Below are 57141 nucleotides of genomic sequence, written 5' to 3'. Positions count from 1 at the left end.
GAACCTGGGCGCCATGGACGTGCTCTGCACGGACAAGACCGGCACCCTCACCGAGGACCGCATCGTCCTCGACCGCTACCTCGACGTGCACGGCGACGAGGACGGCGAGGTCCTGGAGTACGGCTACCTCAACGCCCACTTCCAGACCGGCCTGCGCAACCTGCTGGACCAGGCGGTCATCGACCGTGTGAACGAGGCCGAGGAGGTTGTCGTCGACGCACGGTTCACGATGGTCGACGAGATCCCCTTCGACTTCGCCCGACGGCGGATGTCCGTGGTCCTGAACCGCAACGCGATGGTCACCGGCCCCGGCCGCGCCGAGCACGTGATGATCACCAAGGGTGCGGTCGAGGAGGTCCTGGGCCTCTGCACCCACATGAGGGACCGGGGTGAGACCGTCGAACTCACCGGGGAGCTGCGCCGGTACGTCACCGCCGTCGCCGAGGACGACAACCGCAGGGGCCTGCGCGTCCTGGCCGTGGCCACCCGCCGGATCGCGGAGCCGCGCGACACCTACACCGTCGCGGACGAGGACCGGCTGACCCTGGTCGGCTTCCTCGCCTTCCTCGACCCGCCGAAGGCCTCCGCCGCCCGGGCCCTGCAGGGCCTGGCCGACAAGGGCATCGCGGTGAAGGTGGTCACCGGCGACAACGAGCTGGTCGCGGCGCGGGTCTGCGCCGACGTCGGCATCGAGGTGGGCCACGTGGTCACCGGCGCCGAGGTGGACGCCCTCGACGAGAGCGCACTGCACGCACTGGCCGCGCGTACGACGGTCTTCGCCAAGGTCAACCCGGTCCAGAAGGCCCGGATCGTCCGGGCCCTGCAGGCGGACGGCCACACGGTCGGCTTCCTCGGGGACGGCATCAACGACGCGGCGGCGCTGCGCGACGCCGACGTCGGCATCTCCGTCGACACCGCCGTCGACATCGCCAAGGAGTCGGCGGACATCATCCTGCTGGAGAAGGACCTGACCGTCCTGGAGCAGGGCGTGGTCCAGGGCCGCACCACCTTCGGCAACACGATCAAGTACATCAAGATGACGGCCTCGTCGAACTTCGGCAACGTCTTCTCGGTGCTGGTGGCGAGCGCCTTCATCCCCTTCCAGCCGATGCTCGCGATCATGCTGCTGGTGCAGAACCTGGTCTACGACATCTCCCAGCTGGCCACGCCCTGGGACCGGATGGACGAGGAGTACCTGCGCAAGCCTCGGAACTGGGACGCCAAGGGCATCCTCCGCTTCATGGTGACGATCGGACCCATCAGCTCGATCTTCGACATCACCATGTTCGTGGTCATGTGGAATGTGTTCGCCGCGAACACCGTGGGCGAGGCCTCGCTCTTCCAGACCGGCTGGTTCGTCGAGGGCCTGCTCTCGCAGACCCTCGTCGTCCACATGATCCGGACCCGCAAGATCCCCTTCATCCGGTCCCGCGCCTCCTGGCCGGTGATGGTGATGACCGTCCTGGCGGTGCTGACGGGCCTGTGGCTGCCGTTCTCGCCGCTGGCCCCCGCGCTGGGCTTCACCGCCCTGCCGGCCGGGTATTTCCCCTGGCTGACCGGCGTGCTCCTCGCGTACTGCACGCTGACCCAGCTGGTGAAGACCCGCTACATCAAGCGCTTCGGCACCTGGCTGTAGCGGGCCCGGGCCGGCCGGGAGCGGCTACTTGAGGGTGGCCGAGGTCAGCCCGGCCTGGATCTGGCGCTGGAAGGACAGGTAGACCACCAGCATCGGGATCATCGCGATGGTCACGCCGGCGAACAGCACCGGCAGGTCCGTCTCGTAGCCCATCTGGTACTGGAGCTGGATCAGGCCCTGGGTGAGCATGTAGCGCTCGGGGTCCGATCCGCTCTGGGGCTGCATCAGCACGGAGGGCAGGATGTACTGGTTCCACTGGCCCAGGACATTGAATATCCCCACGCTGATCAGTCCGGGCTTGGCCATCGGCAGCATCACCTGGAAGAAGATCCGGGTGTCGGAGGCCCCGTCGATCACCGCCGCCTCGTGCACCGCCGTCGGCAGGGTGCGGAAGAAGGAGTGCATGAAGAAGACGGTGAAGGGCATCGAGTAGGCGACGTAGACCAGGATCAGGCCCTGGTAGGTGTTCAGCATGTCCAGGCGCTTGACCATGAAGAACAGCGGTACCAGCGCAAGGAACACGGGGAACATGGCCCCGCTGACGAAGAAGTAGTAGATGATCCGGTTCCCCGGGAAGGGGTAGCGGGCCAGGACGTACGCCGCCATCGAGCCGAGCAGCATGGTCAACGGTACGGAGAAGGCCAGCACGATGAGGGTGTGGCCGAAGTAGCCGCCGATGCCCTTGTCCCAGGCCCGGCCGAAGGCGTCGAAGTGCCAGTTGGACGGCCAGCTCAGGGCGGAGGCGCCGATCTGGGAATCGGTCTTGAAGGAACCGAGCGCCAGCCAGACGAGCGGCAGCACGATCAGTATCGCCCACACGGCGAGGAAGCCGTGGGAGAAGACGTTCAGCACCATGCCCTCGGAGCGGGCCTTGCCGCCGCCCCCGGGGCGGCCGCCCGGCCGGGACCGCTCGGCGGCGGATTCGCCGGGCGCCTTGATCATTGTGGTCATCGGGTCTCCCGCTCAGAACTCGATGCGCTCGCGGCGGGTGGCGCGCAGCGTGACGACGGAGAGGATCATGGTCAGGAGCAGCATCACGACGCCCATGGCGCACGCGTAGCCGCTCTTGCCGAAGTAGAGGAAGTTGCGCATCAGCACGGTCGCCATGACCTCGCTGTGGTGGTCCGGGCCGCCGCCGAACTGGCCGGAGGTCATGGTGGACACCAGGACGAACATGTCCATGGCGGCGATGCCGAGGTAGACCGCCGAGGTCTGCACGGAGTCCCACAGCAGGGGCAGCGTGACCCGCAGGAAGGTCTGGGCGCGCCCCGCGCCGTCGAGCAGTGCGGCCTCGTAGATGTCCTTGGGCACGGACTGCATGGCGGCCGAGAAGAGGACCAGGTAGAAGCCGACCCCGTGCCAGACCACCACGAGGAGCAGGCACCACAGGACCAGGTTCGGCTGGTTGAGCCATTCGACGGGGTGGGCCGGGTCGACGAGGCCGATCCGGGCGAGGAATCCGTTCAGCAGGCCGCCCGCGTCACTGCGGTACACGGCTCCGAAGAGGACCGCGAGGATGGCGAGGGAGAGGACCTGCGGGAAGAAGTAGACGATCTTGTAGAGGCCCGAGCCCCGGACGCCCCGCACCCCGCCGGCCCCGCTGCGCCCTCCCGCGTTCACCATGAAGGCGAAGAAGAGGGCGAGCAGGATGGTGATGACGGGGACGAACACCAGGAGCAGCAGGTTGTGCCACAGGGCGCCGCGGAAGACCTCGTCCTCCATCAGGGCCGAGTAGTTCTCCAGGCCGACGAAGTCGAACGTCGGGGACTGGCCGGACCAGTTGGTGAAGGAATAGCCGAACGTCTGTACGTACGGCCAGATGACGAAGGTCAGGTACAGCGCGAGCGGCAGGACGAGGAAGCCGGCGATGAAGCCGATCCGTCCCTTGCTCCGGGCTACTTGGCTCATGGTGTCCGTCCCTGGTGACGCCGCCGGTTGGACGTGGGGTCAGCTGCGGTGGTTGTTCTTGGCGGCCGGGTCCTTGGCGGCCTTGTCCACCGCGGCCTGGGCCCGCTTGATCCACTCCTTCGGCTGGATGCGCTGGGCCATCAGCTCGTTGGACGCGTTCTGGATCTCGGTGTCCATCTCGCTGTACCAGTCGGGGTACAGGTAGTTGAAGGTGTCCGCCCCGGCGGCCTTGACGGCGGCCACGGCCGACTGGGTGCCCGGGCGGAGCTTGACGCTCGGGTCGACGCCGTCCTTGACGACGGTGAGGGAGTTGGCCTGCTGGGCGAAGATGGTCGACCATTCGCGGGAGAGCATCGAGCGCAGGAACTCCAGGCCGCCGGCCTTGTTGGCGGCCTTCTCCGGGACGATGAAGGGCTCGTTCGCGCCCGCCCGGATGGCGGTGAAGGGCAGCTTGCTGTCGGCGAGGACCGGGACCGGGAGGAACTTCATGTCGAAGTCCTCGGGGGTCTGCTTGAGCTGCTCGTTCTCCAGCCAGGATCCGGAGGGGATGAAGGCGGCCTTGTACTGGTTCCAGGCGGTCTGCGACTCCGTGTGGGTGAGGCCGTTGGTGCCGGGCATCAGGTAGCCCTTCTCGACCACCTCGTAGACGGCCTCGACGGCGGCCAGGGCGGCCGGGTTGCCCTCGAAGGCGTTGGGGGCGAGGTTGTCGATGGCCTTCATGGCCTCCAGACCGCCCTTCTTGGCGATCAGGTCCATGATCACTACGTTGATGTAGTAGGGGTACTTCCCCTGGTGGGCCAGGCCGCCGATGCCGGCCTCCTTGGCCTTGGCGCAGATGCCCAGGAACTCGTCCCAGGTCTTGGGCTCGGTCCAGCCCTTCTCCTTGAAGAGCTTGCCGGAGTACCAGAGGCCGAAGACGGTGTAGACGTAGTTCAGGGAGACGAACTTGCCGCCCTGGGTGCCCTGTTCGACGGTGCCCGCGATCAGGGTGTCGCGCACCTTCTTGTTCGGGTCGTCGAGGGAGGGGGCGTCGAGGACCCCGGTGAGGTCGGCGAGCTGGCCGCCCTTGGCGAGGACGTCGACCTTGATCTGCTGGGCGCCCGAGTCGTCGATGACGTCCGGCGGGTTGCCCCCGTTGAACCGCGGCTGGAGCTTGGCGGCGATCTCCTGGGTGCCCAGGTGGGAGCTGGTGGTGCCCCACTTCTTGTCGAAGGCCGCCTCCCAGGCCTTGGCGTAGTCGTCGCCGAACCCGCCCTTGAAGACGACCACGTCCAGTTTGCCGCCCTTGGCGACTCCGAACGGGTTCTCCTTGGACACGGGCCCCTTGTCCGGGCCCTTCGTGGAGGTGTCCCCGCCGCCGGAGGCGCAGGCGGACAGGAAGCTCATCGTCGGCACGGCGATCAGTCCGAGCGCTGCGGAGCGCTTGATCAGATCGCGGCGGCCGAGGCCCTCACCGGTGGATCCCATGCTCAAGTCCTCGCCTTCGTCAGGATTGGGGCACAGGTATAGTCCACTTCCGCTTCGCTCAGCAAGATCGTGCACAAGGATCGTTCCCGGCTTTTCCGAGTTGAGACCTGTCCGTCATCTGATTCCCCCGCTCCGGAAAGCGGAAGGGCCGCACCCCCTTGAGGGGGTACGGCCCTATGGTGCCGATAACCGGCGGATCGCTCCGCCTGGCGCGCCCTTAGCCGCGGATGAGGTTGCGGAGGACGTACTGCATGATGCCGCCGTTGCGGTAGTAGTCCGCCTCACCCGGCGTGTCGATGCGGACGACCGCGTCGAAGGAGACACCGGTGTCGGTGGTGACCTTGACCGTGCGCGGGGTGGTGCCGTTGTTCAGCTCCTCCACACCGGTGAAGGAGAAGGTCTCCTCGCCGGTGAGGCCCAGGGAGGCCGCGGTGGCGCCCTCGGGGAACTGGAGCGGGAGGACGCCCATGCCGATCAGGTTGGAGCGGTGGATGCGCTCGTAGGACTCGGCGATGACGGCCTTGACGCCGAGCAGCGCGGTGCCCTTGGCGGCCCAGTCGCGGGACGAGCCCGAGCCGTACTCCTTGCCCGCCAGGATGACGAGCGGGATGCCGGCGGCCTGGTAGTTCTGCGAGGCGTCGTAGATGAAGGAGACCGGCGCGCCCTCGACGGTGAAGTCGCGGGTGAAGCCGCCCTCGGTGCCCGGCGCGATCTGGTTGCGCAGGCGGATGTTGGCGAAGGTACCGCGGATCATGACCTCGTGGTTGCCGCGGCGGGAACCGTACGAGTTGAAGTCGCGGCGCTCGACGCCGTGCTCCGTGAGGTACTTGCCGGCCGGGGTGTCGGCCTTGATCGCACCCGCCGGGGAGATGTGGTCGGTGGTGACCGAGTCGCCCAGCTTCGCCAGCACGCGGGCGCCGGCGATGTCGGAGACCGGGGTGGTCTCCATCGTCATGCCCTCGAAGTAGGGGGGCTTGCGGACGTAGGTGGACTCGGCGTCCCACTCGAAGGTGTTGCCGGTCGGGATCGGCAGCGCCTGCCACTGGGCGTCACCCGCGAAGACGTCCTGGTAGGACTTCGAGAACATGTCCTCGCCGATGGCGTTGGCCACGACGTCGTTGACCTCGGCCTCGGAGGGCCAGATGTCCTTGAGGAAGACCGGGTTGCCCTCGGTGTCGGTGCCGATGGCGTCCGTCGTGATGTCCACCTTCATGGAGCCCGCGATGGCGTACGCGACGACCAGCGGCGGGGAGGCCAGGTAGTTCATCTTGACGTCGGGGTTGATGCGGCCCTCGAAGTTGCGGTTGCCCGAGAGGACCGAGGTGACCGCGAGGTCGTGCTCGTTGATCGCCTTCGAGATCTCCTCGTCCAGCGGACCGGAGTTTCCGATGCAGGTGGTGCAGCCGTACCCGACGAGGTTGAAGCCCATCTTGTCGAGGTACGGGGTCAGGCCGGCCTTGTCGAAGTAGTCGGTGACGACCTTCGAGCCCGGGGCCAGGGTGGTCTTGACCCACGGCTTGCGGGTCAGGCCCTTCTCGACCGCCTTCTTGGCCACGAGCGCCGCGGCGACCATGACGTAGGGGTTCGAGGTGTTGGTGCAGGAGGTGATCGCGGCGACGGTGACGGCGCCGTGGTCGATCTCGAAGGAGGTGCCGTCGGCCAGGGTGACCTGGGTCGGGCGGCTCGGGACGCCGTTGGTGGCGGCCGGGGCGTCGGAGGCCGGGAAGGACTCCTTGCCCGCCTCGTCGGCGTCGTCGACGTAGTTCAGGACGTCCACGGCGAACTGCTGCGCGGCGTTGGCCAGGACGATGCGGTCCTGCGGGCGCTTCGGGCCGGCGATGGACGGGACGACCGTGGAGAGGTCCAGCTCCAGCTTCTCGGAGAAGTCCGGCTCGGCCTTCGGGTCCAGCCAGAGGCCCTGCTCCTTGGCGTAGGCCTCGACCAGCGCGACCTGCTGGGCGTCGCGGCCCGTCAGGCGCAGGTACTTCAGGGTCTCGTCGTCGATCGGGAAGATCGCGGCGGTGGAGCCGAACTCCGGCGACATGTTGCCGATGGTGGCGCGGTTCGCGAGGGAGGTGGCGGCGACGCCCTCACCGTAGAACTCGACGAACTTGCCGACGACGCCGTGCTTGCGCAGCATCTCGGTGATGGTGAGCACCAGGTCGGTGGCGGTGGTGCCGGTCGGCAGCTCGCCGGTCAGCTTGAAGCCGACGACGCGCGGGATCAGCATGGAGACCGGCTGGCCGAGCATCGCGGCCTCGGCCTCGATGCCGCCGACGCCCCAGCCGAGCACGCCGAGGCCGTTGACCATGGTGGTGTGCGAGTCGGTGCCGACGAGGGTGTCGGGGTACGCCTGGCCGTTCCGGACCATGACCGTGCGGGCCAGGTGCTCGATGTTGACCTGGTGCACGATGCCGGTGCCCGGGGGGACGACCTTGAAGTCGTCGAAGGCGGTCTGGCCCCAGCGCAGGAACTGGTAGCGCTCCTTGTTGCGGCCGTACTCCAGCTCCACGTTCTGGGAGAACGCGTCCTTGGTGCCGAACTTGTCGGCGATGACCGAGTGGTCGATGACCAGCTCGGCCGGGGAGAGCGGGTTGACCTTGGACGGGTCGCCGCCGAGCTCCTTGACGGCCTCACGCATGGTGGCGAGGTCCACGACGCAGGGAACGCCGGTGAAGTCCTGCATGATCACGCGGGCCGGCGTGAACTGGATCTCCTGGCTGGGCTGCGCCTGGGAGTCCCAGCCGCCGAGCGCCCGGATGTGGTCGGCGGTGATGTTCGCGCCGTCCTCGGTGCGGAGCAGGTTCTCCAGCAGGACCTTCAGGCTGTAGGGAAGGCGCGCGGCGCCCTCGACCTTGTCCAGCCGGAAGATCTCGTACGACTCGTCGCCCACCTGCAGCGTGCTGCGGGCGTCGAAGCTGTTCGCCGACACGACAGTCTCCTTCATGCATGATTTCGCGCGTATGACCGCATCCTGCCGCCACGCCCTGTGGCCAATCCGCTAAGGTAAGGCTAAGTTAGGTAACCCTTACCCGCACGGGGGCGGCTGCGGTGCGCCTTCGGCAGATATCTCGATGTCGAGATAACTCTAGTACATGGCCGCGCCTCGGGTCAGCACGCCTCCGCGTCCGTCTCGGCACGTCGCGCCGCCCCCACTCGCCGTCCACCGCTGCCGCACATCTCGTCACGACGCCCTCAACGGAGGGACGAGGTCCGGTGGAGCGGGTTCCGGCCAAGCGGCCGCGTACGCCGCCGTCCGGGGTGAGGGCGCCACACCCCTGCCCCCGGCGGCGACCTGACGACCGGTAAGCCCGATCTGACCAGTAAAGCGCGCAATTCACCCATCCGCGCCGCACGATGCGATCACCATCTCATATCTGAGATACCGTGCCCCCATGGCAGACGACTACCTCGTACGCATCGGCAAGCTCATCCGTGACGCCCGGCAGCACCGGGGCTGGACCCAGACCCAGCTCGCCGAAGCACTCGGCACCAGCCAGAGCGCGGTGAACCGCATCGAGCGCGGCAACCAGAACATCAGCCTTGAGATGATCGCCCGAATCGGTGAAGCGCTCGACAGCGAAATCGTCTCCCTGGGCTACGCCGGCCCGATGCACCTGCGCGTGGTCGGCGGCCGCCGCCTCTCCGGCGCGATCGACGTCAAGACGAGCAAGAACGCCTGCGTCGCCCTGCTGTGCGCCTCGCTGCTCAACAAGGGCCGTACGGTGCTGCGCCGCGTGGCCCGCATCGAGGAGGTCTACCGGCTCCTGGAGGTCCTCAACTCCATCGGCGTCCGCACCCGCTGGATCAACGACGGCGTGGACCTGGAGCTGATCCCGCCGGCCGTCCTCGACATGGACGCCATCGACGCGGAGGCGGCCGTCCGCACCCGCAGCATCATCATGTTCCTCGGCCCGCTGCTCCACCGGATGGATCACTTCCGCCTGCCCTACGCCGGCGGCTGCGACCTCGGCACCCGCACCATCGAGCCGCACATGATCGCCCTGCGCCGCTTCGGCCTGGACATCACCGCGACCGAGGGCATCTACCACGCGAAGGTCGAACCGGGCGTCTCCCCCGGCCGCCCGATCGTCCTGACCGAGCGCGGGGACACGGTCACCGAGAACGCCCTGCTGGCCGCGGCCCGCCACGACGGCGTGACCGTCATCCGCAACGCCTCGTCCAACTACATGGTCCAGGACCTGTGCTTCTTCCTGGAGGCGCTGGGCGTGAAGGTGGAAGGCATCGGCACCACCACCCTGACCGTGCACGGCGTCCCGGTCATCGACGTGGACGTGGACTACTCCCCCTCCGAGGACCCGGTCGAGGCCATGAGCCTGCTGGCCGCCGCCGTCGTCACCGAGTCCGAGCTCACCATCCGCCGGGTGCCGATCGAGTTCATGGAGATCGAGCTGGCGGTCCTGGAGGAGATGGGCCTGGACCACGACCGCTCCGCGGAGTACGTCGCCGACAACGGCCGCACCCGCCTGGTCGACCTCACGGTCCGCCCCTCCAAGCTCGAAGCGCCGATCGACAAGATCCACCCGATGCCCTTCCCCGGGCTGAACATCGACAACGTCCCCTTCTTCGCCGCCATCGCGGCGGTGGCCCAGGGCCAGACCCTGATCCACGACTGGGTGTACGACAACCGCGCCATCTACCTGACGGACCTCAACCGCCTGGGCGGCCGCCTCCAGCTCCTGGACCCGCACCGCGTCCTGGTCGAGGGCCCGACCCGCTGGCGCGCGGCCGAGATGATGTGCCCGCCGGCCCTGCGCCCGGCGGTGGTCGTCCTCCTGGCGATGATGGCGGCGGAGGGCACGTCGGTGCTGCGCAACGTCTACGTCATCAACCGCGGCTACGAGGAACTGGCGGAACGCCTCAACTCGGTGGGCGCACAGATCGAGATCTTCCGCGACATCTAGGGGGAGCCGGGGCCGGCGGCGGGGCGTGATCGCACGCCTGCGTACATGCCGTTGGAATATGACTCGAAACGGCCTGCCCCGCCGCCGTCCGTACGCATAGGCTGCGGCGATTTCGGATGCCGGTCTCGGGGGGTTGTCGTGTCGCATCGTCGGAGGGTCGCCGTGGCGGCGGCCGTGGGTGCCGTCGTGCTGTTGCTCGCGGGCTGTGAGGACGGGGCGCCCGGGAAGGGGGCCCCGAGCGGCGGCCCCACTGCCTCGCCCACGGCCACGGCCTCCCCCTCGGCCTCGGCCTCGCCGAGCCCGTCGGCCTCCGCGTCGCCGTCGGGCACGCCGACGGCGACCGCCGGGGCGCCGTCCAAGCCGGCGGGCATACCGTCCCGGCCCGCGCCGGCCGCCGAGCCGTCGAACGCCCCGGCGTACCCGGCGCCGGACAAGCCGCAGGAGAGGACGCAGGAGCCCTCGGCCGTCTACTACAAGAACTGCGACGCCGCCAAGGCCGCCGGCGCGGCCCCCATCCGGCGTGGCCAGCCCGGCTACCGCGACGCCCTCGACCGGGACAAGGACGGCATCGCCTGCGACAAGTAGCCCGCCGGTCCGGGTGGCGGGATCCGGCCGGACCGGCGCGTCGGCGCTCGCCCGGACGGGAGGCCGGGCGGCACAATCCCCTCGTCGGTACGGAGTCGAGGGGGCGGCCATGGCGGTGGAGACGGGTGCGGGTGCGGGTGCGGAGGTACCGGTGCTGGAGGGGGTGCCGCTGCTCGGGTCGCTGCCCGATCTGAAGGCGGACTCCCTCGGCACCTATCTGCGCGCCCGGGGGCGCCACGGTGACGTCGTACGGATCGACGTCGGCCCGCCCGGCCTGCGCATGGAGATGTACTGCGTGTTCTCCGCCGAGGGGGCCCAGCAGGTGCTCGCCTCGGAGTCGGCGAACTTCCGCAAGGACAACCCCTTCTACGAGGAGATCCGCGAGTCCTTCGGCAACGGCCTGCTGACCGCCCAGGACGCGGACTACCTGCGCCAGCGCCGGCTGGTGCAGCCGCTGTTCACCCGCAAGCGGGTGGACGGCTACGCCGGGGCGGTCGCGCGGGAGACCGCGGGCACCCTGGACTCCTGGGCGGGGGCGCGGGACGGGATCGTGGACGTCTCGGACGAGATGATGCACCTGGCGCTGCGCGCGGTGTCCCGCATCCTGTTCGGGGCCGACGTGGACGCCACCGTGGACGTCGTCCACCGGTGCTTTCCGGTCATCACGGAGTACGTCCTGCGCCGCGGCTACTCCCCCCTCAACGTCCCGCGGACCTGGCCGACCCCCGGCAACCGGCGGGCGGCCGCCGCGATCGAGGAGCTGTACGGGGTCTGCGACCGGATCATCGCCGAGCGGCGGCGGGCGGACGGGGCCGAGGGGGCGGACGGGGATCCCGGCGAGGACCTGCTGACCCTGCTCGCCGGGGCGCGGAGCACGGACGAGGCGGCCTTCGACGCCGCCGAGCTGCGCGACCAGGTGCTGATCTTCCTGCTGGCCGGGCACGAGACGACCGCCACCTCGCTGGCCTTCGCCCTGCACCTGCTGGGCCGCCACCCCGAGGAGCAGGCACGGGCCCGCGAGGAGGTCGTCCGCGTCCTGGGCGACCGTACGCCGGAGGCCGCCGACCTCGACCGGCTGCCGTACCTCACCCGGGTGCTCAAGGAGGCGATGCGGCTGTATCCGGCGGCGCCGGTGTTCGGCCGCAACGCGGTGGCCTCCACCTCGATCGACGGGTACGCCGTTCCGGCGGGCGCCACCGTGATCCTGGCCCCCTGGGTGACGCACCGCCACCCCCGCTACTGGGACGACCCGGACCGTTTCGACCCCGACCGCTTCACGCCGGAGGCGGAGGCGGGCCGGCCCCGCTACGCCTGGTTCCCGTTCGGGGGCGGGCCGCGCGCCTGCATCGGCCAGCACTTCTCGATGCTGGAGTCGGTGATCGCGCTGGCGATGCTCCTGCGCGCGTACGAGATCGAGACCGTGGACACGCGGGTGCCGCTGGACGCCGGTATCACCCTGCGGGCCATGGGCCCGATGCGCTGCCGGATCCGCCCGGTGGGACGTTAGCGGCGGGGTCAGAGGTAGTCGTCGGGGTGGTCCTGCATCCAGGTGGTGATCTCGTCCCGGGCGCCGAACACCGCGGGCTGGTGCCTCTTGAGGTTCTCGACGCCGTGGTCGGCGCCCAGTTCCCGGTCCAGCCGGGCGATCAGGGCGATCGGCTCGGGGAAGTGGCCGGGGCCCTTGGGGTCGGCCTTCATCGCACGGTCCACGCGGTGGAGTTCGTCGTGGACCCGGCCGAGGAGGTACGCACAGTTGGCCGGGGTGCAGGAGTCGGCGAGGGTGGCCTGGAGCCCGGCGAAGGCGTCCCGGACCTTCTCGGGCTGTGGGGGCGGCGCCGCCGGGCCCGGGTCGGGGGCCGCGGAGGCGGAGGCGGCGAGCGCGGCGGAGGCGGCCTTGGGACGGTGGCCGCCGTCGGTGCCGTCCTCGCCGCAGGAGACGGTGAGCGCCGCCAGGGTGACGGTCACGGCCGTCACGGCGGCGCCGCGCAGGATGGTGCGGAGCATCGGTTTCCCCCCGGTGTTCGATGACCAGGCGACACTACCCGCCGGTTTCCCCCGGGATGCCCGCCGGGGTGTGGTTGCCCTGGAGCCGCTCCAGGTCGGAGGGCCGGACCTGGATGGCGAACACCGCGATCAGCGCCCCGGCCAGGGTGAAGGCCGCGGCCGCCGTGAAGGCCGTGCTCACGCCGGAGGTGAGCACCAGGTCGGACCAGGGCTTGGGGTACTGGTGGGTGCGGGCGAAGAAGGCCTTCTGCTCGGGCGTGGAGTCGCGGACGAAGGCCACCGCCAGGTCCTTGGCCTCGTTACGGCTTGCGGTGCCGAAGACGGTGACGAGGATCGACAGGCCGAGCGAGCCGCCGACCTGCTGCATGGAGTTGAGGAGTCCGGAGGCGGCGCCCGACTCCCGGTCGGGCACGTTGGACAGGGCCATCAGGGTCAGTGAGACGAACTGCATGCCCATCCCGGTGGCGAACACGAGGAGCGGGCCGAGGATGCTGCCCGGGTAGGTGGAGTGGACGTCGGTCCGCGTCAGCCAGGCCAGTCCGGCCGCGCAGCACAGCGCGCCCGCGACCATGAAGGGCTTGGGCCCGAACCGGGGCAGCAGCCGGGAGGTGAAGGTGGCCGACAGGGCGACCATGACGCTGACGGGCAGGAAGGCGAGTCCGGCGCGCAGCGGGCTGAATCCGAGGACGTTCTGCACGAACAGGGTGAGGAAGAAGAACATGCCGAAGATCGCGCAGGCGAGGAAGAGCATGATCCCGTAGGTGCCGGCCCGGTTGCGGTCCGCGAACATGTGCAGCGGGGTGATGGGCTGCTGGGAGCGCCGTTCGTTGACGATGAACAGGGTCAGCAGGACCACGGCCGCGCCGAAGGAGCCGAGGGTGAACCCGTCGGCCCAGCCGTCCCGGGAGGCGCGGATGAACCCGTAGACCAGCGCGACCATGCCGCAGGTGCCCAGCAGCGCGCCCGTGAGGTCGAAGTGCCCGGCGTGGCGTTCGGACTCGTGCAGGACCCGGCGGGCCGTCACGGCGATGACCAGGGCGATGGGGACGTTGACGAAGAGCACCCAGCGCCAGTCGAGCCATTCGACCAGCAGGCCGCCGGCGAGGAGCCCGATGGCGCCGCCGCCCGCGGAGACGGCGGCGAAGACGCCGAAGGCCCGGTTGCGCGCGGGCCCTTCGCGGAAGGTGGTGGTGATCAGCGCGAGGGCGGTCGGGGAGGCGATGGCGCCGCCGACGCCCTGGAGGGCCCGGGCGGCCATCAACTGGCCGGCGTTCTGGGCGAGTCCGCCGAGCAGGGAGGCCAGGCCGAAGAGGAGGACCCCGAAGACGAACACGCGCTTGCGGCCGAGGATGTCCCCGGTGCGGCCGCCGAGCAGGAGGAGCCCGCCGAAGGTGAGCGTGTAGGCGTTGACGACCCAGGACAGGCTCTCGGTGGAGAAATCCAGTGCCGTCTGGATGTGTGGAAGGGCTATGTTCACGATCGTGATGTCGAGCACGACCATGAGCTGGCAGGAAGCGATCACGAACAGGGCCAGCCCGTTCCCGTTCCCGTTGCCGTTCCCTCGGACCGTGCCGTCGGTCCCGGTGCTGTGCGGCGATGCGTTCGGGTCCACCCGTCGACGCTACGCCCGCGCCCCAAGGGCCACCACCCGAATGGGCTAGGCCATGTGATATTTCACATGACACACTGAGATCATGGACGATCTCCTCAGGCAATCCGCCGCCACGGCCCGCTTCACCCACGGCTCGCCCCGCGCCTTCACCTTCGGCGACGGCGGCCGGCTCCTCTGGTTCCTGCGCTCGGCCGGCCCCACCGACGCGCCCGACGGGCTCTGGATCCTGGACACCGCCACCGGCACGGAAACCCTGCTCGCCGACCCCCGCGTCCTGTCCCCCGGGCCCGGTGCCCTCCCCGTCGCCGAGCGCCGGCTGCGCGAGCGCACCCGGCTCGTGGCCGCCGGGATCGGTTCGTACGCCCTCTCCGGCGACGGCCTGCGCGCCGTCTTCCCGCTCCACGGACGGCTCTACGAGGTCGCCCGCGACGGCGCCCCCACCCCGGTCCCCACCGCCGGCCCCGCCTTCGACCCGCGCCCCAACGCCGACGGCTCGCGCATCGCCTACGTCGCGGACGACGTCCTGTACACCGCCCCCGGCGGCCGCCTCAGCCCCGACGACGGGGCCCGCTGGGGCGTCGCCGAGTTCGCCGCCGCCGAGGAGCTCGACCGCACCCGGGGCCACTGGTGGTCCCCCAACAAAGTCACCCTGCTCGCCGCCCGCGTGGACGAGAGCGCCCTCCAGCGCCGCTGGTTCGCCGACCCCGCGCACCCCGAGCTCCCGGCCGAGGACTTCGCCTATCCCGAGGCGGGCGGCCCCAACGCCGACGTCCAGCTGTGGGTCCTGGGCCCCGACGGCGGCCGGGTCCGCCTCGACTGGGACGCCGCCGCCTTCCCCTACGTCTCCGACGCCGGCTGGGAGTCCGAGGACGAGATCCTGCTGACCGTCCAGGACCGCCTGCAGCAGAACGTCCTCCTCCTCACCGCCGACCCCGCCACCGGCCGCACCCGCGAACTCTCGCGCACCACCCACCCCCTGTGGGTCGACCCCCTCCCCGGCACCCCCGCCCGCCTGCCCGACGGACGCGCCCTCACCTCCGCCGACGTCGCGGACGGGGCCGCCCGGGGCCTGGCCGTCGACGGCAAGCCGCTCACCGGAGCGGACGTCCAGGTCCGCGCCGTGGCCGGGACCCACGGCGGGCTGCTGCTCCTGGAGGCCTCCCTGCGCGACCCTTCCGAGCAGCAGGTCCTGCTCCTGGACCCGGCCACCGGCGAGCTCAGCCCGCTCGCCGACGGGCCCGGCGTGCACACCGTGACCGCCGCGGCCGCCGGGCACCTGCTGCTGACCTCCGCCGACGCCGACGGCGTCCGCCGCGTCCTGCGCACCGCCGACGGGCGCGAGCTCAGCCCCCGCGACCTCTCCGCGCCGCTGCCCTACCGGGTGACCCCGGTCCTGGAGCGGGTCACCGAGCGGGGGATCCCCACCGCCCTCGTCCTGCCCCGCGACCACGTCCCCGGCCGCCGCCTGCCCGTCCTGATGGACAGCTACGGCGGCCCCGGCGCCCAGGACGTCTGCGCCGAGCCCCGCCGCTGGCAGCACCGCCAGTGGTGGGCCGACCAGGGCTTCGCCGTGGTCACCGTCGACAACCGGGGCACCGCGAACGTCTCCCCCGCCCACACCCACGCCATGTACCGGGGCTTCTCGGAGGTCACCCTCGACGACCAGGTCGCCGCCCTCAGGGCACTGGGCGCCCGCCACGCCGACCTCGACCTCGGCCGGGTCGGCGTCCGCGGCTGGTCCTACGGCGGCTACCTCTCCGCCATGGCCGTGCTGCGCCGCCCGGACGTCTTCCACGCGGCGGCCGCCGGGGCCGCGCCGACCGACTTCCGGCACTACGACACGGCGTACACCGAGCGCTACCTCGGCCTCCCCCAGGACCACCCCGAGGTGTACGAGCGGGACTCCCTGATCCCCGACGCGTCCCGGCTGACCCGCCCGCTGCTGCTGGTCACGGGCCTGGCCGACGACAACGTCCACCCCTCCCACACGCTGCGCCTGTCGCAGGCCCTCACCGACGCGGGCCGCCCGCACCAGCTGCTCGCGCTGCCCGGCGTCACGCACATGACCCCGGGCGGCGCCCGGGAGAAGATCATGGCGCTGGAACTGGAGTTCTTCCGCCGCGAACTGGCGCTGTAGCCGGTCCGGACGGCGGAAGGGCCCCGCGTACGGGATCGTCCGCGGGGCCCTCCCTTCTTCCCGTGATCCCCGTCAGTCACCCGGGAAGTGACAGGCCACCTCGCGCGAGGCGGCGGGCCGCAGCGCCGGCCGTTCGGTGCGGCAGACCTCCTGCGCCTTGGGACAGCGCGGATGGAAGGAGCAGCCCGGGGGCGGGGCGGCCGGGCTCGGCGGGTCGCCGAGCAGCACGATCCGCTCGCGCCGCCGCTCAGCCGCCGGGTCGGGCAGCGGGACGGCGGACAGCAGCGCCCGGGTGTACGGGTGCTGCGGGTTCTCGTAGAGCGACCTCTTGTCCCCGATCTCGACGATCCGGCCGAGGTACATCACCGCGACCCGGTCGCTGACCCGCTTGACCACCGACAGGTCGTGCGCGATGAACACGTAGGCCAGGCCCAGTTCGGCGCGCAGCCGCTCCATCAGGTTGACGATCTGCGCCTGGACGGAGACGTCCAGCGCGGAGACCGGCTCGTCGGCGATCACCAGCCGGGGGCTGGTGGCGAGCGAGCGGGCGATGCCGATGCGCTGGGCCTGGCCGCCGGAGAACTCGTGCGGGTAGCGGTCGATGTGCTCGGGGATCAGCCCGGTCAGCTCCATCAGCTCGGCGGCCCGGCGCCGGGCGTCAGCCGCGCTCCAGCCCTGGACCAGCAGCGGGTCGGAGATGATCCGGGAGACCGTCTGGCGGGGGTTGAGGGAGGAGTGCGGGTCCTGGAAGACCATCTGGATGTTCCTGCGCAGGGGCCGCAGGGCGCTCTGGGAGAGCCTGCTGATGTCCCGGCCGTCGAACACGACGCTGCCCGAGGTCGGCTCCAGCAGCCGCACCAGCATCCGGCCGGTGGTGGACTTCCCGCAGCCGGACTCGCCGACCAGGCCGAGGGTCTGTCCGGCCTCCAGGTCGAACGAGACCCCGTCGACGGCCCGCACCGGCGCCGAGCGGCGCCCGGTCAGGGTGCGCTTGCCGGGGAAGGTCATCGTGAGGTCGCGGACGCTCAGCAGCGGCCCGGACGACGGCTCCCGCGGCTCCGCGACGGTCTGGGGGCGGGTGGCCGGGGCCGTCATCGGGACACCTCCGGGGCAGGGCCGGCGGCGGCGGGCACCGCACCGGCGAAGTGGCAGGCGGCCAGCCGGTCCGGCGAACCGTACGGGCGCAGGGCGGGCCGCTCGCCCGTGCAGCGGGCCGTGTCCCCGGCCGGGGCGGCTGCGGCCACCGCGCAGCGGGGGGCGAAGGCGCAGCCGGGCGCCGGGTTGAGCAGGGACGGCGGGGAGCCGGGGATGGACGGCAGCGGGACGTCGTCCGCGCTGTCGAGGCGGGGCAGGGAGTCGAGCAGGCCCCGGGTGTAGGGATGGGCGGGCTCGGCGAACAGGGCCTCCGCCGTGGCCTGTTCGGCGGCCCGGCCGCCGTACATGACCAGCACCTCGTGGGCGATCCGGGCCACCACCCCCAGATCGTGGGTGATCATCACGACGCCGAGGCCGCGCTCCTGCTGGAGGCGGGCGATCAGCTCCAGGATCTGCGCCTGGACGGTGACGTCCAGGGCGGTGGTGGGCTCGTCGGCGATGAGGAGGTCGGGCTCGCAGGCCAGGGCCATGGCGATCATCGCGCGCTGGCGCATGCCGCCGGAGAACTGGTGCGGGTACTCCCCGGCCCGGCGGGCCGGTTCGGGGATGCCGACCTCGCCCAGCATGTCGACCGCCCGCTTGCGGGCGGCGGCCCGTCCGGCCCGGAAGTGGACCCGGAAGTGCTCGGCGATCTGCTCGCCGACGGTGTAGTAGGGGTGCAGGCTGGACAGCGGGTCCTGGAAGATCATGGCGATCTTCCGGCCGCGGACCTTGGCGAGCTGCTTCTCGGGGAGTCCGGTGAGTTCCCGTCCGGCGAGCCGGACGGAGCCCGTGACCTCGGCGCCGGCCCGGTGCAGGCCCATGACGGCGAGGGAGGTGACGGACTTCCCGGAGCCTGACTCGCCGACGATGCCGAGGGTGCGTCCGGCCTCGACGGTGAAGCCGAGGGAGTCCACGGCCCGTACGGTGCCGCGCGGCGTGGTGAACGTGACGCCGAGGTCGCGGACTTCCAGGAGGGGGGCGGGGGCGGTCATCAGTACCTCACCCTCGGGTCGATGACGGCGTACAGGAGGTCGACGACGAGGTTCGCGACGACGATGAAGAAGGCGGCGAGCAGAGTGACCCCGAGGACCACCGGCTGGTCGGAGCTGACGAGGGCCCCGTAGAAGAGCCGCCCGATGCCGGGGAGCCCGAAGATGGACTCGGTGATCACGGCTCCGGCGAGCAGGCCGCCGAGGTCCATGCCGAAGATGGTGAGGATCGGGGTCATCCCGGAGCGCAGCCCGTGCTTGACGACGACGGTCCGCTCGGGCATGCCCTTGGCGCGGGCGGTGCGGATGTACGGCTCGGCCATCGCCTCGATCATCGAGCCGCGGCTCTGCCGGGCGTACATGGCGGCGTAGAGCAGGGCGAGCGCGGTCCAGGGCAGCAGCAGGTTGCCGGCCCAGCCGAGCGGGTCGGCGGTGAGCTCGTGGTAGCTGGGGTAGGGCAGCAGTCCGGCGATGCGGATCACCCCGTAGATGAGCATGACGGAGGTGAAGTAGACGGGCAGGGAGGCCGCGGCGACCGCGCCGACCATCAGCGCCTTGTCTGTGGCGGTGTCCTTGCGCAGGGCGGCGGTGACCCCGGCGCCCAGGCCGAGCAGCAGCCACAGCACGGCGGCGCCGAAGGCGAGGGAGGCGGAGACCGGGAGCCGGTCCATGAGCAGGTCCCAGACGGGCAGCGAGTTCTCGTACGAGTAGCCCAGGCAGGGGAAGTCGCACTGGACGGCGAACCGGCCGGTGCCGAGGGTGCGGCCGGTGAAGATGCCGGTGAGGAAGTGGGTGAACTGCTCCCACAGGGGCTGGTCGAGGCCGAGGTACTCCCGTACGTCGGCGAGCCGTTCGGGGCTGCAGGTCTTGCCGCAGGCCGCGGCTGCCGGGTCGGTGGGCAGGACGTAGAAGATGAGGAAGGTGACGGCGGCGATGGCCAGGAGCACGCCCGCCAGGGCGAGCAGTCGGCGCAGGAGGTAGAGGATCAACTGCGGCCGCCCCTCGGGTCGAGGATGTCGCGCAGGGCGTCGCCGAGGAGGGTGAAGGCGAGGACGGCGAGGAAGAGGAAGACGCTCGGGATGACGAAGTACATCGGGTCCGTCTCGTAGAAGGCCACGGACTCGGCGATCATCTGGCCCCAGGAGGGGGTGGGCGGGCGGACGCCGACGCCGAGGTAGCTGAGCGCGGCCTCGGTGCTGATCATGCCGGGGATCAGCAGCGTGGTGTAGGCGATGACGGGGCCGGAGACGCCGGGGAGGATGTCGCGGGTCAGGATCCGCCAGGCGCCGGATCCGCCCACGCGGGCGGCGTCGACGTACTCGCGGTGTTTGAGGGAGAGGGTCTGGCCGCGGACCACGCGGGCGACGCCGGGCCAGCCGAAGAGTCCGATGACGGAGGTCATCAGCACGATCCGGTTGACGTCCTTGGCCACCGACAGCATCGCGATCATGAAGATGAGCGAGGGGAAGGACATGGTGAGGTCCATGAGCCGGGACAGGACGGCGTCGGTGCGGCCGCCGAAGTAGCCGGCCGCGATGCCGGCGGCGGTGCCGGTGAGGACGACGATGGCGGTGGCGGCGAAGGCGATGAGGAGGGAGACCTGGGCGCCGTGGACGACGCGGGCGAACAGGTCGCGGCCGGTGACGGGTTCGACGCCGAGCCAGTGCTCGGGGCTGATCCCGCCGAAGGAGCCGAGCGGCTGGCCGGCGAGGTAGGGGTCGACGGCGGCCTTGTCGAACTCCTCGGGGGACCAGCCGCCGAGCGCGCCCAGCCAGGGGGCGGTCAGGGCCATCAGCACGAAGAGGAGCACGACGCCGAGGCTGACGCGGACGGCGGGGCGGCGGCGCAGTTCCCGCCGGGCGAGCTGCCAGGGGCTGCTGCCCGGGGGCAGGTCCGCGGCCCCGGCCGGGGCCGCGCCGGCGGCGGCGCCGGGTGCGGTGGTGGTCATGGTGTCTGCCGGTCCCGGATCCCTCAGCCCTGGCTCTTCGAGGGGTCCTTGAGGCCGACGGTCCCGTAGTCGATGGTGCCGGTCCACACGGGGTGGCCGTAGGCGCCGGCGATGTTGGGGCCGACGAGGAGCGGCTTGCGCTCCAGGAGGACCGGGATGGACGGGGCCTTCTTCATGATCTCGGCGTCGAGGTCGATCCAGGCCTGGTTGGCCTGCTTGGCATCGGCCATGGCGTTGATCTCGTCGATCCGCTTCGTGACGGCGTCGTCGCGGAACTGGGCGTAGTTGCCCTGGTTGCCCTTGTCCTTGATGGTGCGTCCGTCGAAGACGAAGGGGATCCAGGTGGAGCCGGAGGGGTAGTCGGGGCACCAGCCGGTGTAGGTCATGTCGGGGGTGGTGGAGAGGTCGCCGATGACGTCGTAGTAGGCGCCGGGGTCGACGGTGTCGATGACGACCTCGACGCCGGCCCGGGCCAGGCCCTGCTGGAGGGCCTCGGCCTTGGCCTTGTCCCCGGTGGAGACGGTGAGGGAGACCTTGAGGTGCTCCTTGCCGGCGGCCTTGAGGAGTTCCTTCGCCTTGGCGGGGTCGCCGGAGGCCGGGATCTTCAGGGTGTCGGCCTGCTTGCCGCCGGTGAGGGCCGGGGGCAGGTAGGCGGTGGCCACCTCGTTGAGGGCGGGGCCGCCGGCGGCGGTGATGACGGCGTCCTTGTCGACCGCGTACTGCATGGCCTCGCGGACCTTGGGGTCGTCGAAGGGGGCGCGGGAGTTGTTCAGATGGAGCATGGTCGTACAGCCCTGGGACTCGGCCAGCAGGCGGGCCTTGACGTCGGGCTTGGGCAGGACCTTCGGGGCGCTCTCGGGGCGCATGTTGAAGTACTCGACGGCGGAGGCGTCGGCGCCCTCCCCGGCGATGATGCGGTCGTCGATCTGGCCGCCCTTGAGGCCCATGACGACGACGAACCTGTCCGGGTAGGCCTTGCGGACGGAGTCGCTCTTCTGGTCCCAGTGCTCGTTGCGGACGAGGACGAGCTTCTTGTCGCGCTCGTACGACTCGATCTTGTACGGGCCGGAGGAGAACGGGCGGGCGTCGTACTGGGTGCCCTTCTCCTGGGACTGCGGGACCGGGGAGAAGGTGGGGAGGGTGGCGGTCTGGGAGAACTCGGCGACGGGGCGCTTGAGTTCGAAGACGATCGTGCGGTCGTCGGGGGTCTTGACCGAGTCGAGGTGCTGCCCCTGGAGGGGTCCCTTGTAGCCCTCGGTGCCGGCCAGGTACTGGGCGGCGTAGTCGGGGCCGCCGGTGAGGTCGGGGGCGAAGGAGCGCTCGACGTTGTACTTGACGTCCTGGGCCTTGACCGGGCTGCCGTCCTCGTACTTCAGCCCCTCTTTGAGGGTGAAGGTCCAGGTGCGGCCGCCGTTGGAGGGGGTGCCGAGGTCGGTGGCGAGGTCGGGGACGAGCTCGCTGCCGGCCTTGCCGGGCTCGGCCTTGAAGGTGACGAGGGTGCGGTAGAGCAGGCGGGTGCCGAAGTCCATGGCCGGCATGACCCAGTTCCGGGCGGGGTCGAGGTGGGAGAAGTCCTGGTTGGACAGGACGGTGAGGGTGCCGCCCTTCACGGGGGTGCCGCCGAGGGTCTTGCCCTCGTTGGCGGCGGCGGGGTTCGCGCCGCCCTTCCCCTCGGAGCCCTTCTTGGGGTCGGAGCAGCCCGAGGCGCCGAGTGCGAGCGTCGCCACCAGGGCGGTGGCGAGGGCGAGTTGCGTGCGCTTGGTCATGGGTCACTCCAGTGAAGGGCCGCGCTTTAGGGTGTGACCGGTAACATAGTAATGTGAAATTGTACTGACAACCCCCTGTCGCCGCCGTTATCCAGCCGTGTCCAAATCAGGTCTGTCGCACGGGAGTTGGCCCCGGGAGTCAGGCGCCCGGAACGCGCGGAAGCCGCCGGGTGATGACCCGGCGGCTCGCGCGCGTGGTGGGGACGGCCCCTAGAGGCCGGAGCCGAGGCCGCCGTGGGGGCGGCCCACCGGCTCGTCACGGCCCTGGGCCCACAGGGAACGGACGTGGCCGAGGTGGCGCTGCATGCACGCCTCGGCCGCCTCCGCGTCGCCGGTCAGCATCAGGTCCAGGAGCTCGATGTGCTCCTCGGCGGAGGAGACCAGCTTGCCTGCCTCGTCCAGGCCCGTCAGCCCGTACAGCCGGGAGCGCTTGCGCAGGTCGCCGACGGTCTCGACCAGGCGCTCGTTGCCCGCGAGGGCGAGGAGGCTGAGGTGGAAGCGGCGGTCGGCCTCCAGGTAGCCGATGAGGTTGTGCTCGCGGGCACTGCTGACGATCTCCTCGGCGATCGGGCGCAGCTCCTCGAGCTGCTCCCGCGTGGCCGTCCGGGTGATCCGGCCGATCGTCGGCACCTCGATCATGGTGCGCAGCTCGGTGTACTGGTCGAGGTCGCGCTCGCTGACCTCGGTGATCCGGAAGCCCTTGTTGCGGACGGGCTCGACCAGACCCTCGCGGGCCAGGTCCAGCATCGCCTCGCGCACGGGCGTGGCCGACACGCCGAGCTCGGCGGCGAGGCCGGGCGCCGAGTAGACGCTGCCGGGGCGCAGCTCGCCCGCTATCAGGGCGGCCCGGAGGGCATGGCCGACCTGGTCGCGCAGCCGCTCCTGGGCCTTGATGAGACTGTGCTGCTTCAGGTCACCCATTGCTCTTCCTCCGAGACCCCGCACACCACCGACGTGCGGAGGAACAGCGTACAATGTCACGTTTCGCTGTTCGCCCCGGTCGCGTGGTAGATCGCCACCGCTACGGCAAGATCTTCCCAGGCCATTCCCACACTCTTGAAGAGCTGTGGACAACTCGGCCTCGCCGCCACGGCGTTGCGTCCCGCGACCAGGTCGGACAGGGTGCCGTTGATATGACCGGGACCGATCGCCCCCTCGGCCTCCGGGATCAGCAGGTCCCCCGCCTCGCGCAGCGCCGCCGCCCTCGACTCCACGTACACCGCCGCGCGTCGCACGAGGGCGGTGTCCGTCTCCCGGGCGTCCGGCTCGTGCGAGCCGACGGCGACGACGACCGCCCCCGGGGCCACCAGCCGCCCGTCGAAGAGCGGCTCGCGGGCGGTGGTGCAGCACAGCACCAGGTCCGCCCCCTCCACGTCCCGCGCCGTGCCGGTGCGGGCCGGCACTCCGAGGGCCCGGGCGTGCGCCGCCAGCGCCCCGGCCCGGCCCGGGTCACGGGCCACCACCACCGCCTCCGCGAGCTCCCTCAGCTCCAGCACCGCTTCGAGGTGCCCGTACGCCTGTGGCCCCGACCCGAAGAGCACCAGCCGCAGCGGACGCCCCGGCCCGGTGAGGTGGCGCAGGGCGAGGACGGAGACCGCCGGGGTGCGCAGGGCGGTCAGGGCGGCGCCGTCCAGGAGGGCCAGCGGCCGCAGGGTGGGGCCGTCCAGGAGGAGGTAGCTGCCGGTGATCCGGGGCAGCCCGAGCGCCGGGTTGCCCGGGGCGACCCCGGCGATCTTCACTCCGGCGTACCCGCCCGACGCGGCCGGCATGAGCAGGAGCTCGCCCCCGGGCACGGGCACGCCGGTGCGCCCCGGGCAGGCCTCCGGGTCCAGTCCGGCGCGCAGCGCCCCGGCCAGGGCGTCGGCCGCCCCGGCTGTGGTGAGCGCCCCCGCCGTCCGTGCGGCGTCCAGCTGGAGGAGGGCCGTCACAGCAGGAAGCCCGCGCCGAGGGCGTCGTACGGGTCGGCGGTGAAGACGTGCTCCCCCGTGCGGTAGGCGGTGCCGGTGACCTCGGTGACCCCGTCGGCGAAGATCCGGCCGGTGAACACGGTGCCCGTCACCGACTCGTGCAGCAGGTCCTCCCCCGCCCCCAGCCGGCCGTCCTGCGCCAGCAGCGCGAGCCGGGCGGAGGTGCCGGAGCCGCAGGGCGAGCGGTCGATCTGCCCGTCGGCGAAGACGGTGACGTTGCGCTGGTGCGGCCCGAACGGGGTGTCGGGCAGCTCCTCGTGGAGGATCACCCCGTAGACGCCCGAGAGCAGCGGGCCGTCCGGGTGCCAGGTCGCCGGGTGCGTGGCGAGGGCGGCGCGGATCTCCCGTCCGGCCCGGACCAGTTCGGGCAGGGCGGCGCGGGTCACCTCCAGGCCGAGGTCGCGGGCGGAGACCGAGGCGTAGCAGGCCCCGGCGTGTGCGATGTCCACCTCGGCGACCCCCAGCGTGGTGGCCACCGGGACCTTGCGGGCGCCCACGCGGGCCGGGACGTTGCGGAAGGTGACCCCGGTGGTGCGGCCCTGGGCCCGGTGGACGGTGGCGGCGACCCGGCCCGAGGGGACGTCGACGCGCACCTGGACGTCCCCGTCGTCTGGGGCCGCGACCCGGCCGGAGTCCACGGCCCAGACGCCGAGCGCCATGGTGCCGTGGCCGCAGGCGGTGGAGTAGCCGTCCTTGTGCCAGAACAGCACCCCGAAGTGGGCCCCGTCGTCGTCCGGGGGCACCACGAAGCCGCCGTACATGCCGGCGTGGCCGCGCGGCTCCTGGACCAGGAGGCGCCGTACCTCGTCCAGCGGGCCGCGGCGCGGCGCGGTCCCCGAGCCTCCGGGGCCGATGGCCGTGGCGCAGCGCTCGGCGACGGTGTCACCGGGGACCGGGGGCAGTCCCTCCGCCACGATCCGGAAGGGCTCGCCGGCGGTGTGGTAGTCGGCCGTGCGGACGGTGGTCGGGGCGGTCACAGCAGGAACCCTCCGGGGAAGGGGTCGGACGGGTCGAGGAAGTACTGGGCGGTGCCGGTGATCCAGGCCCGGCCGGTGACCGTGGGGACGACGGCGGGGCGGCCGCCGACGGTGGTCCCGGCGACGAGGCGGCCGGTGAACTCGGTGCCGATGAAGGACTCGTTCACGAAGTCGGTGTCCAGCGGCAGCAGGCCGCGCGCGTGCAGCTGGGCCATGCGCGCACTGGTCCCCGTACCGCAGGGCGAGCGGTCGAACCAGCCCGGGTGGATGGCCATGGCGTGCCGGGAGCGGCGGGCGTCGGAGCCGGGGGCGGCGAGGTAGACGTGCTTGACGCCGGCGATCGCGGGGTCCTCGGGGTGGACGGGCCGGTCCGGGGAGGCGTTGACCGCGTCCATGACGGCGAGCCCGGCGGCGATCAGGTCCTCCTTGCGGGCCCGGTCGAAGGGCAGGCCCAGGGCGTCCAGTTCGACGAAGGCGTAGAAGTTCCCGCCGTAGGCGAGGTCGTAGGTGACGGTGCCGAAGCCGGGGACCTCGGCCTTCAGGTCGAGGCCGGCGCTGAAGGCGGGGACGTTGGTGAGGGTGACGGCGGTGGCGGCGCCGTCCTCCACCCGCACGTCCACGCTGACCAGCCCGGCGGGGGTGTCGAGCCGCACCGTGGTGACCGGCTCGACGACCGGGACCATGCCGGTCTCGACCAGGACCGTGGCCACCCCGATGGTGCCGTGCCCGCACATGGGCAGCAGGCCCGACACCTCGATGTAGAGCACGCCGAAGTCGGCGTCGGGCCGGGTGGGCGGCTGGAGGATGGCACCGCTCATCGCCGCGTGGCCGCGCGGCTCGTACATGAGCAGCGTGCGGACGTGGTCCAGGTGCTCCATGAAGTGGAGCCGCTTGTCCGCCATGGTGGCGCCGGGGATCACCCCGACTCCCCCGGTGATCACCCGGGTCGGCATGCCCTCGGTGTGGGAGTCCACCGCGTGGTAGACGTGGCGTGTGCGCATCAGGTCGCCCCTCCGGCCGGTCGCTGGTTCGTGCTGGGTGGCTGGGTAGCCGGGTGGCTAGTTCAGGCCCTCGGCGAGGGCCTTCTCGGTGGCGGCGCGCACGGCGGCCTCGGTCTCCCCGGTGAGCGGGAAGCGCGGGGGACGGGTGGCGCCGCCGGGGCGGCCGGCCAGGTCCATGGAGAGCTTGATGGCCTGGACGAACTCGGTCTTGGAGTCCCAGCGCAGCAGCGAGTGCAGGGACTTGTAGAGCGGCAGGGCGGTGGCGGTGTCTCCGGCGACGGCGGCCCGGTAGAGGGTGGCGCAGGAGCGGGGCAGGGCGTTGGGGTAGCCGGCGATCCACCCGACGGCGCCGGCCAGGGCCAGTTCGAGCAGGACGTCGTCGGCGCCGATGAGCAGGTCCAGGCCCGGGGCGAGTTCGGCGATCTCGTAGGCGCGGCGGACGTCCCCGCTGAACTCCTTGACGGCGACGATGCTGCCGTCGGCGTGCAGGCGCGCGAGGAGGGAGGGGACCAGGTCCACCTTGGTGTCGTACGGGTTGTTGTACGCGACCACCGGCAGTCCGGCCCCGGCGACCTCGGCGTAGTGGGCGCGTACGGTCTCCTCGTCGGCGCGGAAGGCGTTGGGGGGCAGGAGCAGGACGGAGCCCGCGCCGGCCTCGGCGGCCTGCTCGGCCCAGCGGCGGGCCTCGGCGCTGCCGTACGCCGCCACGCCGGGCATGACGCGGGCGCCGTCACCGGCGGCCTCGACGGCGGTGCGCACGACGCGGGCCCGCTCCTCGTCGGTGAGGGTCTGGTACTCGCCGAGGGAGCCGTTGGGGACGACGCCGTCGCAGCCGTTGGCGATCAGCCAGGCCACGTGCTCGGCGTAGGCGTCGTAGTCGACGGAGAGGTCCGCGCGCAGGGGCAGGGCGGTGGCGACCATGATGCCGTGCCAGGGGCGGGTGCGGGTGTCGGGGACGGTGGAGGGCGCGGGGGTGGGCGCGTCGGTCATGGAAGGACTCCCTAGTGTGGTGTGTGACATTTTACTAGTGGGCGTGGATCGGCCACAAGAGGCCGGACAGGGGTTGGTGGAGGGAAGCCGGCGGGCCGCCGCCCGCTCAGGCGCCCGGCGGGGCGGGCTCGGACGGGGGCAGGGCGGCGAGCTGGCGGAGCGGGACCGGGCAGGACAGCGGGCGCCGGTCCGGCGCCGGGGCCCCGCCGGCCAGGGCGGCCACCGCCGGGCCGCACATCCGGCCCTGGCACCAGCCCATCCCGGCCCGGGTGAGGAGTTTGACCGTACGGGCGTCCCGCGCCCCCAGCTCCTCGACCGCCTCGCGGATCCGGCCGGCCGGGACCTCCTCGCAGCGGCACACGTCGGTCTCCTCGCGCAGCCAGCCGGTCCAGCCCGGGCCGGGGCGGTGCGCGGCGGCCATCGCGCCGGCGAAGGCGCGCAGCCGGGCGCGGCGGCGGGTCAGGGCAACGGGCACCGGCCGGCCCGCGATCGCGTGGGCGGCGATCTCCCCCTCGGTCAGGGCCAGTTGCGCTCCGCCGATGCCCCCGGTCTCGCCGGCCGACCAGACGCCGGGGACGGAGGTCCGCTGGGCCGCGTCCAGTACGAGGGCGACCGTGCCGTCGGGGGCGGGGCGGGTGGCGCAGCCGAGGCCGGTGGCCAGTTCCAGCTGCGGCACCAGGCCGTGGCCCACGGCGAGGGCGTCGCAGGGGATCCGGCGGGAAGTGCCGGGCACCGGGCGCCAGTCCCGGCCGAGGCGGGCGAGGGTGACGGCCTCGACGCGGGTGGTGCCGTGCGCCTCGGTGACGGCGTGCCGGGTGAGCAGGCGGATGCCGTGGCGGAGCAGGGCGCCGCCGTACACGGCGCCTTCGGCGAGTTTGGCGGGGTTGCGGAGCAGGGCGCGGGCCTGCGGGGCGTACGCGGTGTACGAGGCGGCCTCGACGACGGCCGGGACGGTGGCCCCGGCGGCGGCGAGGGAGCCGGCCACCGCGAGGAGGAGCGGGCCGCTGCCGGCCACCACGACGCGGCGCCCGGGCAGGACGAGGCCGTCCTTCAGCATGGCCTGGGCCCCGCCGGCGCCGACCACCCCGGGGAGGGTCCAGCCGGGGAAGGGCAGCTGGCGTTCGTAGGCGCCGGTGGCGAGCAGGACGGCCCGCGCCCGGACGGCCGCCCGCGTCTCGTCGGGGGCGTGTCCGGCGACGGCGTGCAGCAGCCAGTGCCCGCCGTCCGGGACCACCGTCCACACGTGGTGCCGGGGCAGGTACGTGACGCGGCCCGCCGCCTCCTGGGCGCGCAGGGCGGCTTCGCGGGCGGCGAAGGCCCGCCAGTCGTGGTGCAGGGCCTCGGGGCGGGCGGCGCCGAGGGACGCCGCGGGGTGGCGGTAGTACTGGCCGCCCGGGCGGTCGGCGGTGTCGAGGAGGGTGACGCGCAGGCCGAGCCGCGCGGCGGTGACGGCGGCCGCGAGGCCGGCCGGACCGGCGCCGATGACGGCCAGGTCGGCGGGCCCGTCGGGGCCGGCCGGCCCGGCGAGGTCGGCAGGCCCGTCGAGGTCGGCAGGCCCGTCGAGGCCGGCGCGGTCAGAGGGCGAGGTCGGCATGGCCGGTGCCTTCCTGGGTGGTGACGGTGTCCCCGGGGCGGGCCGGGACGAGGCAGGCGCGCTGGTTGGGGCGGCCGTTGACGGTGACGAGGCAGTCGTAGCAGGCGCCGATCCCGCAGAAGGCGCCGCGAGGGGCGCCGCCCTCGCGGGTGGTGCGCCAGGAGAGGATCCCGGCCGCCCAGAGGACGGCGGCGATGGACTGCCCCTCCTGGGCAGGCAGTTCACGGCCGTCGAAGCCGATCGGGTACACGGCCGCCGGGGCGCCGCCGACCAGCTCGCGGGGGCTGCGCATCAGAAGGCTCCTCGGGGGGGGTGGGGACGTCGTCGGTGCGGGTGCTCACGACGCGAAGCGGTCCGGGCGGAAGGGGGCGGGCGGGACCGGCGGGGCGGTCTCCGTGAGGGCCGCCGCGATCAGCAGGCCGGTACCGGGGGCCAGTCCGATGCCCGCGCCCTCGTGGCCGCAGGCGTGGAGGAGGCCGGGCACCCGGGGGTCCGGGCCGATCGCCGGGAGGTGGTCGGGGAGGTAGGGGCGGAAGCCGTGGTAGGCGCGCATCACCTTGACGTCCGCCAGGACCGGGAAGAGGGCCGCGGCCTGGCCCGCCAGGCGGCGCAGGGCGTCCGTGGAGAGGGTGCGGTCGAAGCCAACCCGCTCGCGGGTGGCGCCGATCAGGACCGGGCCCGAGGGGGTGCCCTCGACCACCGCCGAGGACTGCAGGGCCGCCGAGTCGCTGGCCACGTCCGCGATGTAGTCGGCCGCGTAGACCTTGTGCCGGACCACCTGCGGGAGGGGTTCCGTCACCAGGACGAAGCCGCGGCGGGGCAGCACGGGCAGGACGGTCCCGGCGAGTTCGGCGATCCGGCCGCCCCAGGTGCCCGAGGCGTTGACCACCGCCGGGGCCCGCAGCGTCCGGCGGGAGGTGCGGACACCCGTGACCGTGCCCCGTTCCAGGAGGATTCCGGTGACCTCCTCGCCCAGGTGCACCGTGGCGCCCGAGGCCTTCAGCAGGCGGGCCGCCGCCAGGGCCGGCTGGACCTGGGCGTCCTGGGGGTAGTGGAAGCCGCCCGCCTGGCCCGGGGCGAGGTGCGGCTCCAGTTCGCGCAGGGCCGCCGGGTCCGCCTCGGCGCAGGCGACCCCGGCCGCCCGCTGGCCCTCCGCGAAGTGGCGCAGGGCCTTCAGGGTGGTCTCGTCGGGGGCCACCACCAGCCCGCCCTTGGGCTCGTACTCGACGGCTCCGGGGAGTTCGGCGGACAGCTCCCGCCAGAGGCGGGCTGAGAGGAGGGCCAGGTCGAGCTCGGGGCCCGCCTCCTTGTCGGAGACGAGCAGGTTGCCCTCGCCCGCGCCGGTGGTGCCGCCGGCCACGGGGCCCCGGTCCACCACCGTCACGGAGAGACCGGAGCGGCTCGCGTAGTACGCGCACGCGGCCCCGACGACGCCGGCGCCGATGATCACGACGTCCATGTCAGTAATATGTCACATTCTTTTGGTGGTGCCTAGGGTCGCCCGGGCCGGTTCCGCCCCCCGCGGAACCGGAACCGGCCCGGGCGGGCGGGTCAGCTGCGGAGGGGACCCTCACAGCTGTAGGAGGAGGTGCCCGCGGCCTTGTTGTCCCAGATCTCCAGCGGCCCGAAGGAGCAGTTCATGTCCGCCAGGTTGTTGGAGGCCGCGCCCGCCCGGTCGAGCAGGAAGTAGTCGACCGTCTCGGACATGTCCTTGAAGTTCTGGTCGTCGCTGCGCCAGTTCTTCAGGTTCGCGGTGATCCGGCCCGTACAGGTGAAGCGGCGCTTGCCGGGGTCGCCGTTCTCCACGCAGTCCGGGGTGTTGTAGGTCGCCGAGGCGAAGGAGGACTTCACCGAGGCGAGGGCGGAGTCGCGCAGCTGGTCGTTGGCCGTGAAGGTGGTGTTCGGGACGTAGAGCTGGTCCACCTTGGCGATCTGGGCGTCCAGGAAGCGGTTGTAGTCGCGCTGGAGGTAGGTGTCGGCGCCCATGCGGTGGCGCCAGGCGTCGAAGCCGGCGACGTCGTTCGCGCGCAGGTAGCCGTACATCTCGCGCAGCAGCGAGGGCTTCTCGGTCCAGAGGAACTCGAAGAAGGTGCCCGCGTAGTTGTAGAAGCGGAAGCCGTCGCCGTCGTACGTGGCGTGCAGGAGCTGGTCGACGCTCATGCGCGGGCCGCCGCCGGCGGTGTCGTTGATGATGCCCCGGACCAGGGACTTGCGGACGGCGATGCCGTTGTCGCGGGTGGAGCCGTCGAAGAACTCGGCGGTGCCCTCGTCCATGGCGGTGGTGCGGTCGCCCTGGTACCAGTCGCCCTGGCCGAAGAAGCCGGGGACGGCGAAGCGGCCGTTGAGGTAGTGCGTGTACTCGTGGCGGAAGAGCTCTTCCAGGGTGAGGGAGGAGTCCTGCGGGACGCGGCGCTGGTAGGTGTAGAAGGTGGCGCCGTTCTCGATGTAGATGCCGCCGTTGTTGGTGCCGTACCCGGTCAGGATCGGGTGGTAGTTCTCGTAGTCGGCGCGCGAGGCGTAGAGCACGATGTTCAGCGTGCTGTTGGGGTCCCCGGCGAGCGGCTGGTCGGTGCCCAGGACGCGGTGGAACTGGGTCTTGACCTGCTTGCTCGCGTAGTAGAGCTGGTCGACGGTGGCCCGGTCGAGGGCGGTGCGGACCTTGATGCCGCCGTTGTCGTAGGTGTAGGTGTTCGGGAAGAGCTGCTTCTCGATGTCCTCCTTGCACACCCCGTACGGCTTGCAGGCCTCGTAGAAGTTGAGCCAGGAGACCAGCTTGGCCCACTGCTCGCTGCCGTTGCCCCAGGTGGACTTGACCGGTTCGAGGAGGGCGCCGAGGTCGGCCGTGATCTGGTCCTTGAGGCCGTCGACCTGGCCGAAGCGGCCGTACTCGCCGAGGGCGTCGCGGGCGGCCCAGGCATTGGCGCCGCCCTTGAGGTGGCCGTAGCCGGCGAAGGCCTTGAAGAGGGCGCGGTAGGCCGGGTCCGCCTTGACCGCGGCCTGGAAGGCGGCGTCGTTGTTGCCCGGGTAGACGCCCAGGTAGTTGACGGAGAGGGCCGCGAGGGCGGCGCCGCCCCAGGCGGCGTCCTGGCTGGTGGCCGGGTGGGAGGCGTCCAGGGTGGCCAGAACCTTCTTGATCAGGCCGAGCTGGTGCTGGCGCAGGCCGGGGGCGCTGCCCGCGTAGAGGGCCTCGCGCAGGGTGCGGGCGTTGGAGGGCGTGACGTCGAAGGTGTGGGCGGCGCCCGCGAAGTCGGCGATGGCCTGGCGCATGGCGTCGACGGTGGGGGCGTCGGTGACGTCGATCTCGGTGCGCGAGTAGTCGTGGTACGCCACGGCGTGCAGGTAGGTGAACATCTCCTCCAGGTGGGAGGAGTCGCGGCCGTCGTGGGCGGCGGCCAGGCGGGATATCCGGCGGGAGACGGCCTGGACGTGGGCGTCGGACATGACGGGCGCCAGGCGCGCGTCCCAGGTCCATATGAGGCCGCGCAGGCAGCCGTCGGCGGTGACGGCCGGGTCGGCGAGGAAGTCGGCGAACTGCTCCGGGCCGAGGCCGGTGATCCCGTCAAGGGTGCAGGGGACGCCCGCGGCGAGGCTCTTCGCGGTGGGGGCGGCCTGGGCGGTGGCCGTCTTGCGGCTCTTGTCGGCGGCGGGGGCCGGGTCGGCGGCGCCGGGCACCCGGTTGTCGGCCACGGACTTGCCGCCGGGGGCCGGGGCGGGCGCCGGGGCGAGCTGCCGGGCGTCGGCCAGGCGGTCGACCTCGTCGAAGGGGTTCGGCGCGGCGGCCGGGCCGGCGGCGAAGGCGGCGGGCGCGGACGCGGCGGGCCTGGCGGCGGGGGTGCCCCGCTCCGCGGCCTGGGCCACCGCCTGCCCGGCGGTGGCGAGGAGGGTGACCGTGACGGCGGCGGAGAGGAGAGACGTACACACAGCTCTGTGCTGGGACACCTTGATGCTCCTGTGGGAAGGGAGGTGGGGGAGTGGTGCGTGAACTGCCCTGCTTCACACGGCGTTTGACGGGGATTAATGTGCCGCGGTGTGAGCTGTAACATAGTAATGTGAAATTGCACTGGCAAGACCTGTGCGCCCCCCAGTTCAGTCCTTCTTGAGGGAGCCTCCGTGACCGACACCCCCTCCCGCCTGAACACCGGCAGCCACGACCTGCCGGTATCAGCCGAGTTGTCCCGCTTCATGGCGGGCGGCTGGGCACCCTCGCCGCTGCCGGCCGGCTCCCGGGTCACCGCGTACGAGGTCACGCCCGCCCGCCGCGCCCAGCTCTCGGCCCGCTTCCCGGGCGAGCGGCTGATCGTCCCGGCCGGCGAACTGAGGGTCCGGTCCAACGACTGCGACTTCCGCTTCCGCCCGCACAGCGCGTACGCCTGGCTCACCGGCCTGACGGGCGAGGACCAGGTGGGCCACGTGCTGGTCCTGGAGCCCGCCGGCCCGCACGGCCACGAGCCCGTCCTCTACCTGCGCCCCCGCTCCGACCGCGCCGACGGCACCGAGGAGTTCTACCGGGACCGCCGCTACGGCGAGTTCTGGGTGGGCCGCCGCCCCGACCTCACCGAAGCCGAACGGCTCACCGGCCTGCGCTGCGCCCACCTCGACACACTCGGCTCCCCCACCGGCCGCAACGCCGCCACCGACCCCGAACTGGCCGCCGCCCTCTCGGAGCTGCGCCTCGTCAAGGACGCCTGGGAGGTCGACCAGCTCCAGCTCGCCGTCGACCACACCACCGCCGGGTTCGAGGACGCCGTACGGGCCCTGCCCCGCGCCCTGGCCCACCCGCGCGGCGAACGCTGGATCGAGGGGGTCTTCAACCTGCGGGCCCGCGCCGAGGGCAACGGGCTGGGCTACGAGACCATCGCCGCCTCCGGCGCGCACGCCTGCGTGCTGCACTGGATCCGCAACGACGGCCGGCTGAACCGGGACGAACTCCTGCTGCTGGACGCGGGCGTGGAGACCGACAGCCTCTACACCGCCGACATCACCCGCACCCTGCCCTTGTCCGGACGCTTCTCCCCGGTCCAGAAGCAGGTCTACGAGCTGGTGCTCGCCGCGCAGGAGGCGGGCATCGCCGCCCTGCGGCCCGGCGCGCGCTTCCGGGACTTCCACCGGGCGGGCATGCGCGTCATCTCCGAGGGCCTCGCCGAATGGGGGGTGCTGAAGGACGCCGAGGGCGACCTGCACCGGCGCTACACCCTGTGCAGCAGCGGCCACATGCTCGGCCTCGACGTCCACGACTGCGCCCGGGCGCGCGCCGACGCCTACCTGGACGGCGTGCTGGAGGAGGGCCAGGTCCTCACCGTCGAACCGGGCCTCTACCTCCAGCCGGACGACGAGACCCTCCCCGCCGAACTGCGCGGCATGGGCGTGCGCATCGAGGACGACCTCGTCATCACCGCCGACGGGGCCCGCCTGATGTCCGGGGCCCTGCCGCGCACGGTGGCCGGCATCGAGGAGTGGATGGGCACCCTCCTCGACTCCGCCTCCTAGGCCGGCACGGCGCTACGGCAGCACCGCGGTCCCGTCCAGCTCCAGGAGGGCCTCGGTGTCCCAGAGGCGGACCACGCCGATCACGGCCATCGCCGGATAGTCGCGGCCCGCCAGCCGGTGCCAGATCCGGCCCAGCTCGGGGGCGTGGGCGCGGTAGTCCTCCACGTCCACCGCGTACACCGTCACCCGGGCCAGGTCCGAGGGGACGCCGCCGGCCGCCGCCAGGGCCGTCAGCAGGTTGGCCAGGGCGCGCTCGAACTGCTCCGGCAGGGTCCGCCCCACCACCTTGCCGGCCCCGTCCAGCGCGGTCTGGCCGGCCAGGAACACCAGCCGGCCCCCGGTGGCGGTGACGGCGTGGGAGAAGCCCGTCGCCGGGGACAGTTCCGGCGGGTTGATCCGGTGCGGGCCCGGACGGCCGGCGCTCACCGGGCCACCACCCCCCGGTACAGCTCCTTCGCGATGATCCCGCGCTGCACCTCGCTCGCCCCCTCGTAGATCCTGGGCGCCCGCACCTCCCGGTACAGGTGCTCCAGCAGGTGCCCGCGCCGCAGGGCGGCCGCCCCGTGCAGCTGGACGGCGTGGTCGACCACGTACTGGGCCGTCTCCGTCGCGAGGAGCTTGGCCATCGCCGCCCGGCGGGGCACGTCCGGGGCCCCGGCGTCGTACGCGCCGGCCGCCGCGTACACCAGCAGCCGGGCGGCCTCGGTACGGGTGGCCATCTCCGCCACCCGGTGCGCGACCGTCTGGAGGTCGGCCAGCACCCCGCCGAAGGCGCCGCGGCCGGCGGTGTGCGCCAGCGTGGCGTCCAGCGCGGCCCGCGCCATGCCGACCGCGAAGGCCCCCACGCTCGGCCGGAAGAGGTTCAGCGTCTCCATCGCCACCCGGAACCCCTGACCCGGCTCGCCCAGGACGTCCTCCCGGCCGACCGGCACCCCGTCGAAGGCCAGTGAGCCGATCGGGTGCGGCGAGAGCATGTCGAGCGGCTCGCCGGTCAGTCCCGGCCGGTCCGCCGGGACCAGGAAGGCGGTGATGCCCTTCGCTCCGGGCGCCTCACCCGTCCGGGCGAAAACGGTGTAGAAGTCGGCCTCGGGAGCGTTGGAGATCCAGCACTTGGCCCCCTCCAGCCGCCAGCCCGGCCCGTCCGGCGCCGCCGCCAGGGCCAGGGCCGCCGCGTCCGAGCCCGCCCCCGGCTCGCTCAGCGCGAACGCCGCCACCAGCCTCCCCGCGCGCACCCCCGGCAGCCACCGCTCCCGCTGGGCCGCACTGCCCGACCGAAGCACCGGATGGCCCCCCAGGCCCTGGAGGGCCAGGGCCGTCTCCGCCTCGGTGCACCCGTAGGCGAGGGACTCCCGCAGCAGGCACAGCTCCAGCGCGCCGGAGCCGAAGACCCGCTCCAGCAGACCCTGTTCCCCCAGCTCCGCCAGGAGCGGCCGGTTCACCCGGCCGGGCTCGCCCTTCTCGGCGAGCGGCCTCAGCCGCCGCTCCGCCAGGGCGCGCAACCGCGCGCACCACTCCTCGTGTTCCACTCCGAGCGCGAATCCGGCCATCCGAAGGCCCCCAAGTCCCGTCGTGTTCCTCTATCGCGTCCTGTTGACTGCCGTCACCATCACGATACGCTCTGGACAGATCAGCACGGCCGGCTCCACCCCAATCCGGACGTCGCAAGGGGGCGAACCCGCCATGGAGCTCAAGCCTTCCGCCCACACCGACACCTTCGCGCGAGACAACCTGCCGCCGGCCGACGCCTGGCCGCAGCTCCTCTTCGAGCTGCCCGAACTGGCCTATCCGGACCGGCTGAACTGCGGCGCCGAACTGCTCGACGCCACCATCGGCCGGTTCGGCCCGGACCGGCCCGCCTTCCGCAGCGGCTCGGGCGAGGTCTGGTCGTACGGGGAGCTGCGCGAGCGCGTCGACCGCCTCGCCCACACCCTCACCGTCGACCTGGGCGTCGTCCCCGGCAACCGGGTGCTGCTGCGCGGCCCCACCGGGCCCTGGCTCGCCGCCTGCTGGCTGGCCGTGATGAAGGCGGGAGCGGTGGCCGTCACCGTCCTGGCCCAGCAGCGCGCCCAGGAGCTGGCCACGGTGTGCGCCATGGCCCGCGTCCGGCACGCCCTCTGCCACACCGACGCCCTCGACGACCTGGCCAGGGCCGAGGTGCCCGGACTGCGGATCACCCCCTTCGGCGGGGACTCCCCCGACGACCTGCTGCGGCTGGCCGAGGCCCACCACGCCCCCTACCCCGCCGTCGAGACCTCCGCCGACGACGTCGCCCTCATCGCCTTCACCTCCGGCACCACCGGCCGCCCCAAGGGCTGCATGCACTTCCACCGCGACCTCCTCGCCGTCGCCGACACCTTCTCCCGTACCGTCCTCAGACCCCGCCCCGACGACGTGTTCGCCGGCAGTCCGCCCCTCGGGTTCACCTTCGGCCTCGGCGGACTCGTCGTCTTCCCCCTGCGGGCGGGGGCCTGCGCCCTGCTGCTGGAGGAGGCCGCGCCCCGCCGGCTGCTGCCCGCCCTCACGGAACACCGGGTCACCGTCCTGTTCACCGCCCCCACCGCCTACCGCTCGATGCTGGACACCCTGGGCCCCTACGACACGGGCGCCTACGACCTGTCCGCGCTGCGCCGCTGCGTCTCCGCAGGCGAGAACCTGCCCGCCGCCACCTGGCAGGCCTGGTACGAGCGCACCGGCCTGCGGATCATCAACGGCATCGGGGCCACCGAGCTGCTGCACATCTTCATCTCCGCCGCCGACGAGGACATCCGCCCCGGCACCACCGGCCGGGCGGTCCCCGGCTGGCAGGCCCGCGTGGTGGACCCCTCCGGCCGGCCCGTGCCGGACAACGAGCCCGGACTCCTGGCCGTACGCGGACCCGTCGGCTGCCGCTACCTGGCCGACCCCCGCCAGGGCGAGTACGTACGGGACGGCTGGAACCTGACCGGCGACACCTACGTCCGCGACCCCGACGGTTACTTCCGCTACGTCGCCCGCGCCGACGACATGATCATCTCCTCGGGCTACAACATCGCGGGCCCGGAGGTGGAGGAGGCGCTGCTGCGCCACCCCGACGTGGCGGAGGTCGCGGTCGTGGGCCGCCCGGACGAACGCCGGGGGCAGGTGGTGGTCGCCTACACCGTGCCGCGCGACGGGGCCGTGCTCACGGAGGAGGAGCTGCGGACCTTCATGAAGGGGGAGCTGGCCCCCCACAAGTGCCCGCGCTCCTTCGTCTTCCTGCCCGCGCTGCCGCGTACCCCCACGGGGAAGCTTCAGCGGTTCCGGCTGCGCGATCTAGAGTGAACCCGTGGTCGAGCAGCACACTCCGCGATCCCTGATCGTCACGTTCTACGGAGCCTACGGGCGGTCCTTCGACGGCGCCGTCCCGGTGTCCGCGCTGGTCCGCCTGCTGGGCGCGGCCGGCGTCGACGCGCCCTCCGTCCGCTCCTCGGTGTCCCGGCTCAAGCGGCGCGGCTTCCTGGTGCCCGCGAAGGCCCCGGACGGCTCCGCCGGCTACGAGCCCTCCGAGGAGGCCCGGCTGCTGCTGGAGGACGGCGACCGGCGGATCTACGGAGCCGTACCCGTCTCTCCGGAGTGGCTGGTCGCCGTCTTCTCCGTCCCCGAGCAGGAGCGCAACAAGCGGCACCTGCTGCGCTCGCGCCTGGCCCGGCTGGGGTTCGGGGCCGTGGCACCGGGGGTGTGGATCGCGCCGGCCCAGCTGGCCGAGGAGACGGAACACACCCTGGACCGGCTGCACCTGACCGCCTACGTCGAACTCTTCCGCGGCGCCCACCTCGGCTTCGCCCCGACGGCCGAGGCGGTGGCCCGCTGGTGGGACCTGGCCGCCCTCGCCAAGCAGCACGAGGAATTCCTCGACCTGCACGAACCGGCGCTGCGCGCCCTCCAGTCGGGCCCCGAGCCCTCCCCCGAGGCCGCCTACCGCACCTACCTGACCGCCCTGGACAGCTGGCGGCGCCTGCCCTACGCCGACCCCGGGCTGCCGCGGGAGCTGCTCCCGGCGGACTGGCCCGGCGACCGGGCCGCGGCGGTCTTCGCCGAGCTGCACGCCCGGCTGCGCGACGCGGGCGCCCGCTTCGTCCAGCCGTAGCCGGGCGGCGCCCGCGACCCGGGCGGTGACCTCGTATCCGTCCATGACTCCCCCTCCTCCGACGGCCCCGCCACCACGGCGGGGCCTCCGTCCTGCTCGCACGCGCTGCTCGCAGGTCCTGCTCGCACTCCCAAGATCCCAGCGGCGCCCGCCCCGCCCCTCCCCCGCGCGGGGGTACCGTCTCCCCCGCCCGGGGGAGCGCCCGCGGCGCCCTTCGCGCCCCCGTGGGAAACGCCCCCGGAAAACCCGGTGCGGCCCCCCTCCCGGCCCCGTCACGATGGAACATGACCTGGACCTTCAGCACTGATCTGGCGGCCTGGCTGACCGCCGCGCGCCCTGCCGTGGCAGCGCACCCCGTCGTCAACACGACCCTGCTGAGCGTCATCGACGCCCTGGAGCGGCGCGGCCCCCACGCCTACGGCGACTCCGAACCCGTCTTCGGCTGGTGGACCGGCCCGGACGGCACGGTCGGCGGGGCCGTCCTGCACACCCCGCCGTTCCCGCTGCTGCTCGGCGTCCTGCCCGCCGAGGCGGTCCGGGCCCTGGGCGGCGCGCTCTCGGCGGATCCCCTGCTCGCCCGCGTCACGAAGTTCAACGCCCGCCGCGCCGACGCGCAGGCCCTGGCGCAGGCGTGGGGTGCGCCGACCCGCGTCGCCGAGGAGCTCCGCCTGTATCGCCTGGGCACCCTGAAGGCCCCCGACCCGGCTCCCGAGGGCCGGGCCCGGCGCGCCGGCGAGGCCGACCTGCCGCTGCTGACCCGCTGGACCGCGGAGTTCAGCCGGGAGTGCGGCCTCCCCGTCACCCCCTCCGAGGCCTCCCTGCGCGACCGGATCTCGTACGGCGGATGCGTCATCTGGGAGCACGACGGCGGACCGGTGTCCCTGGCCGCGTTCTTCCGCCCGATCGGCTCCGCCTCCCGCATCGGCCCCGTCTACACTCCGCCGGCCGAGCGGCGTCGCGGTTACGCCGCCGGGGTGACGCACGCCGCGAGCGAGGCGGCGCAGGCGGCCGGGGCCACCGAGGTGCTGCTCTTCACCGACCTGGCCAACCCCACCAGCAACAGCGTCTACCGGCGCCTCGGCTTCGTCCCCGTCGAGGACCGCGTGGAGCTGGTCCGCCACTGAGACGGCGGAGGGGAGCCGCCCGGGCCCGCCTCACCCCTTCCCGGTGGGCGGCTTGCGGCTGCCCGCCCGGTACGGGGCCGGCCAGGGCGCGCCCGGCCCGGCGTACCCCTGCTCGGCGGCCGCGTGCAGGGTCCAGTGCGGGTCGTACAGGTGCGGGCGGCCCAGGGCGCACAGGTCGGCCCGGCCGGCCAGGAGCAGGGAGTTGACGTCGTCCCAGGAGGAGATCGCGCCGACGGCGATGACGGGGACGCCCAGCGCGTTGCGGATCCGGTCGGCGTAGGGGGTCTGGTAGGAGCGCCCGTACTCGGGGGCCTCGTCGGCGACGACCTGTCCCGTGGACACGTCGACGGCGTCGGCGCCGTGCGCGGCGAAGGCGGCGGCGATCGCCCCCGCCTCCTCGGGGGTGGTGCCGCCGGGGGCCCAGTCGGTCGCCGACAGCCGGACCGTCATCGGGCGGTCCCCGGGCCAGACCTCGCGGACGGCGTCGAAGACCTCCAGGGGGAAGCGCAGCCGGTTCTCCAGGGAACCGCCGTAGGCGTCCTCGCGTTGGTTGGTGAGGGGGGAGAGGAAGCCGGACAGCAGGTAGCCGTGCGCGCAGTGCAGTTCCAGCAGGTCGAAACCGCAGTCGGCGGCCCGTGTGGCGGCCGCCGCGAAGTCGGAGCGGACGGTGGCGAGGCCGGCGGCGTCCAGGGCGCGCGGGACGGCGGAGACGCCGGGTTCGTAGGGCAGGGCGGAGGCGGCGACGAGGGGCCAGTTGCCGTCGGGGAGCGGCTCGTCCATGCCTTCCCACATGAGCCGTGTCGATCCCTTGCGGCCGGAGTGGCCGAGCTGGAGCCCGAGGGCGGTACCGGGGGCGGAGGTGTGGACGAAGTCGGCGATCCGCTTCCAGGCGGCCGCCTGCTCCGCCGTCCACAGGCCTGCGCAGCCGGGGGTGATCCGGCCCTCGGGGCTGACGCAGACCATCTCGGTCATGACCAGGCCGGCCCCGCCCAGGGCCCGTCCGCCCAGGTGCACCAGGTGGAAGTCGCCCGGCACCCCGTCGACGGCGGAGTACATGTCCATCGGCGAGACGACGACCCGGTTGCGCAGGGTCAGCCCGCGCAGGGTGAACGAGGTGAACATGGGCGGGGTCACGGGCCCGTCGGGCCCCTCCTGCGGGCAGCCGAAGTCGGCTTCCACCGCGCGGGTGAAGCGGGGGTCGCGCAGGCGCAGGTTCTCGTGGGTGACCCGGCGGCTGCGGGTGAGCAGGTTGAAGGCGAACTGGCGGGCGGGCTGGCCGACGTAGCCCGCGAGCTCCTCGAACCAGCGCATGCTGGCGGCGGCGGCCCGCTGGGTGCTGGCCACGGCGGGCCTGCGGGCGGCCTCGTAGGCGGCGAGGGCCTCGGGGATCCCGGGGTGGGCGGCCACCGCCTCGGCGAGGGCGAGGGCGTCCTCGACGGCGAGTTTGGTGCCGGAGCCGATGGAGAAGTGGGCCGTGTGGGCGGCGTCGCCGAGGAGGACGACGTTCCCGTGGGACCAGCGCTCGTTGACGACGGTGCGGAAGCGGGTCCAGGCGGAGCGGTTGCCGCGCAGGGGCCGGCCGCGCAGCGCCTCGGCGAAGATCTTGGCGCAGCGGGCGGCGGACTCCTCCTCGTCGCACAGGTCGAGGCCGGCGGCCCGCCACACCTCCTCGCGCATCTCGACGATGGCGGTGGAGGAGTCGGCCGCGTACGGGTAGGCGTGCAGCTGCATGATGCCGTGCTCGGTCTCGGCGATCTCGAAGCGGAAGGCGTCGAAGGCGAAGTCGGCGGCGAGCCAGACGTAGCGGCAGCGGCCGGGGGTGACGGTGGGCCGGAAGTGGGCGGCGCCGCTCTCGCGGGTGGCGCTGTGCACCCCGTCGGCCGCGACGACCAGGTCGTGGGTGCGGGCCAGGGTCCAGGCGTCGGGGGCGGCGGCGCGGAAGCGGAGCCGGACGCCGAGGGCCTCGCAGCGGGCGTGCAGGATCTCCAGGAGCCGGCGCCGGCCGAGGGCGGCGAAGCCGTGGCCGCCGGAGGTCAGCAGCCGGCCCCGGTGGACGACGTCCACGTCGTCCCAGCGGACGAACTCGGCGGCGAGGGCGGCGTGGACGGCGGTGTCGGCCCGTTCGATGCCGCCCAGGGTCTCGTCGGAGAGGACGACGCCGAAGCCGAAGGTGTCGTCGGGGGCGCCGCGCTCCCACAGGTCGACGGCGTGCCCCTGGCGGGCCAGCAGCGCTGCGGCGTAGAGCCCGCCCGGTCCGCCGCCGATGACGGCGACCCGCCGGGCGGCCCCGGGTGCGGACGGGGGCACCGACTGGGACATGGCGCTACCTCCCCTTCCACTGCGGCGGCCGCTTCCCGGTGAAGGCGGCGTGGAACTCGGCGTAGTCCTGGCCGTGCATGAGCAGGGCCTGGGTGCTGGCGTCCAGCTCCACGGAGGCGGCCAGCGGCATGTCCAGTTCGGCGGTGAGCAGGGCCTTGGTCTGGGCGTGGGCGAGGGCGGGCCCGGCGGCGAGGCGGGCGGCGAGTTCGGCGGCCCGGACGTCGGCCTTGCCCTCGTCAACGAGCTCGCTGAGCAGGCCGATGCGCTCCGCCTCGGGGGCCCGTACGGGCTCGCCGAGCATCAGGATCCGGGTGGCGTGGCCGAGGCCGACGACGCGGGGCAGCAGGTAGGCGGCGCCCATGTCGCCGCCGGAGAGGCCGACGCGGGTGAAGAGGAAGGCGAAGCGGGCGGTGGGGTCGGCGATGCGGAAGTCGGCGGCCAGGGCGAGGACGGCGCCGGCGCCGGCGGCGACCCCGTGGACGGCGGCGATCACGGGGAAGGGACATTCGCGAACGGCGCGGACCACCTGGCCGGTCATCCGGTTGAAGTCGAGGAGTTCGGAGGTGTCCATGGCGAGGGTGGCGCCGATGATCTCGTCCACGTCCCCGCCGGAGCAGAAGCCGCGCCCCTCGCCGGCCAGGACGAGGGCGCGCACGGAACGGGTGCGGGAGAGTTCGGCGAGCAGATCGCGCAGGTCGGCGTAGGCGCCGAAGGTGAGCGCGTTCAGCTTCTCGGGGCGGTCGAGGGTGACGGTGGCGATGCCGTCCTGCCGGGTCACCCGCAGGTGGCGCCACCGTTCGGTCGCTGGTGTGGAACCGGTGAAGGGGCTCACGCGTACGACGCTATCACCGACTTGTGACCGCCGTCACGAAAACGCGACACATGGGGGATGCGGCGGACGGCGCCCGGCCCCGAGCCGAAGGTCCCCCCGTCACCGCGCCCTTGGGTCCGTCACCTTCCCGCCGGGGTGCCCTACGGGCGGCGCGGGGCCCTCCGTATGGTTGAAAGCAGGAGTTTCCCGCCCCCGCCCCTCCCCACCCCCCACGGAACGGACGGATCAGCCATGACCGACGCCTCCGCCTGGCGGCTCGTCCTGCCGCACACGGCCGCGGCCGTGCCCATGGCCCGCGCGCTGGTCCGCACCGCCCTCACGGACACGGGACCGGCCGCCGACCGCGACACCGCCGAGCTGCTGACCGCCGAGCTGGTCGCCAACGCCGTGGAGCACACCACCGCCGGGGCGCCGATCGAGCTGGTCGTGGAGATGCTGGCGGACGGCTGCCAGGTCGAGGTGCACGACGGCGATCCGCGCCCGCCCCGCGACCTGGTCACGCGCCCCTACGAGGCCCACCCCGACCCCTGGCAGGAGCACGGCCGCGGCCTGCTGCTGCTCCGGGCCCTGAGCTCCGCCTGCGGCCACCGCCCCACCGAGCACGGCAAGGCCGTCTGGTTCACCCTGCCGGCCGGGGCGACGGGCGCCTGACCCGCACGGCCCCGGAACCCGCCCGTATGACTATGCGGCCGACCGTGCGGCGGGCTTCGCCATCGTCGCGACGAGCACGGCCTTGATGGTGTGCAGCCGGTTCTCCGCCTCGTCGAAGACGACGGAGTGCGCGGATTCGAACACCTCGTCCGAGACCTCCAGCCACTCCAGCCCGTGCCGCTCGTGGACCTCGCGGGCCACCTTGGTGCCGAGGTCGTGGTAGGCGGGCAGGCAGTGCAGGAACCGCACGTCCGGGTTGCCGGTCGCACGGATCACGTCCATGGTGACGGCGTACGGGGCCAGGGCCGCGATCCGCTCGTCCCAGACCTCCTTGGGCTCGCCCATCGAGACCCACACGTCCGTGGCCACGAAGTCGGCGTTCGCCACGCCCTCCGCGACCTCCTCGGTCAGGGTGACGCGCGCCCCGCTGACCGCGGCCAGCTCGCGGGCCCGGTCCACGACCGCCTCGGCCGGCCAGTACGCCTTCGGCGCGACGATCCGTACGTCCATGCCCAGCAGCGCGCCGGTCACCAGGTAGGAGTTGCCCATGTTGAAGCGGGCGTCGCCCAGGTAGGCGAAGGCGATCCGCTCCAGCGGCTTGGCGCAGTGCTCGGTCATGGTCAGCACGTCGGCCAGCATCTGGGTGGGGTGCCAGTCGTCGGTGAGGCCGTTGAAGACGGGCACCCCGGAGTAGGCGGCGAGTTCCTCGACCGACTGCTGGCTGTCGCCCCGGTACTCGATGCCGTCGAACATCCGGCCGAGCACCCGGGCGGTGTCCCGGACGGTCTCCTTGTGCCCGATCTGGGAGCCGGAGGGGTCGAGGTAGGTGGTGTGGGCGCCCTGGTCGGCGGCGGCGACCTCGAAGGCGCAGCGGGTGCGCGTGGAGGTCTTCTCGAAGATCAGCGCGATGTTCTTCCCCCGGAGCCGGCGCTCCTCGGTCCCCGCCTTCTTGGCCGCCTTGAGCGCGGCGGCGAGTTCGACGAGGCCGCGGAACTCGGCGGCGGTGAAGTCGAGCTCCTTGAGGAAACTGCGACCGAAGAGGTCGGTGGCCATCGGGACTCCAGGGGGACGCTGACAGGGGATTGTGGAAGTCTATACGATCCTCTGCATTCATATTCAGTCGGGTGGATCACACGCGCGGCATCCGCACCCGTGATCACCAGCCCATACCCCTCAGCCTGCGCTCAACCGGCGTCCCGCTCCACCGGACAGCTCATGCAGCGCGGCCCCCCGCGACCCCGCCCCAGCTCGCTGCCGGGGATCTCGATCACCTCGATGCCCTCCTTGCGCAGATGGGTGTTGGTGGTGACGTTCCGCTCGTACGCGACGACCACCCCGGGCTCCACGGCCAGCACGTTGCAGCCGTCGTCCCACTGCTCGCGCTCGGCCGAGTGCACGTCCTGCCCCGCGGTCAGCACCCGCACCCCGTCCAGGCCCAGCGCCGCCGCGATCGCCCGGTGCATGTGCTCCGGCGGGTGGTCGCTCACGTGGAGCTCGCTCGCCCCCTGCCCCGGCCGGATTGTGTAGGAGCGCAGCATGCCGAGCCCGGCGTACTGGGTGAACGTTTCCTCGTCGACCATCGTCATCACCGTGTCCAGGTGCATGAAGGCCCGGCGCTTGGGCATGTCGAGCGCCACGATGACCGACGCCGACCCGGCCGCGAACAGGCCCCGGGCCAGCATCTCCACCGCCTGCGGGGTCGTCCGCTCGCTCATCCCGATCAGGACGGCCCCCTTGCCGATCACCAGGACGTCCCCGCCCTCGATGGTCGAGGGGTAGTCCGACTGGCCCTGCGACCAGTAGTGGAAGGGGCCCGAGCCGGTGAAGAGGGGGTGGTGCCGGTAGATCGCCTCGAAGTGCACGGTCTCGCGCTGCCGGGCCGGCCAGCGCATGGCGTTGATGGACACCCCGTCGTAGATCCAGGCCGAGGTGTCGCGGGTGAAGAGGTGGTTGGGCAGCGGCCCCAGCAGGAAGCCGTCCATCTCCAGCGCGTGGAAGCGCACCGACACGGGCTCGGCGTGCCGCTCCAGGAACTCCCGCTTCGTCATACCGCCGACCAGCGCCTCCGCGAGCTCGGCCGAGGGCAGCCCGTCGAAGGCCGCGCGCAGGTGGTCGGTGGCGAGGGGCCCGTACTCCTTCTCGTCGAAGACCCGGTCCAGTACGAGGCGTCGCGCCTCGGTGATGTCGAGGGCCTCACGGAGCAGGTCGCCGAAGAGGTGGACGGCGACGCCCCGGTCGCGCAGCACGTCGGCGAAGCCGTCGTGCTCCTGGCGGGCCCGGCGCACCCACAGCACGTCGTCGAAGAGCAGGGCGTCCTTGTTGCTTGGTGTGAGCCGCTTCAGCTCCAGGTCGGGGCGGTGCAGGATGACGCGGCGAAGCCGCCCGGTCTCGGAGTCGACATGGAATCCCATGCCGTACAGGTACCCAGACCGAACGGCTTTCTGACCCGGTGTCGGCGGTGCGGGTCAGCGCAGGCCGAGGAGCGCCGACGGGGCGCCGATGATCTCGGGGGCGACCACGCCCAGCTTGGGGGCCGTCAGGTTCGGGATCCCGTAATTGCTTCCGTCGGGCATGGTCAGCGGGGAGCCGAGGACCGCGCCGGGCGTCCGGGTCAGCAGCGTGGTCGCCGGCGACTCCAGGGAGCCCTCGCCGTCCGTCTCCGGGGAGCCCAGCAGGTTGGGCACCGGGGAGGTGACCTTGGTGAGCCCGAGGTCGGTGGCGACCGGGACCGCCGGGAGCAGTGGGGTCGGCAGCATGTCGCCCTTGTGGAGGACGGGCGCCTCGGGAGCTCCCACGACCGGCACCGGGACGGACGTGCCCACCTGGGGGGTGGGCACGCCCAGCGTGGTCTTCACGGCGTCCAGGGGGACGCTGACGGGGACCGAGTCGGCCACGGCCGGGGAGGCCGCGGCCGCCGCGGCCATACAGGTCATGAGCGCCGCAATGCTTCCGCGCGCGGTCATCTTCATAGGTGACGTTCCGTCCTTCCAGGGTCGCGGACACTCCGCTGCCCTGGATGAACGATCCCGCCGCCGGTTTCCCGGGCCTTCCGCGCGAAAGTTCCCCCATACGACCTAATTCGGGGCCGTACGGGGGCGGCCGCTTTACGCGGCCCTCCCCCGTCAGAGCCGGGGGTCGACCGGCTCCGACTCCAGGGCGAGGACGGCGAACACCGCCTCGTGGACCCGCCACAGCGGCTCCCCCGCCGCCAGCCGGTCCAGCGCCTCCAGACCCAGCGCGTACTCGCGCAGGGCGAGCGAGCGCTTGTGCCCGAGGAACCTCTGGCGCAGCCGCTCCAGCTGCTCGGGACGGGTGTACTCCGGACCGTAGATGATCCGCAGGTACTCACGCCCGCGCACCTTCAGCCCCGGCTGGGCCAGCCGGCCCTTGCCGTCCCGGACGCAGGCCCCGAGCGGTTTGACGACCATGCCCTCGCCGCCGGCCGCGGTCAGCTCCAGCCACCAGTCGGTGCCCGCGCGGACGGAGTCCTCGTCCGCGGTGTCCACGTACACCCGGCGGGTGCGCCGCAGCAGCGGGGCGGCGGAGCGCTCGTCGGCGTCGGCGAGGCGGTCCAGCCAGGCCAGCTGCTCGTCGTGCGGTACGGCCGCCAGCGACCGGCCGGCCGCCGCGAGCAGCTGGAACGGCGCGAACCGTACGCCCTCCAGCCCGTCGGTGGTCCAGCAGTAGCGCCGGTACGCCTCGGTGAAGGCGCCGGCGTCGGCGGTCCGCCCGCGCTGGCGCTCCAGCAGCCCGCCCGTGTCCACACCCCGGGCCTCGGCGGCCGCCAGGGCGGCGACGGCGTCCGGCAGGACGGTGCGGGAGGCGGCGCCCACGGCCGCGTACTGGTTGCGCAGCAGACCGGTGGACTTCAGGGACCAGGGCAGCAGTTCCCCGTCCAGCAGGAGCCAGTCCGTGCCGAGCTCCTCCCACAGGCCGGCGCCGTCGACGGCCGCGCGCAGCCGGCCCAGGAACTCCTCGGTGAGCTGCGGCTCCTGGAAGAAGGGCCGTCCGGTGCGGGTGTAGAGCGAGCCGGTGGGGCCGCCCTCGACACCGAAGCGCTCGCGGGCCGCGGCCTCGTCCCGGCACAGCAGGACGGTGGCGCGGGAGCCCATGTGCTTCTCCTCGCACACGACCCGTCCGATGCCGTCGGCCCGGTACTGGGCGAAGGCCTCGGCGGGGTGCTCGAGCCAGCCCTCCTCCCCGGAGGTGGCCGTGGGCGCCATGGTCGGCGGCAGGTACGGCACCAGCCGGGGATCGACCGCGAAGCGGCTCATGACCTCCAGGGCGGCGGCCGCGTTCTCCTCGCGGACGCTCACGTTCCCGAGGTGACGGGTCTCCACGACGCGGCGGCCGTGCACGTCGGACAGGTCCAGCGGGCGGCCGTCGAACGCTCCGGGCACCTCGGCGGCCAGCGGCTTGACCGGCTCGTACCAGACCTTCTCCGCCGGTACGTCGACCAGTTCCCGCTCGGGCCAGCGCAGAGCGGTCATCCGGCCGCCGAAGACGGCACCGGTGTCCAGGCAGATGGTGTTGTTGATCCAGCTGGTGTCCGGAACGGGGGTGTGTCCGTAGACCACGACCGCCTTGCCCCGGTAGTCCTCGGCCCACGGGTAGCGCACGGGCAGGCCGAACTCGTCGGTCTCGCCGGTGGTCTCCCCGTAGAGCGCGTGCGAGCGGACCCGGCCGGAGGTGCGCCCGTGGTACTTCTCGGGCAGCCCGGCGTGGCAGACCACCAGCCGGCCGCCGTCGAGGACGTAGTGGCTGACCAGGCCGGAGATGAACTCCCGCACCTCCTTCACGAACTCCTCGCTCTCGTGGGAGAGCTGTTCCACGGTTTCGGCGAGGCCGTGGGTCTGCTGGACCTTGGAGCCCTTCAGGTAACGGCCGAGCTTGTTCTCGTGGTTCCCGGGCACGCACAGCGCGTCGCCGGACTTGACCATGCCCATCACCCGGCGCAGCACGCCGGGGCTGTCGGGACCGCGGTCGACGAGGTCGCCGACGAAGACGGCGGTGCGGCCGGCGGGGTGGGTCCCGTCCTCGTATCCGAGCTTCGCGAGCAGAGTCTCCAGCTCGGAGGAGCAGCCGTGGATGTCGCCGATGATGTCGAAGGGGCCGGTGAGGTGGGTGAGGTCGTTGAAGCGCTTCTCCAAGACCACTTCGGCGGATTCGGCCTCCTCCACCGTGCGCAGGACGTGGACCTTGCGGAACCCCTCGCGCTCCAGTCCGCGCAGCGAGCGGCGCAGCTCGGAGCGGTGGCGCTGGATGACGCGGCGCGGCAGGCCGGCCCGGTCGGGGCGGGCCGCGTTGCGTTCGGCGCAGACCGACTCGGGCATGTCGAGGACGATGGCGATGGGCAGGACGTCGTGCTCGCGGGCGAGGCGGACGAGTTCGCGGCGGGACTCCTTCTGCACGCTGGTGGCGTCCACGACGGTGAGGCGTCCGGCGGCCAGCCGCTTGGCGGCGATGTGGTGCAGGACCTCGAAGGCGTCCTTGCTGGCGCTCTGGTCGTTCTCGTCATCGGCGACCAGGCCCCGGCAGTAGTCCGAGGACAGGACCTCGGTGGGCTTGAAGTGCTTGCGGGCGAAGGTGGACTTGCCCGAGCCGGTGGCCCCGATCAGGACCACGAGGGACAGGTCGGTGACGGGGAGGACGCGGTGTCCGGTGGGGGTGGTCATGCTGCCTCGCCCTCCTTCGGGGTATCGGCGGTGCCGGTGGTGTCGGCGGTGTCTGTCGTGCCGGTGGTGCTGGTGGTGTCGGCGGCCCGGGTGAAGACGGCCATCTGGGTCGGCGGACCGACCTCGGGGTCCTCGTCCCCCACCGGCCGGTAGGCGACGGAGTAGCCGAACCGGGCGGCGACCCCGCCGGCCCAGGCGCGGAACTCCTCGCGGGTCCACTCGAACCGGTGGTCGCGGTGGCGGACCCGCCCGGCGGGCAGGGACTCCCAGCGGACGTTGTACTCGACGTTCGGGGTGGTCACGAGGACCGTGCGGGGACGGGCCGAGCCGAAGACGGCGTACTCCAGCGCGGGCAGCCGGGGCAGGTCCAGGTGCTCGATGACCTCGCTGAGCACCGCGGCGTCGTAGCCGGCCAGCCGCTTGTCGGTGTAGGCGAGGGAGCCCTGGAACAGCTGGACGCGGGAGCTCTGCCGCTCCCCCATCCGCTCCAGCCGCAGCCGCCGGGAGGCGGTGGTCAGGGCCCGCACCGAGACGTCCACGCCGACGATCTCGGTGAACGCCGTGTCCCGCAGCAGCGCCTGGACCAGCTGCCCCTCCCCGCAGCCCAGGTCGAGGACCCGGGCCGCGCCGGATTCGCGCAGCGCGGCGAGCACCGCGTCGCGTCGGCGCACGGCGAGGGGCACGGAGCGCTCCCGCGCTTCGGCGTCCCCTGCGGCGTCCCCTTCGGGGGCGGCGTCCACGGCGTCGTCGAGTTCCTCGGCCTCGCTGCCGTCGGCCTCGGCGAGGCGGGCCAGCTCCAGGCGTTCCATGGCGCTCTGGGTGAGCCGCTTGTGGCGGGCCAGGTAGCGGGCGGTGATGAGCGCGTGCTCGGGGTGGGCCGCCAGCCAGCCGTCCCCGGCGCGCAGCAGCTTGTCCACCTCGTCGGGGGCGATCCAGTAGTGCTTGGAGTCGTCGAGGACGGGCAGCAGCACGTACAGCTGGCGCAGGGCGTCCTCCAGCCTGAGTTCGCCCTCCAGCACCAGCCGCACGTAACGGCTGTCGCCCCACTCGGGGAACGCCTCGTCCAGGGCGATCGGGGTGGTCTCCACGGACGCCCAGCCGAGCGGGCCGAACAGCCGGCGCACGAGGTCGCCGCCGCCGCGCGCGGGCAGCACCGGGATCTCGATCCGCAGCGGGCGCTCCTGCCCCGGCAGTTCGGGCCGGGCGGCGCACTGGCCCTTGAGGGCGGTGCGGAAGACTCCGCTCAGCGCGACGGCGAGCAGCGAGGAGGCCGCGTACGGGCGGTCGTTGACGTACTGCGCGAGCGCGGAGTCGGGGGCGCCGCCCCGGCCCTTGCCCTGGCCGCGCCGCACCAGCGCGACGGGGTCCACCTCCAGGAGCAGCGCGGCCGTGCACCGGTGGTCCGTCGCCTCGGGGTAGAACACGTGGGCGGTGCCGTGAGAGGTGGCGAACGCCTGCGTCCTCCCGGGATGCTTGTGCAGCAGGAATCCCAGGTCAGTGGCGGGTTTCTCGGGGGTGCCGGTCGTGCTGATCGTCAGGAACATGCGCTTCAGTATGTGCGCGGGCTCCCCTGCGGCCCACTGGTTTTCATACCGGCGGCGGGCGATGGAGAGCGGTACGGAGTCCGGCGATCCAGGGCGGGCCGATCCGGCAGCAGCCGCCGATGAGACGGGCTCCGGCCGCCTGCCAGGCCTCGACGGGCCAGGGGACCGGGTCCGCGGGGGCGTGCCAGGTGCGGGTGCCCGCGTCCCAGACGGATCCGTCGTTGGGGTAGGCCAGCAGCGGCTTGGCCGTGACGGACGCGGCGGCCTCCAGCGCGGGCAGCACGTCCGCCGGGTCACAGCAGTTGACGCCGACCGCGATCACCTCGGGGGCGTCGGCGGCGAGCGCGAAGGCCTCCGCCAGGGGCTGGCCGGCCCGGGTGCGGCCGTCCGCGACGGTGTAGCTCAGCCAGGCCCGGGCACCCGTACCGGCCAGCACCCCCAGCAGGGCCTCGGCCTCGTCGGTGTCCGGGACGGTCTCCAGCGCCAGGACGTCCGGACCCGCCGCGAGCAGCGCCTCGATCCGGGGGCGGTGGAAGGCGGCCAGCTCCGCGCCGTCGAGGCCGTACCGGCCCCGGTACTCGGAGCCGTCCGCCAGCACCGCCCCGTACGGCCCCACCGAGGCGGCCACCCACACCTCGTGCCCGGCGGCGCGCGCCGCCGCGTCGGCCACCCGGACGGCGCGCTCCAGCAGTACGGGATCGTCGCCGACCTGGTAGCTCGCGGTGATCAGCACCTCGGCGCCGGCCCGGACGTACGCCGTGTGGGCCGACTCGACCTGGTCCGGGCGCTCGGCGAGCACGCGGCCCGTCCAGAGCGCGCCGGACAGGTCGCAGCCCTGGTCGGCGAGCCGGTTGCTCAGCCCGCCGTCCAGGAGTACGGGCCCGCGGGCCAGGGCGTGGGCGAGCGGGCCGGTCGCACGGGTCACGGGTCTGTCCTCCGTCGGGTGGTGCGGATCGATCGGCCGGGGCGGTTCAGCCGAGCTGGGGCATGACCTGGGCGGCGATCAGTTCCAGGTGGTCCAGGTCGCCGAGGTCGAGGACCTGGAGGTAGACGCGGGAGGAGCCGATGGCCGCGTAGGTGCCGAGCTTCTCGACCACCTCGGCCGGGGAACCCGCCAGGCCGTTGGCCTTGAGCTCGTCGACCTCGCGGCCGATGGCGGCGGCCCTGCGGGCGACCTCGGCGTCGTCCTTGCCCACGCACACCACCAGGGCGTTCGAGTAGACGAGCTCCTCCGCCTTGCGCCCGGCCTCGGCGGCGGCCTCCCGGACCCGGGCGAACTGCCGGCGGCTGTCCTCGACCGAGGCGAACGGCATGTTGAACTCGTCCGCGTACCGGGCGGCGAGGCGCGGGGTACGCCGCGCTCCGTGCCCGCCGACGAGGACGGGGACCTTGGCCTGGGCCGGCTTGGGCAGCGCCGGGGAGTTCTCCACCTGGTAGTAGGTGCCCCGGTGGTCGAAGGTGGCGCCGGGCTCGGTGGCCCACAGGCCGGTGATGATGGCCAGCTGCTCCTCCAGCCGGGCCATCCGCTCCGCCGGGAAGGGGATCCCGTACGCCTTGTGCTCCTCCTCGAACCAGCCCGCGCCCAGGCCGAGTTCCACGCGGCCGCCCGACATGGCGTCGACCTGCGCCACCTGGATCGCGAGGACGCCGGGCAGCCGGAAGGTGCCGGCCGTCATCAGCGTGCCCAGCCGGATCCGGCTGGTCTCGCGGGCCAGGCCCGCGAGGGTGATCCAGGCGTCGGTGGGGCCGGGCAGTCCGTCGGCGGACCCCATCTTCAGGTAGTGGTCCGAGCGGAAGAACGCGTCGAAGCCCAGCTCTTCGGCGGCCTTGGCGACGGTCAGGAGGGTGTCGTAGTCGGCGCCCTGCTGCGGCTCGGTGAAAATGCGAAGATCCATGGCTCCATCCTGCCCTTCCCACTCCCCTGCCGGGTGAATCTGCGTCAACCGGGCGGCGCGCCCCCCGCCGCGTCAGTGACCAGCGCGGATGGGGATCGTTGGCTCGGACGGAGCCGGACCGCCCGGCCCGCGCGCCGGCGGCCTCCCGCCGGTACGACCACCGCCCCCTTCCGCACCGGAAGGGCCAGGGCCGAGGAGGCCGCCATGTCCCACGAGTCCGTGCCCGAGTACCCCGGACAGACCGGACAGGCAGCACACGACCACGCACACCAGGAGCCCGCGGTGCCCGCCCAGGGCGGCGCGCCGAAGGGCCTGCTCCAGCAGATGGAGGAGCTGATGGCGGCGCTCAACGCCGACCTGTCCCAGCTCGACGCCGACCTCCAGCACTCCGCGGACCGCACTCCGCCCGCCGCCCCGGTCACCCCGGGCGGACTCGCGTACGAGAGCGAGCGCCGCTCCGACCGGTCCTTCTGACCGTGCGGGGGTCCCGTCCCGCACGGCGGGGCCCCTCCACCGGACACCCCGGGCACCCCGGACACCCCGGACCCGCGCCCCGGGTCACATACCGCGCGCCGGGGCCTCAGAGCACGCCCGAGGCCGACCCCCGTTCGCGGACCGCCATCCGGCGCAGCAGGGCGCGCACCCGGTCGCTCGACTCGTCCGCCGCGTCGATCGACTCTATGCACTGCCAGTACAGGCCCTCGTCGTCCGTCGCGCAGGCGACCCCGACGAGCGCTATCCCGACCTCGCCGAGCAGCGCCTGGAGCCCCAGCAGCGCCTGACGCACATCGGCCACCCCCGTCAGCTGCGCCGCCCGGGGCGGCTGTTCGGGCCCGATGCCCTCACCGTCGCCCAGGGCCGCACGGTCTATGGCCCCGCAGCCTCTGCTGCCCGCTTCCCCCAGTCCCCCAGCCTCCGCTCTCAGCTCCGGCGGCCCGGTGACCGCCAGCCAGCTTCCCACCCCCTGGGCGAGGGCCTGGGCCTGCCAGGCCTCCCCCACGATGTCCCACGCGGCCGCGCTCCCTGCCAGCGCGTGCCGGCCGGCCGCGATGAGCCGTACCGCATCCATATGCCGTCCCCCGTCCGCACGACATCCCGCCAATCTCCACTACCCAGAGTGAAGGCAACGAGCCAGTAAAGCCAGGGGTATTCGGAAATCTGTGGACACAAACATGGTTGTGGACGACACCATCACTCCGAAGAGTGACGATCTGGTGCCGATGTCCCGGTCGCCGGGAAACGGTGCTCGTTCCTCTCGATCTTCGCGGCGAGCGCATCCAGCACATCCACCCCGAGAACCTCACAGAACTGCAGCAGATACGCCAGCACGTCGGCGACCTCATCGGTCACCCGGTGTGCGCTTTCCGGATTCTCCATGATCGCCGCTGACTGTTCCGGTGTCAGCCACTGGAAGATCTCGACCAGTTCGGAGGCTTCCACGCTCAGCGCCACGGCGAGGTTCTTGGGGGTGTGGTACGGGGCCCAGTCCCGGGCGGCCGCGAATTCGGCCAGCCGTCGCTGGAGTCGGTACAGCCGTTCGCCGTGCGGGGGCTTTGGCCCGTCGTCCGTGGGTGCAGCACTCATGGGGACAGGTCTACCACTGAGACGCCCGGGATCCCCCGGGCGGTTCCCGCGGTGTCCTCGCCGACCCCGGCCACCAGCCGGATGTGGCCGCGCTCCCCGGACAGCAGGGCCAGGCGCAGCAGTTCGGCGCCCTGCCGCCGGTCCAGGCCCCGGTCGAGGCCGTCGGCGAGCACGGTCAGCGCCTGCCGGGCCGAGAGGAGCTCGGCGGCCGGGTCCACGTCCAGCACGCCGGGCCCGGTGAGCAGGACGAGGGCCAGGGCCAGGAAGCGGAGTTCACCGTCGCCGAGCCGGGCGAACTCCGTGGCGGGCCGCCCGGCGCCGCGCTCCAGCACGGCCGCGACCGGCCCGCCGTCCCCACCCCCGCCGTCCCCACCCCGGACGGCCCCGCCGCGGCCGTCTCCGCTGAAGCCGTCCCCGCCGAAGCCGCTTCCGCCCCTGACCTCCAGCCCGGTCACCGGCCCCGCGCACCCGGTCCGTGCCGCCCGGGCCAGCAGGGCGTGCCGGGTGCCGCACTCGTGGCGGGTCCGGCGCAGGACGTCGGCCAGGTTCCCGCAGTCGGCGCGCAGCCGCCCCTCCCCCGGCGGCACGGGCGCCCGCATCCGGCCGGGCCGGGGGTTGCAGGGGAACACGGACCTCAGCGCCACCACCACCTGCTCGGCGGCGGCCAGCACCAGCCGCTGACCTGCGGTCGCCCCGGCCACGCGCAGCGGCAGCAGGGCGGTGCCGAGCCGGTCGTCGGGCAGCGGGGCGCGGGTCATGCCGACGGCGCCGCCGGTCAGCCAGGCGGCCTGGACCGACCGCCGGCGCGGGTCGCGCAGGGCGGTGGCGAGGAGCACCTCCCCGCGCAGGGAGAGCCGTTCGCCGGCGATCCGCAGCGAGGGCTCCGCCTGTACGGCGAGGTCGAGGCGGAGGGGGCCGACCGGGCCGTCGACGGTGCAGCCGATCCGGAAGCCGCGCCGCCCTCCGGCGTCGGGGACGGCCCACTCAGGCACCCGGGCGGCCGCGTCGGGGAAGACCTCGTCCAGCGCGGACCCGGCGGCGAGCCGGGCCAGGGCCCCGTAGGCGTCCAGCGCCTGGGACTTGCCGCTGCCGCTGGGTCCGGTCAGCAGGGTCACCGGACCGAGCGGGAGCACCGCCTTCCGGTGCGGCCCGAAGGCGGCGAGCCGCAACTCGGTGACGGCGGGCCGCCGGTGCTGCCCCGGCGGCCCGGCCCCGGCGGCGGCTTCGCGACCGGCATCACGACCGGCTTCGCGACCAGCCTCACGACCGGCTTCACGACCGGGTTCACGACCAGCCTCACGTCCGGCTTCACAGTCGGCTTCAGCGGATAACGCGCCGAGGGCTCCGGGCCCCGCCGCGTGCGATGTGGCGTCCATGGGCGGACGGTACGGTCCGCGGGGCCCGGGCCGGGCCCGGCGAACCGTTCCACCGCCGCGACCTTCCTACGATCGGGGGACGGCCGCGGCCGCGATCCCCTCGACCTCGGTCCCGACGGGCGCCAGCAGGAAGACGTTCCGGTCGACCCGGTGCATCCCGCTGCCCAGGCCGAAGACCACCCCGCTGCTGAAGTCGAGGATCCGCTTGGCCACTTCGCCGTCGGCGCCGGTGAGGTCCAGCAGGACGGGGATCTGCGCGATCAGGTACTCCGCCACCTCCCGCGCGTCGGCGAAGATCTGAACCCGGATCACCACGAAGCGCCGCTGTTCCGCCGCGGACGCCCCGGGGGCCTTGGGGATCGTGCGGTGGTCCACCCGGGAGGGCCATTCGTTGCGACTGCGCAGCGGCACCACCTGCGCGAGTCCCTCCCACTGCTCGTCGGTGACGTCGTACCTGCTCACCGGGCCGCCTCGGCCGTGCGCTTCATGTGCATCCCCCCATCCTCTCGCGTTTCACCCGTTCGGCCCAACACCGACACGGGGCACGTGGGGTCTCGCCGCCACGCCCCATGGCGACGGGGTCCGCACGTTACGCGACGCCGCACACACCGGTCTCACCCGGCACGCCGCACCGAGTCCGCACCGAAGTCACCCGGACGGCGCCCGAAGGTTCCCGGGGTACACCCCGACCCCCGAATGAGTTAGGTTAGGCATACCTAACCTTCCGAATGTCAGGACGAGGGAGAGATCCGCATGCGCCTGCCCGGTGCCCCCGCCGCCACGCCCGCCGACGCCCGGCCCACCGACGCCGAACGGGTCCGCTCCGTCCTGGCCGCCGCCCACTCCATGACCGTGGTCATCGACGGGGTCCGCCACGAGGTCCGCCACCTCGACGACGGCGATCCCCTCGGCCGGCTCCATCTGCACCCGGCGGCACCCGCCGCCGGACACCCCGCCTCCCTCCTCGGCGGGGAACGCCCCTCCATCCGGCTCGAGTTCACCGACGTCGCCCCCACCCCCGTGCGCGACCGGGTACGGGCCCGCGTCACCGTGATCGGACACCTGCTGACCCCGTACGCCGACGAGCACGCCGGCGCCGACGCCACCACCTGCGTGGAATACGGCCAGGCGGTCCTGGAGACCGCGGAGGGGACCTCGTACCTCGGGCTGGAGGAGCTGGACGGGGCCTGGCCCGACCCCCTCGCCCCCTACGAGGCGGGCATGCTCACCCACCTCCTCGACGAGCACCCCGCACTGGTCACCCTGCTGCTGCGGCTGGTCCGCCCCCGCCCCACCCCGGCCGTCGTCCGCGCGCTGCCGCTCGCCCTGGACCGGTACGGGATCACCCTGCGCCTGGAGGAGCGCACCGGGCACCGGGACGTACGGCTGCCCTTCCCCTCCCCGGTGGACGACGTGGACCAGTCGGGCGCGCAGATCCAGGCCCTGCTCAGCGCGGCCCGGCGGCACTCGCACTCCAGCACCCTGCCCGCCTGACGACGGCCGGAGGAACGCCTGAGGATCGCCGGAGCCGGGGAACGCGGCGGAACACCTCCCACCGCTCTGTTCGTTGGCCCCTACATGAAGGCAATCACCTACAGCAGTTACGGAACTCCCACCGCCCTGGAGCTCGTTGAGGTACCCGAGCCCAAGGTCGGGCCCGGAGAGGTGCTGATCCGCGTCAGGGCCGCCGGGGTCAACCCGGTGGACTGGAAGCTCGCCGCCGGCTTCCTCGGGCACGTCCTGGAGGTCCGTCACCCGGTGATCCCCGGATGGGACGTGGCCGGTGTCGTCGAGGCCGTCGGCCCGGACACCGACGACTACTCCGTGGGCGACGAGGTCTACGGGTACGTCCGCAAGGAATGGGTCCAGCTGGGCACGTACGCCGAGCTGGTCTCGGCCCCCGTGC

The 57141-nt window shown here is 72.9% G+C and carries 48 protein-coding genes (2 of these 48 running past the window's edge); 13 read left to right on the top strand and 35 right to left on the bottom strand.

The window, feature by feature from the left end:
- Positions 1 to 1636, top strand: the 3' portion of a protein-coding gene (mgtA, locus tag ABT403_RS10035) for a magnesium-translocating P-type ATPase (RefSeq protein WP_344166189.1). It extends 1088 nt beyond the left edge of the window; the window shows 1636 of its 2724 coding nt (coding positions 1089–2724); the start codon falls outside the window, past its left edge; the stop codon is at positions 1634 to 1636.
- A gap of 24 nt (positions 1637 to 1660) precedes the next feature.
- Here the strand turns inward: mgtA and ABT403_RS10030 are convergent, their stop codons facing one another.
- From ABT403_RS10030 to acnA, 4 genes are all read right to left on the bottom strand, one after another.
- Positions 1661 to 2587, bottom strand: coding sequence for a carbohydrate ABC transporter permease (locus ABT403_RS10030; protein WP_344166188.1), 927 nt, complete (start codon positions 2585 to 2587; stop codon positions 1661 to 1663).
- A 12-nt stretch (positions 2588 to 2599) separates the two neighbouring features.
- Positions 2600 to 3544, bottom strand: coding sequence for a carbohydrate ABC transporter permease (locus tag ABT403_RS10025; RefSeq protein ID WP_344166187.1), 945 nt, complete (start codon positions 3542 to 3544; stop codon positions 2600 to 2602).
- 39 nt (positions 3545 to 3583) lie between these two features.
- Positions 3584 to 5011, bottom strand: a complete 1428-nt coding sequence (gene ngcE, locus ABT403_RS10020; RefSeq protein ID WP_344166186.1) for an N-acetylglucosamine/diacetylchitobiose ABC transporter substrate-binding protein — start codon at positions 5009 to 5011, stop codon at positions 3584 to 3586.
- 217 nt (positions 5012 to 5228) lie between these two features.
- Positions 5229 to 7943 (bottom strand): aconitate hydratase AcnA, encoded by a 2715-nt coding sequence (gene acnA / locus ABT403_RS10015; protein ID WP_344166185.1) that lies wholly within the window; start codon positions 7941 to 7943, stop codon positions 5229 to 5231.
- 463 nt (positions 7944 to 8406) lie between these two features.
- On the opposite strand from acnA, the gene ABT403_RS10010 reads away from it, so the two are divergent.
- The 3 genes from ABT403_RS10010 to ABT403_RS10000 all read left to right on the top strand — a co-directional run bounded on the left by ABT403_RS10010 (position 8407) and on the right by ABT403_RS10000 (position 12028).
- Entirely contained in the window at positions 8407 to 9936 is a 1530-nt protein-coding gene (locus ABT403_RS10010) for a helix-turn-helix domain-containing protein (RefSeq protein WP_344166184.1), read from the top strand.
- Between the two features lie 162 nt (positions 9937 to 10098).
- A complete protein-coding gene (locus ABT403_RS10005; protein WP_344166183.1) occupies positions 10099 to 10521 on the top strand; it encodes an excalibur calcium-binding domain-containing protein in 423 nt (140 codons plus the stop codon).
- 109 nt (positions 10522 to 10630) lie between these two features.
- The gene (locus ABT403_RS10000; protein ID WP_344166182.1) at positions 10631 to 12028 is read left to right on the top strand and encodes a cytochrome P450; all 1398 of its coding nucleotides are present in this window, start codon (positions 10631 to 10633) and stop codon (positions 12026 to 12028) included.
- 8 nt (positions 12029 to 12036) lie between these two features.
- Here the strand turns inward: ABT403_RS10000 and ABT403_RS09995 are convergent, their stop codons facing one another.
- Both ABT403_RS09995 and ABT403_RS09990 read right to left on the bottom strand, forming a co-directional pair.
- Positions 12037 to 12525 (bottom strand): hypothetical protein, encoded by a 489-nt coding sequence (locus ABT403_RS09995; RefSeq protein ID WP_344166181.1) that lies wholly within the window; start codon positions 12523 to 12525, stop codon positions 12037 to 12039.
- 34 nt (positions 12526 to 12559) lie between these two features.
- Positions 12560 to 14137, bottom strand: a complete 1578-nt coding sequence (locus ABT403_RS09990; RefSeq protein ID WP_425580284.1) for an MFS transporter — start codon at positions 14135 to 14137, stop codon at positions 12560 to 12562.
- Positions 14138 to 14219: 82 nt separating this feature from the next.
- On the opposite strand from ABT403_RS09990, the gene ABT403_RS09985 reads away from it, so the two are divergent.
- Positions 14220 to 16274 carry a S9 family peptidase gene (locus tag ABT403_RS09985; RefSeq protein ID WP_344166180.1) on the top strand — a complete coding sequence of 685 codons (2055 nt, stop codon included), beginning with the start codon at positions 14220 to 14222 and terminating at the stop codon, positions 16272 to 16274.
- Positions 16275 to 16346: 72 nt separating this feature from the next.
- On the opposite strand, the gene ABT403_RS09980 is transcribed toward ABT403_RS09985, so the two are convergent.
- The 14 genes from ABT403_RS09980 to ABT403_RS09915 all read right to left on the bottom strand — a co-directional run bounded on the left by ABT403_RS09980 (position 16347) and on the right by ABT403_RS09915 (position 32582).
- Positions 16347 to 17369, bottom strand: coding sequence for an ABC transporter ATP-binding protein (locus ABT403_RS09980; protein WP_344166179.1), 1023 nt, complete (start codon positions 17367 to 17369; stop codon positions 16347 to 16349).
- Positions 17366 to 18403 (bottom strand): ABC transporter ATP-binding protein, encoded by a 1038-nt coding sequence (locus ABT403_RS09975; protein ID WP_344166178.1) that lies wholly within the window; start codon positions 18401 to 18403, stop codon positions 17366 to 17368. The genes ABT403_RS09980 and ABT403_RS09975 overlap by 4 nt, the downstream gene beginning before the upstream one ends.
- Positions 18403 to 19389, bottom strand: a complete 987-nt coding sequence (locus ABT403_RS09970) for an ABC transporter permease (protein WP_344166177.1) — start codon at positions 19387 to 19389, stop codon at positions 18403 to 18405. Before ABT403_RS09970 ends, ABT403_RS09975 begins: the two co-directional genes overlap by 1 nt.
- Positions 19386 to 20348, bottom strand: coding sequence for an ABC transporter permease (locus ABT403_RS09965; RefSeq protein ID WP_344166176.1), 963 nt, complete (start codon positions 20346 to 20348; stop codon positions 19386 to 19388). The genes ABT403_RS09970 and ABT403_RS09965 overlap by 4 nt, the downstream gene beginning before the upstream one ends.
- 23 nt (positions 20349 to 20371) lie before the next feature.
- The gene (locus ABT403_RS09960; protein ID WP_344166175.1) at positions 20372 to 22114 is read right to left on the bottom strand and encodes an ABC transporter substrate-binding protein; all 1743 of its coding nucleotides are present in this window, start codon (positions 22112 to 22114) and stop codon (positions 20372 to 20374) included.
- A 210-nt stretch (positions 22115 to 22324) separates the two neighbouring features.
- The gene (locus ABT403_RS09955) at positions 22325 to 23035 is read right to left on the bottom strand and encodes a GntR family transcriptional regulator (RefSeq protein ID WP_344166174.1); all 711 of its coding nucleotides are present in this window, start codon (positions 23033 to 23035) and stop codon (positions 22325 to 22327) included.
- A gap of 56 nt (positions 23036 to 23091) precedes the next feature.
- Positions 23092 to 24042 (bottom strand): ornithine cyclodeaminase family protein, encoded by a 951-nt coding sequence (locus tag ABT403_RS09950; protein WP_344166173.1) that lies wholly within the window; start codon positions 24040 to 24042, stop codon positions 23092 to 23094.
- The gene (locus ABT403_RS09945; protein WP_344166172.1) at positions 24039 to 25058 is read right to left on the bottom strand and encodes a proline racemase family protein; all 1020 of its coding nucleotides are present in this window, start codon (positions 25056 to 25058) and stop codon (positions 24039 to 24041) included. The genes ABT403_RS09950 and ABT403_RS09945 overlap by 4 nt, the downstream gene beginning before the upstream one ends.
- Entirely contained in the window at positions 25055 to 26059 is a 1005-nt protein-coding gene (locus tag ABT403_RS09940) for a proline racemase family protein (RefSeq protein WP_344166171.1), read from the bottom strand. Before ABT403_RS09940 ends, ABT403_RS09945 begins: the two co-directional genes overlap by 4 nt.
- Positions 26060 to 26116: 57 nt before the next feature.
- The gene (locus ABT403_RS09935; RefSeq protein ID WP_344166170.1) at positions 26117 to 27049 is read right to left on the bottom strand and encodes a dihydrodipicolinate synthase family protein; all 933 of its coding nucleotides are present in this window, start codon (positions 27047 to 27049) and stop codon (positions 26117 to 26119) included.
- 106 nt (positions 27050 to 27155) lie between these two features.
- A complete protein-coding gene (locus tag ABT403_RS09930) occupies positions 27156 to 28643 on the bottom strand; it encodes an FAD-dependent oxidoreductase (protein ID WP_344166169.1) in 1488 nt (495 codons plus the stop codon).
- Positions 28624 to 28935: a (2Fe-2S)-binding protein gene (locus ABT403_RS09925; RefSeq protein WP_425580283.1), complete on the bottom strand. Its 312-nt coding sequence runs from the start codon at positions 28933 to 28935 to the stop codon at positions 28624 to 28626. The genes ABT403_RS09930 and ABT403_RS09925 overlap by 20 nt, the downstream gene beginning before the upstream one ends.
- A 45-nt stretch (positions 28936 to 28980) precedes the next feature.
- Positions 28981 to 30102, bottom strand: a complete 1122-nt coding sequence (locus tag ABT403_RS09920) for an NAD(P)/FAD-dependent oxidoreductase (RefSeq protein WP_344166168.1) — start codon at positions 30100 to 30102, stop codon at positions 28981 to 28983.
- Between the two features lie 92 nt (positions 30103 to 30194).
- Positions 30195 to 32582, bottom strand: a complete 2388-nt coding sequence (locus ABT403_RS09915; RefSeq protein WP_344166167.1) for a collagenase — start codon at positions 32580 to 32582, stop codon at positions 30195 to 30197.
- Between the two features lie 171 nt (positions 32583 to 32753).
- On the opposite strand from ABT403_RS09915, the gene ABT403_RS09910 reads away from it, so the two are divergent.
- Positions 32754 to 34130: an aminopeptidase P family protein gene (locus ABT403_RS09910; protein ID WP_344166166.1), complete on the top strand. Its 1377-nt coding sequence runs from the start codon at positions 32754 to 32756 to the stop codon at positions 34128 to 34130.
- A 12-nt stretch (positions 34131 to 34142) separates the two neighbouring features.
- Here the strand turns inward: ABT403_RS09910 and ABT403_RS09905 are convergent, their stop codons facing one another.
- Positions 34143 to 34556 carry a RidA family protein gene (locus tag ABT403_RS09905; protein ID WP_344166165.1) on the bottom strand — a complete coding sequence of 138 codons (414 nt, stop codon included), beginning with the start codon at positions 34554 to 34556 and terminating at the stop codon, positions 34143 to 34145.
- Entirely contained in the window at positions 34553 to 35677 is a 1125-nt protein-coding gene (locus ABT403_RS09900) for an acyl-CoA dehydrogenase family protein (protein ID WP_344166164.1), read from the bottom strand. The genes ABT403_RS09905 and ABT403_RS09900 overlap by 4 nt, the downstream gene beginning before the upstream one ends.
- 133 nt (positions 35678 to 35810) lie before the next feature.
- Here ABT403_RS09900 and ABT403_RS09895 point away from each other — a divergent pair, with 133 nt between their 5' ends.
- The 3 genes from ABT403_RS09895 (at position 35811) to ABT403_RS09885 (ending at position 39359) form a co-directional block, all read left to right on the top strand.
- Positions 35811 to 37430, top strand: a complete 1620-nt coding sequence (locus ABT403_RS09895; protein WP_344166163.1) for an AMP-binding protein — start codon at positions 35811 to 35813, stop codon at positions 37428 to 37430.
- Between the two features lie 4 nt (positions 37431 to 37434).
- On the top strand, positions 37435 to 38235 hold the full coding sequence (locus tag ABT403_RS09890; protein WP_344166162.1) for a PaaX family transcriptional regulator: 801 nt from the start codon (positions 37435 to 37437) through the stop codon (positions 38233 to 38235).
- Positions 38236 to 38519: 284 nt separating this feature from the next.
- Complete coding sequence (locus ABT403_RS09885; protein WP_344166161.1) at positions 38520 to 39359, top strand: GNAT family N-acetyltransferase; 840 nt, start codon at positions 38520 to 38522, stop codon at positions 39357 to 39359.
- A 30-nt stretch (positions 39360 to 39389) separates the two neighbouring features.
- Here the strand turns inward: ABT403_RS09885 and ABT403_RS09880 are convergent, their stop codons facing one another.
- Entirely contained in the window at positions 39390 to 41678 is a 2289-nt protein-coding gene (locus ABT403_RS09880; protein WP_344166160.1) for a bifunctional salicylyl-CoA 5-hydroxylase/oxidoreductase, read from the bottom strand.
- Positions 41679 to 41682: 4 nt separating this feature from the next.
- Positions 41683 to 42510: an enoyl-CoA hydratase family protein gene (locus ABT403_RS09875; RefSeq protein WP_344166159.1), complete on the bottom strand. Its 828-nt coding sequence runs from the start codon at positions 42508 to 42510 to the stop codon at positions 41683 to 41685.
- A 231-nt stretch (positions 42511 to 42741) separates the two neighbouring features.
- Here ABT403_RS09875 and ABT403_RS09870 point away from each other — a divergent pair, with 231 nt between their 5' ends.
- The gene (locus ABT403_RS09870) at positions 42742 to 43161 is read left to right on the top strand and encodes an ATP-binding protein (RefSeq protein ID WP_344166158.1); all 420 of its coding nucleotides are present in this window, start codon (positions 42742 to 42744) and stop codon (positions 43159 to 43161) included.
- Positions 43162 to 43191: 30 nt separating this feature from the next.
- Here the strand turns inward: ABT403_RS09870 and argF are convergent, their stop codons facing one another.
- The 7 genes from argF to ABT403_RS09835 form a co-directional block, all read right to left on the bottom strand.
- The gene (gene argF, locus ABT403_RS09865; protein WP_344166157.1) at positions 43192 to 44214 is read right to left on the bottom strand and encodes an ornithine carbamoyltransferase; all 1023 of its coding nucleotides are present in this window, start codon (positions 44212 to 44214) and stop codon (positions 43192 to 43194) included.
- 131 nt (positions 44215 to 44345) lie between these two features.
- Positions 44346 to 45572 carry an arginine deiminase gene (locus tag ABT403_RS09860; RefSeq protein WP_344166156.1) on the bottom strand — a complete coding sequence of 409 codons (1227 nt, stop codon included), beginning with the start codon at positions 45570 to 45572 and terminating at the stop codon, positions 44346 to 44348.
- A 54-nt stretch (positions 45573 to 45626) separates the two neighbouring features.
- Entirely contained in the window at positions 45627 to 46094 is a 468-nt protein-coding gene (locus tag ABT403_RS09855) for a hypothetical protein (RefSeq protein ID WP_351648583.1), read from the bottom strand.
- A 189-nt stretch (positions 46095 to 46283) separates the two neighbouring features.
- Entirely contained in the window at positions 46284 to 48836 is a 2553-nt protein-coding gene (locus ABT403_RS09850; protein ID WP_344166154.1) for a polynucleotide kinase-phosphatase, read from the bottom strand.
- Positions 48833 to 50380, bottom strand: coding sequence for a 3' terminal RNA ribose 2'-O-methyltransferase Hen1 (locus ABT403_RS09845; RefSeq protein ID WP_344166153.1), 1548 nt, complete (start codon positions 50378 to 50380; stop codon positions 48833 to 48835). The genes ABT403_RS09850 and ABT403_RS09845 overlap by 4 nt, the downstream gene beginning before the upstream one ends.
- A gap of 43 nt (positions 50381 to 50423) precedes the next feature.
- Positions 50424 to 51305 (bottom strand): homocysteine S-methyltransferase, encoded by an 882-nt coding sequence (gene mmuM / locus ABT403_RS09840; RefSeq protein WP_344166152.1) that lies wholly within the window; start codon positions 51303 to 51305, stop codon positions 50424 to 50426.
- 46 nt (positions 51306 to 51351) lie between these two features.
- Complete coding sequence (locus ABT403_RS09835) at positions 51352 to 52275, bottom strand: LLM class F420-dependent oxidoreductase (RefSeq protein ID WP_344166151.1); 924 nt, start codon at positions 52273 to 52275, stop codon at positions 51352 to 51354.
- A gap of 204 nt (positions 52276 to 52479) precedes the next feature.
- On the opposite strand from ABT403_RS09835, the gene ABT403_RS09830 reads away from it, so the two are divergent.
- Positions 52480 to 52749 (top strand): hypothetical protein, encoded by a 270-nt coding sequence (locus ABT403_RS09830; protein WP_425580282.1) that lies wholly within the window; start codon positions 52480 to 52482, stop codon positions 52747 to 52749.
- 106 nt (positions 52750 to 52855) lie between these two features.
- On the opposite strand, the gene ABT403_RS09825 is transcribed toward ABT403_RS09830, so the two are convergent.
- The 4 genes from ABT403_RS09825 to ABT403_RS09805 form a co-directional block, all read right to left on the bottom strand.
- Positions 52856 to 53344, bottom strand: a complete 489-nt coding sequence (locus ABT403_RS09825) for a DUF6099 family protein (RefSeq protein WP_344166150.1) — start codon at positions 53342 to 53344, stop codon at positions 52856 to 52858.
- Positions 53345 to 53466: 122 nt separating this feature from the next.
- Complete coding sequence (locus ABT403_RS09820) at positions 53467 to 53859, bottom strand: nucleotide pyrophosphohydrolase (protein ID WP_344166149.1); 393 nt, start codon at positions 53857 to 53859, stop codon at positions 53467 to 53469.
- Positions 53856 to 55235 (bottom strand): AAA family ATPase, encoded by a 1380-nt coding sequence (locus ABT403_RS09815; protein ID WP_502966007.1) that lies wholly within the window; start codon positions 55233 to 55235, stop codon positions 53856 to 53858. Before ABT403_RS09815 ends, ABT403_RS09820 begins: the two co-directional genes overlap by 4 nt.
- Positions 55236 to 55301: 66 nt before the next feature.
- Positions 55302 to 55697 (bottom strand): cell division protein SepF, encoded by a 396-nt coding sequence (locus ABT403_RS09805; protein WP_344166147.1) that lies wholly within the window; start codon positions 55695 to 55697, stop codon positions 55302 to 55304.
- Positions 55698 to 55988: 291 nt separating this feature from the next.
- On the opposite strand from ABT403_RS09805, the gene ABT403_RS09800 reads away from it, so the two are divergent.
- Together ABT403_RS09800 and ABT403_RS09795 are read left to right on the top strand one after the other, a co-directional pair.
- Positions 55989 to 56729, top strand: coding sequence for a DUF2470 domain-containing protein (locus ABT403_RS09800; protein ID WP_344166146.1), 741 nt, complete (start codon positions 55989 to 55991; stop codon positions 56727 to 56729).
- 84 nt (positions 56730 to 56813) lie between these two features.
- On the top strand, positions 56814 to 57141 hold the 5' end (the start) of the coding sequence (locus ABT403_RS09795) for an NADP-dependent oxidoreductase (RefSeq protein WP_344166145.1). The gene runs 593 nt beyond the window's last position; only the first 328 of its 921 coding nucleotides appear in the window; its start codon is at positions 56814 to 56816; its stop codon lies beyond the right edge, outside the window.

The organism is Streptomyces sp. NPDC000075 (genome assembly GCF_040301925.1).
GTDB classification, from domain to species: domain Bacteria; phylum Actinomycetota; class Actinomycetes; order Streptomycetales; family Streptomycetaceae; genus Streptomyces; species Streptomyces polychromogenes.
This window is presented reverse-complemented; position numbering and strand designations above follow the sequence as displayed.

Bases quoted from the DNA above. Each gene is read 5' to 3' on its own strand.
- ABT403_RS10030 (WP_344166188.1), bottom strand. From the start codon at position 2,587: ATGACCACAATGATCAAGGCGCCCGGCGAATCCGCCGCCGAGCGGTCC.
- ABT403_RS10025 (WP_344166187.1), bottom strand. From the start codon at position 3,544: ATGAGCCAAGTAGCCCGGAGCAAGGGACGGATCGGCTTCATCGCCGGC.
- ngcE (WP_344166186.1), bottom strand. From the start codon at position 5,011: ATGGGATCCACCGGTGAGGGCCTCGGCCGCCGCGATCTGATCAAGCGC.
- ABT403_RS10010 (WP_344166184.1), top strand. From the start codon at position 8,407: ATGGCAGACGACTACCTCGTACGCATCGGCAAGCTCATCCGTGACGCC.
- ABT403_RS10000 (WP_344166182.1), top strand. From the start codon at position 10,631: ATGGCGGTGGAGACGGGTGCGGGTGCGGGTGCGGAGGTACCGGTGCTG.
- ABT403_RS09995 (WP_344166181.1), bottom strand. From the start codon at position 12,525: ATGCTCCGCACCATCCTGCGCGGCGCCGCCGTGACGGCCGTGACCGTC.
- ABT403_RS09985 (WP_344166180.1), top strand. From the start codon at position 14,220: ATGGACGATCTCCTCAGGCAATCCGCCGCCACGGCCCGCTTCACCCAC.
- ABT403_RS09980 (WP_344166179.1), bottom strand. From the start codon at position 17,369: ATGACGGCCCCGGCCACCCGCCCCCAGACCGTCGCGGAGCCGCGGGAG.
- ABT403_RS09975 (WP_344166178.1), bottom strand. From the start codon at position 18,403: ATGACCGCCCCCGCCCCCCTCCTGGAAGTCCGCGACCTCGGCGTCACG.
- ABT403_RS09965 (WP_344166176.1), bottom strand. From the start codon at position 20,348: ATGACCACCACCGCACCCGGCGCCGCCGCCGGCGCGGCCCCGGCCGGG.
- ABT403_RS09960 (WP_344166175.1), bottom strand. From the start codon at position 22,114: ATGACCAAGCGCACGCAACTCGCCCTCGCCACCGCCCTGGTGGCGACG.
- ABT403_RS09955 (WP_344166174.1), bottom strand. From the start codon at position 23,035: ATGGGTGACCTGAAGCAGCACAGTCTCATCAAGGCCCAGGAGCGGCTG.
- ABT403_RS09940 (WP_344166171.1), bottom strand. From the start codon at position 26,059: ATGCGCACACGCCACGTCTACCACGCGGTGGACTCCCACACCGAGGGC.
- ABT403_RS09935 (WP_344166170.1), bottom strand. From the start codon at position 27,049: ATGACCGACGCGCCCACCCCCGCGCCCTCCACCGTCCCCGACACCCGC.
- ABT403_RS09930 (WP_344166169.1), bottom strand. From the start codon at position 28,643: ATGCCGACCTCGCCCTCTGACCGCGCCGGCCTCGACGGGCCTGCCGAC.
- ABT403_RS09925 (WP_425580283.1), bottom strand. From the start codon at position 28,935: ATGCGCAGCCCCCGCGAGCTGGTCGGCGGCGCCCCGGCGGCCGTGTAC.
- ABT403_RS09920 (WP_344166168.1), bottom strand. From the start codon at position 30,102: ATGGACGTCGTGATCATCGGCGCCGGCGTCGTCGGGGCCGCGTGCGCG.
- ABT403_RS09900 (WP_344166164.1), bottom strand. From the start codon at position 35,677: ATGGCCGGATTCGCGCTCGGAGTGGAACACGAGGAGTGGTGCGCGCGG.
- ABT403_RS09895 (WP_344166163.1), top strand. From the start codon at position 35,811: ATGGAGCTCAAGCCTTCCGCCCACACCGACACCTTCGCGCGAGACAAC.
- ABT403_RS09885 (WP_344166161.1), top strand. From the start codon at position 38,520: ATGACCTGGACCTTCAGCACTGATCTGGCGGCCTGGCTGACCGCCGCG.
- ABT403_RS09880 (WP_344166160.1), bottom strand. From the start codon at position 41,678: ATGTCCCAGTCGGTGCCCCCGTCCGCACCCGGGGCCGCCCGGCGGGTC.
- ABT403_RS09870 (WP_344166158.1), top strand. From the start codon at position 42,742: ATGACCGACGCCTCCGCCTGGCGGCTCGTCCTGCCGCACACGGCCGCG.
- argF (WP_344166157.1), bottom strand. From the start codon at position 44,214: ATGGCCACCGACCTCTTCGGTCGCAGTTTCCTCAAGGAGCTCGACTTC.
- ABT403_RS09860 (WP_344166156.1), bottom strand. From the start codon at position 45,572: ATGGGATTCCATGTCGACTCCGAGACCGGGCGGCTTCGCCGCGTCATC.
- ABT403_RS09855 (WP_351648583.1), bottom strand. From the start codon at position 46,094: ATGACCTGTATGGCCGCGGCGGCCGCGGCCTCCCCGGCCGTGGCCGAC.
- ABT403_RS09850 (WP_344166154.1), bottom strand. From the start codon at position 48,836: ATGACCACCCCCACCGGACACCGCGTCCTCCCCGTCACCGACCTGTCC.
- ABT403_RS09845 (WP_344166153.1), bottom strand. From the start codon at position 50,380: ATGTTCCTGACGATCAGCACGACCGGCACCCCCGAGAAACCCGCCACT.
- ABT403_RS09835 (WP_344166151.1), bottom strand. From the start codon at position 52,275: ATGGATCTTCGCATTTTCACCGAGCCGCAGCAGGGCGCCGACTACGAC.
- ABT403_RS09830 (WP_425580282.1), top strand. From the start codon at position 52,480: ATGTCCCACGAGTCCGTGCCCGAGTACCCCGGACAGACCGGACAGGCA.
- ABT403_RS09825 (WP_344166150.1), bottom strand. From the start codon at position 53,344: ATGGATGCGGTACGGCTCATCGCGGCCGGCCGGCACGCGCTGGCAGGG.
- ABT403_RS09820 (WP_344166149.1), bottom strand. From the start codon at position 53,859: ATGAGTGCTGCACCCACGGACGACGGGCCAAAGCCCCCGCACGGCGAA.
- ABT403_RS09815 (WP_502966007.1), bottom strand. From the start codon at position 55,235: ATGGACGCCACATCGCACGCGGCGGGGCCCGGAGCCCTCGGCGCGTTA.
- ABT403_RS09800 (WP_344166146.1), top strand. From the start codon at position 55,989: ATGCGCCTGCCCGGTGCCCCCGCCGCCACGCCCGCCGACGCCCGGCCC.